36 protein-coding genes and 1 pseudogene are annotated in these 41,162 nt (G+C 65.4%); 14 read left to right on the forward strand and 23 right to left on the reverse strand.

The genetic code is table 11. The features are described 5' to 3' along the window. The 4 genes and pseudogenes from CH274_RS29565 to phoU form a co-directional block, all read left to right on the forward strand. Window positions 1-169: pseudogene (locus tag CH274_RS29565) on the forward strand (acyl-ACP desaturase); the annotation flags it as partial. A 122-nt stretch (window positions 170-291) separates the two neighbouring features. Beyond that, window positions 292-1,431, forward strand: coding sequence for a tRNA dihydrouridine synthase DusB (gene dusB / locus CH274_RS01065; RefSeq protein WP_032395893.1), 1,140 nt, complete (start codon window positions 292-294; stop codon window positions 1,429-1,431). 118 nt (window positions 1,432-1,549) lie between these two features. Then, on the forward strand, window positions 1,550-3,472 hold the full coding sequence (locus CH274_RS01070) for an LCP family protein (protein ID WP_094656565.1): 1,923 nt from the start codon (window positions 1,550-1,552) through the stop codon (window positions 3,470-3,472). 66 nt (window positions 3,473-3,538) lie between these two features. Beyond that, the gene (gene phoU / locus CH274_RS01075; protein WP_032395895.1) at window positions 3,539-4,213 is read left to right on the forward strand and encodes a phosphate signaling complex protein PhoU; all 675 of its coding nucleotides are present in this window, start codon (window positions 3,539-3,541) and stop codon (window positions 4,211-4,213) included. A gap of 134 nt (window positions 4,214-4,347) precedes the next feature. Here phoU and pstB read toward each other — a convergent pair whose 3' ends face one another. The 6 genes from pstB to CH274_RS01105 all read right to left on the reverse strand — a co-directional run bounded on the left by pstB (window position 4,348) and on the right by CH274_RS01105 (window position 10,169). Then, window positions 4,348-5,124 (reverse strand): phosphate ABC transporter ATP-binding protein PstB, encoded by a 777-nt coding sequence (gene pstB / locus CH274_RS01080; RefSeq protein WP_032395896.1) that lies wholly within the window; start codon window positions 5,122-5,124, stop codon window positions 4,348-4,350. A 37-nt stretch (window positions 5,125-5,161) separates the two neighbouring features. Beyond that, entirely contained in the window at window positions 5,162-6,070 is a 909-nt protein-coding gene (pstA, locus tag CH274_RS01085) for a phosphate ABC transporter permease PstA (protein WP_032395897.1), read from the reverse strand. 3 nt (window positions 6,071-6,073) lie between these two features. Next, window positions 6,074-7,111 carry a phosphate ABC transporter permease subunit PstC gene (gene pstC, locus CH274_RS01090; RefSeq protein ID WP_045196637.1) on the reverse strand — a complete coding sequence of 346 codons (1,038 nt, stop codon included), beginning with the start codon at window positions 7,109-7,111 and terminating at the stop codon, window positions 6,074-6,076. An 87-nt stretch (window positions 7,112-7,198) separates the two neighbouring features. After that, complete coding sequence (pstS, locus tag CH274_RS01095) at window positions 7,199-8,299, reverse strand: phosphate ABC transporter substrate-binding protein PstS (protein ID WP_032395899.1); 1,101 nt, start codon at window positions 8,297-8,299, stop codon at window positions 7,199-7,201. 202 nt (window positions 8,300-8,501) lie between these two features. Next, on the reverse strand, window positions 8,502-9,407 hold the full coding sequence (mshD, locus tag CH274_RS01100) for a mycothiol synthase (protein WP_094656566.1): 906 nt from the start codon (window positions 9,405-9,407) through the stop codon (window positions 8,502-8,504). Further along, window positions 9,408-10,169 carry a winged helix-turn-helix transcriptional regulator gene (locus tag CH274_RS01105; RefSeq protein WP_032395901.1) on the reverse strand — a complete coding sequence of 254 codons (762 nt, stop codon included), beginning with the start codon at window positions 10,167-10,169 and terminating at the stop codon, window positions 9,408-9,410. Between the two features lie 130 nt (window positions 10,170-10,299). On the opposite strand from CH274_RS01105, the gene CH274_RS01110 reads away from it, so the two are divergent. The 5 genes from CH274_RS01110 to CH274_RS01130 all read left to right on the forward strand — a co-directional run bounded on the left by CH274_RS01110 (window position 10,300) and on the right by CH274_RS01130 (window position 13,416). Next, window positions 10,300-11,079: an LmeA family phospholipid-binding protein gene (locus CH274_RS01110; RefSeq protein WP_094656567.1), complete on the forward strand. Its 780-nt coding sequence runs from the start codon at window positions 10,300-10,302 to the stop codon at window positions 11,077-11,079. Continuing rightward, a complete protein-coding gene (locus tag CH274_RS01115; protein WP_032395903.1) occupies window positions 11,076-11,495 on the forward strand; it encodes a thioredoxin family protein in 420 nt (139 codons plus the stop codon). Before CH274_RS01110 ends, CH274_RS01115 begins: the two co-directional genes overlap by 4 nt. 253 nt (window positions 11,496-11,748) lie before the next feature. Beyond that, on the forward strand, window positions 11,749-12,234 hold the full coding sequence (locus CH274_RS01120) for a DUF4395 domain-containing protein (protein WP_032396296.1): 486 nt from the start codon (window positions 11,749-11,751) through the stop codon (window positions 12,232-12,234). A gap of 38 nt (window positions 12,235-12,272) precedes the next feature. After that, window positions 12,273-13,109, forward strand: a complete 837-nt coding sequence (locus tag CH274_RS01125; RefSeq protein WP_094645710.1) for a sulfurtransferase — start codon at window positions 12,273-12,275, stop codon at window positions 13,107-13,109. 1 nt (window position 13,110) lies between these two features. Further along, window positions 13,111-13,416, forward strand: coding sequence for a DUF1416 domain-containing protein (locus tag CH274_RS01130; protein ID WP_032395905.1), 306 nt, complete (start codon window positions 13,111-13,113; stop codon window positions 13,414-13,416). Window positions 13,417-13,494: 78 nt separating this feature from the next. Here CH274_RS01130 and CH274_RS01135 read toward each other — a convergent pair whose 3' ends face one another. Continuing rightward, on the reverse strand, window positions 13,495-14,949 hold the full coding sequence (locus tag CH274_RS01135) for a cutinase family protein (protein ID WP_256993448.1): 1,455 nt from the start codon (window positions 14,947-14,949) through the stop codon (window positions 13,495-13,497). 418 nt (window positions 14,950-15,367) lie between these two features. On the opposite strand from CH274_RS01135, the gene CH274_RS01140 reads away from it, so the two are divergent. Then, entirely contained in the window at window positions 15,368-16,009 is a 642-nt protein-coding gene (locus CH274_RS01140; protein ID WP_045200287.1) for an FABP family protein, read from the forward strand. A 195-nt stretch (window positions 16,010-16,204) separates the two neighbouring features. On the opposite strand, the gene CH274_RS01145 is transcribed toward CH274_RS01140, so the two are convergent. The 6 genes from CH274_RS01145 to CH274_RS01170 all read right to left on the reverse strand — a co-directional run bounded on the left by CH274_RS01145 (window position 16,205) and on the right by CH274_RS01170 (window position 24,403). Then, window positions 16,205-17,791 (reverse strand): ATP-binding cassette domain-containing protein, encoded by a 1,587-nt coding sequence (locus CH274_RS01145; protein ID WP_141214749.1) that lies wholly within the window; start codon window positions 17,789-17,791, stop codon window positions 16,205-16,207. Beyond that, window positions 17,784-19,475, reverse strand: a complete 1,692-nt coding sequence (gene cydD, locus CH274_RS01150) for a thiol reductant ABC exporter subunit CydD (protein WP_094656573.1) — start codon at window positions 19,473-19,475, stop codon at window positions 17,784-17,786. Before cydD ends, CH274_RS01145 begins: the two co-directional genes overlap by 8 nt. After that, entirely contained in the window at window positions 19,469-20,506 is a 1,038-nt protein-coding gene (gene cydB, locus CH274_RS01155) for a cytochrome d ubiquinol oxidase subunit II (protein WP_094656569.1), read from the reverse strand. The genes cydD and cydB overlap by 7 nt, the downstream gene beginning before the upstream one ends. A 9-nt stretch (window positions 20,507-20,515) precedes the next feature. Then, entirely contained in the window at window positions 20,516-22,072 is a 1,557-nt protein-coding gene (locus CH274_RS01160) for a cytochrome ubiquinol oxidase subunit I (RefSeq protein WP_094628484.1), read from the reverse strand. A 131-nt stretch (window positions 22,073-22,203) separates the two neighbouring features. Further along, on the reverse strand, window positions 22,204-23,070 hold the full coding sequence (locus CH274_RS01165) for an aminodeoxychorismate lyase (RefSeq protein ID WP_094656570.1): 867 nt from the start codon (window positions 23,068-23,070) through the stop codon (window positions 22,204-22,206). Window positions 23,071-23,104: 34 nt separating this feature from the next. Continuing rightward, window positions 23,105-24,403, reverse strand: coding sequence for a dicarboxylate/amino acid:cation symporter (locus CH274_RS01170; protein WP_094628472.1), 1,299 nt, complete (start codon window positions 24,401-24,403; stop codon window positions 23,105-23,107). Window positions 24,404-24,513: 110 nt separating this feature from the next. Between CH274_RS01170 and ygfZ the strand changes: the two genes are divergently transcribed. The 3 genes from ygfZ (at window position 24,514) to CH274_RS01185 (ending at window position 26,713) form a co-directional block, all read left to right on the forward strand. After that, on the forward strand, window positions 24,514-25,635 hold the full coding sequence (ygfZ, locus tag CH274_RS01175; protein WP_094628474.1) for a CAF17-like 4Fe-4S cluster assembly/insertion protein YgfZ: 1,122 nt from the start codon (window positions 24,514-24,516) through the stop codon (window positions 25,633-25,635). Next, window positions 25,632-26,270 (forward strand): MOSC domain-containing protein, encoded by a 639-nt coding sequence (locus CH274_RS01180; RefSeq protein WP_032395912.1) that lies wholly within the window; start codon window positions 25,632-25,634, stop codon window positions 26,268-26,270. The genes ygfZ and CH274_RS01180 overlap by 4 nt, the downstream gene beginning before the upstream one ends. A 248-nt stretch (window positions 26,271-26,518) precedes the next feature. After that, on the forward strand, window positions 26,519-26,713 hold the full coding sequence (locus tag CH274_RS01185) for a DUF3073 domain-containing protein (RefSeq protein ID WP_082073787.1): 195 nt from the start codon (window positions 26,519-26,521) through the stop codon (window positions 26,711-26,713). 91 nt (window positions 26,714-26,804) lie between these two features. Here the strand turns inward: CH274_RS01185 and purM are convergent, their stop codons facing one another. The 10 genes from purM to purL all read right to left on the reverse strand — a co-directional run bounded on the left by purM (window position 26,805) and on the right by purL (window position 40,240). After that, window positions 26,805-27,905 carry a phosphoribosylformylglycinamidine cyclo-ligase gene (gene purM / locus CH274_RS01190; RefSeq protein ID WP_032376541.1) on the reverse strand — a complete coding sequence of 367 codons (1,101 nt, stop codon included), beginning with the start codon at window positions 27,903-27,905 and terminating at the stop codon, window positions 26,805-26,807. An 86-nt stretch (window positions 27,906-27,991) separates the two neighbouring features. After that, the gene (locus CH274_RS01195; RefSeq protein WP_094656571.1) at window positions 27,992-29,629 is read right to left on the reverse strand and encodes an ABC transporter ATP-binding protein; all 1,638 of its coding nucleotides are present in this window, start codon (window positions 29,627-29,629) and stop codon (window positions 27,992-27,994) included. Beyond that, a complete protein-coding gene (locus CH274_RS01200; protein WP_094656572.1) occupies window positions 29,626-30,594 on the reverse strand; it encodes an ABC transporter permease in 969 nt (322 codons plus the stop codon). Before CH274_RS01200 ends, CH274_RS01195 begins: the two co-directional genes overlap by 4 nt. Continuing rightward, the gene (locus CH274_RS01205; RefSeq protein WP_045200293.1) at window positions 30,594-31,580 is read right to left on the reverse strand and encodes an ABC transporter permease; all 987 of its coding nucleotides are present in this window, start codon (window positions 31,578-31,580) and stop codon (window positions 30,594-30,596) included. The genes CH274_RS01200 and CH274_RS01205 overlap by 1 nt, the downstream gene beginning before the upstream one ends. Before the next feature lie 105 nt (window positions 31,581-31,685). After that, on the reverse strand, window positions 31,686-33,326 hold the full coding sequence (locus CH274_RS01210) for an ABC transporter substrate-binding protein (protein ID WP_045200295.1): 1,641 nt from the start codon (window positions 33,324-33,326) through the stop codon (window positions 31,686-31,688). 142 nt (window positions 33,327-33,468) lie between these two features. Beyond that, window positions 33,469-35,031 carry an amidophosphoribosyltransferase gene (gene purF / locus CH274_RS01215; protein ID WP_032396301.1) on the reverse strand — a complete coding sequence of 521 codons (1,563 nt, stop codon included), beginning with the start codon at window positions 35,029-35,031 and terminating at the stop codon, window positions 33,469-33,471. A gap of 127 nt (window positions 35,032-35,158) precedes the next feature. Further along, window positions 35,159-35,545 (reverse strand): sterol carrier family protein, encoded by a 387-nt coding sequence (locus CH274_RS01220; RefSeq protein WP_032395916.1) that lies wholly within the window; start codon window positions 35,543-35,545, stop codon window positions 35,159-35,161. A gap of 5 nt (window positions 35,546-35,550) precedes the next feature. Continuing rightward, a complete protein-coding gene (locus tag CH274_RS01225) occupies window positions 35,551-36,141 on the reverse strand; it encodes a CPBP family intramembrane glutamic endopeptidase (protein WP_094628478.1) in 591 nt (196 codons plus the stop codon). Continuing rightward, window positions 36,138-37,865 (reverse strand): alpha/beta hydrolase, encoded by a 1,728-nt coding sequence (locus CH274_RS01230; RefSeq protein ID WP_230596874.1) that lies wholly within the window; start codon window positions 37,863-37,865, stop codon window positions 36,138-36,140. The genes CH274_RS01225 and CH274_RS01230 overlap by 4 nt, the downstream gene beginning before the upstream one ends. 83 nt (window positions 37,866-37,948) lie before the next feature. Beyond that, entirely contained in the window at window positions 37,949-40,240 is a 2,292-nt protein-coding gene (gene purL / locus CH274_RS01235) for a phosphoribosylformylglycinamidine synthase subunit PurL (RefSeq protein WP_032395919.1), read from the reverse strand. 114 nt (window positions 40,241-40,354) lie between these two features. On the opposite strand from purL, the gene CH274_RS01240 reads away from it, so the two are divergent. Then, window positions 40,355-41,119, forward strand: a complete 765-nt coding sequence (locus tag CH274_RS01240; protein ID WP_256993450.1) for a nucleoside phosphorylase — start codon at window positions 40,355-40,357, stop codon at window positions 41,117-41,119. Window positions 41,120-41,162 lie beyond the last annotated feature (43 nt).

The raw sequence follows: 41,162 nt of genomic DNA on the forward strand, positions 1-41,162 counted from the left end.
CAAGTGGAGCGTGTTCGAGCGCAACGACTTCACCGGCCGCGGCGAGAACAAGCGCGAGGAACTCGCCGCGTTCCTCGAAGACCTCGAGCGTCAGGCCACCAAGTTCGAGGAGATGCGCGATCGCTCCCTCGCCCGCGAACGCGCGAAGGCCGAAGCACGCGCGTCGTAAGCTCAGATCGGCTGGTGTGCCCGGTACCGACTTCGGTGCCGGGCACCACTGTTTTCGGGCCGTCGCTCTCGGCCCACCGCTGTCACCATGATCACGTTCCCTCCGTTCCAAAGGCTTCTCTCATGACACTGCAGATCGGCTCGCTGGAGTTGGCCAGCCCCGTCGTCCTGGCACCGATGGCCGGCGTCACCAATGTGGCGTTCCGCACGCTGTGCAGGGAGCAGGAGTTGCAGCGGGCGGGCAGTACCTCGGGTCTGTACGTGTGCGAGATGGTCACCGCACGCGCGCTCGTCGAACGCCAGCCGGCGACGATGCACATGACGACCTTCGGCCCCACCGAAACCCCGCGGTCGCTGCAGCTCTACACCGTCGATCCGGACACCACGTACGACGCGGCGAAGATGATCGTCGACGACGATCTGGCCGACCACATCGACATGAACTTCGGCTGCCCGGTTCCGAAAGTCACCCGAAAGGGCGGCGGTGCTGCGCTGCCCTACAAGCGGAACCTGTTCGGTCGTATCGTCGCTGCGGCCGTCAAGGCGACCGAGGGCACCGACATTCCCGTCACCGTCAAGTTCCGCGTCGGCATCGACGAGAACCACCACACTCATCTCGATGCAGGTCGAATCGCCGCAGGCGAGGGCGCGGCGGCAGTGGCACTGCACGCCAGAACTGCCTCTCAGCGTTACTCCGGCACTGCCGACTGGAACGAGATCGCGCGACTGAAGGAACACGTCTCCGGCATCCCGGTACTGGGCAACGGCGACATCTTCTCGGCGTCCGATGCGGTTCGCATGATGGCGGAGACCGGGTGCGACGGCGTCGTCGTCGGGCGTGGTTGCCTGGGTCGGCCCTGGCTGTTCGCAGAACTCAGCGCCCGCCTGAACGGCAGGCCCGAACCCACTCCACCGACCCTCGGCGAGGTGGCCACCATCATCGCCCGGCATGCCGAGCTGCTCGCTCAGCATCATGGTGAGAGCAAGGGTCTGCGCGAGCTGCGCAAGCATGTGTCCTGGTATCTCCGCGGGTTCCCGGCGGGGTCGGATCTTCGGGTCTCGATGGCGTTGGTGTCCACTCTCGGCGAACTGGACGACCTTCTGGCGCAACTCGATCCGACCGTTCCGTTTCCCAAGGACGCCGAAGGCCCCCGTGGTCGGCAGGGCTCGCCGGGCGCGGTTGCGTTGCCGGACGGTTGGCTCGACGACCCGGAGGACGTCTGCGTTCCTGCCGGTGCCGATCTGATGCATTCCGGCGGCTGATTCGCGGCTGACCAGCAGCCCACCTCGCACGAGTGGACCATGCCGCTCGAGTCAGTACTATGGCTGGGATTGCCGAGTTGACGGCGCGTGCGTGTGATGGAAGGCCAGGTTCGAATTCGTGGGAGACGATCGAGAGTCGGGCCCGTCTGTGCCCGAGGGTCGCGCCCCATGGGAGCGCCCGCTGTCTTCAATCGGACGTTCCGGACAGCGCCCACCTCGCTCCGAACGTCCTGCAACACCGGACGCAGAGCAACCACCGCAGCCCGGAGACAGCGGCAGGCTCGGCAAACGATCACCGCGTAACGCCGACACCGTCTCGGTCGCCGAGTTGGTGGACAAGATGTCGCGCTCGGGATCGATGCGGCGGGTGCCTGACGAACGTCCCGAAGTCGAAGAGCCGACCGAGGTCATCGCCCCCATCACCGATTCCACTCCCTCGCCTGCCCGGGCAGTGCCGCCGACTCCGCCGCCGCATGCGGCACCGGAACCGGTGGGCGCGCCCGCAGCGGATCGACCGACTCTGACGCGGTTGGCGATGAGTCGGGTACGTCGCCGCCGTCGGGTACGGATGATCGGCCGGAGCCTGGTCTCCCTCGTCGCGATCCTGGCCGTGGCCTTGACCGGAGTGGTGTGGGGATACCTACGCAACACCGATCAAGGATTTCTCCAGGTCGCCGCTCTCGATCCCGATTCGACCGACGTCGTCGACGCCGCAGGCCAGTACGGTGACGAGACGTACCTGATCGTGGGCACCGACACCCGCGCCGGGGCCAGCGGCGAGGTGGGAGCCGGAACCGTCGCCGACGCCGAGGGATCGCGCTCGGACACCGTCATGTTGGTCAACATCCCTGCCGACCGCAGTCGCGTCGTCGCGGTGTCCTTCCCCCGCGACCTCGACGTGACGCGGCCGGAGTGCGAGCAGTTCGACAACATCACCAATACCTACACCGGGGAGATGTTCCCCGAGGCCTACGGCGACAAGCTCAACGCCACCTACGCCCTCGGCGGCCCGAAGTGTCTGGTCAAGACCATCCAGAAGATCTCGGGCCTGCGTATCGGACACTTCGTCGGGATGGACTTCGCCGGGTTCGAGTCCATGGTCGACGAGGTCGGCGGCGTCGAGGTCTGCACCGCGCAACCCCTGTTCGACTACGAACTCGGAAATGTCCTTCCCAACGTCGGAACACAACGTATCGACGGCCGCACCGCGCTGAACTACGTTCGGGCCCGCAACGTCGAGTCCGAGGGCAACGGCGACTACGGCCGCATCAAGCGACAGCAGCGTTTCCTGTCGTCGCTGCTGCGGTCCGCGCTCTCGAACAACGTGCTGCTCGATCCCGGCAAGCTCAACGGGTTCGTCAACGCGTTCACCTCGGACACGTTCGTGGAGAACGTCAAGACTCAGGACCTGGTGACACTGGGACGCTCGCTGCAGAACGTGGACGCCGGCGCGGTCACCTTCCTGACCATCCCCACCACCGGCACCAACGACTACGGCAACGAGATCCCGAACGACGACGCGATCGGTGCGATCTTCCAGGCCATCATCGACGACGCTCCGTTGCCCGGCGAGGAACGAGCGGAGCCGGTGACACCCGAATCATCCGCACCTGCCGCCGTCCCCGACGCGCCACTGTTGGCCGTGGACCCGTCGACCGTGTCGATTCAGGTGTCCAACGCATCCGACATCGCCGGGATGGCGCAGACGGCGTCCGACGAACTCGCGGTCTACGGATTCCAGATCCTGACGGTCGGCAACTTCTCGGGCACCGCAGCGCAGACCGTGGTGCGCTACTCCCAGGATCAGGAAGCCGCCGCTGCGACGGTCGCGTCGGCGATTCCCGGCGCCGCCATCGAGTTGGCACCGAGCCTGAACAATGTCGTCGAGGTCGTGCTCGGCTCGAACTATCCCGGATACACCCAGTACCCGACGGCGTTCGGTACCGAAATCGATCCCACTCAGGTGGAAGGAACCACCCAGAGTGCGCCCCTTCCGGAGGATCTCTCGTACACCAACGCGGCCGACGACACGTGCGCCTGACTTCATTCATGCTCCGTTAACCCTCGGGACAGGGAACTGGTCGGTGTGAGCTACTAAACTTCGCTCATGCGCGTCGCCTACAACGAACAGATGAACGAGCTTGCCGATCTCCTCGGAGAGATGGCGAGCCTGGCTGGTGCGGCCATGGAAAAGGCCACTCAGTCCCTCCTTCAAGCAGACCTGGTGCTCGCCGAGCAGGTCATTTCCGAACACGACAGGATCACCGAGCTCAGCGCGGTGTGCGAGGAGAAGGCCTTCACCCTTCTCGCCTTGCAGGCTCCGGTCGCAGGCGATCTCCGTTCGGTGGTGGCCGGCATTCAGATCGTTGCCGACATCGACCGTATGGGCGCGCTCGCACTGCACGTTGCCAAGATCACCCGCCGCAGGCACCCGAACCACGCCCTCCCCGAGGTCGTCAACGGGTACTTCGCCGAGATGGGTCGCCTCGCCGTCCAGATCGGCGCGTCGGCTCGTGAGGTCCTCGAGACCCGCGATCCCGAGCGCGCTGCCAAGCTGCAGGAGGAGGACGAGGCGATGGACGATCTGCACCGTCACCTCTTCACGGTGTTGATGGACCGCGAGTGGAGCCACGGGGTCGCTGCTGCGGTGGACGTGACCCTGCTCGGCCGCTTCTACGAGCGGTTCGCCGACCACGCCGTCGAGGTCGGCCGTCGAGTGATCTTCCTGGTGACGGGTGAGCTGCCCATCGACCTGAGCCACAACAACATCCCCACCTCGTAGGCCTGCCCTCGTCGAGAACCGAGTAGTGCTGCGCTGCAACGCTACTCGGCTCTCGCATCGGGACAACGAGCGCAGATGTCGAAGAAGCCCCCGCCGAGCCTGTGCTCAGCGGGGGCTTCTTCGTTCGTGTGTGGTTATCCGAAGCGGCCGGAGATGTAGTCCTCGGTGGCCTTCTGCGTCGGGTTGGAGAAGATCTTCTCGGTGTCGTCGATCTCGATGAGCTTGCCGGGCTTGCCGGTCGCCTCGAGGTTGAAGAAGCCGGTCTGGTCGCTCACACGGGCGGCCTGCTGCATGTTGTGCGTGACGATCACGATCGTGAAGTCCTGCTTGAGTTCCTGGATCAGGTCCTCGATGGCGAGGGTGGAGATGGGGTCAAGAGCCGAGCACGGCTCGTCCATCAGCAGGACGTCGGGAGAGACGGCGATCGCGCGAGCGATGCACAGACGCTGCTGCTGACCGCCGGAGAGGCCACCACCGGGCTTGTCGAGGCGATCCTTGACCTCGTTCCAGAGGTTCGCCCCCTTGAGCGAGCGCTCGGCGATCTCGTCGAGTTCCTTCTTGCCGCGGCCGCCCTGCAACTTCAGGCCCGCAACGACGTTGTCCCGGATCGACATCGTCGGGAACGGGTTGGGGCGCTGGAAGACCATGCCGATGGTGCGACGCACACCCACGGGGTCGACGCCGCTGCCGTAGATGTCCTCGCCGTCGAGCAGCACCGAACCCTCGACGCGCGCACCCGGGGTGACTTCGTGCATACGGTTCAGCGAACGCAGGACGGTCGACTTACCGCAGCCGGACGGCCCGATGAACGCGGTGACGCTGCGCGGCGGTACGGCCAGAGTGACGTCGGAGACGGCGTGAAACTTGCCGTAGTAGATGTTGACGTCCTTGAGATCGAGACGCTTTGCCATGTTCTTCGTTCCTTAGAATTCGCTGGAGTCGGGTGGGTCAGAAGTTCTTGGGCGAGAAGAACTTCGAGACCAACTTCGCGCCGATGTTGAGTATTGCGACGATCAGGATCAGCGTCAGGGCTGCTCCCCACATGCGCTCAGCGGTGAGCACGCCGGTTCCTGCTTTCTGCAGGTCGACCATCATGAGCGGCAGAGACGTCTGCGGCCCGGAGAAGATGTTGAAGTTGATGGCGGTGGCCGATCCCACCAGGATCAGCACCGGTGCCGTCTCGCCCATGACTCGGGCCAGGGCGAGCATGATGCCGGTGACGATGCCGGACAGGGCCGTGGGAATGACGATCTTGGCGATGGTCTTCCACTTCGGGACGCCAAGGGCGTAGGACGCCTCGCGCAGGTCTTGCGGGACGATGCGCAGCATTTCCTCGGCCGAGCGCACGATCACGGGGATCATCAGGAGCACAAGGGCGAATGCGACGGCGACACCGGAGCGCTGGAATCCGAAGGTGGCGATCCACAGTGCGTAGATGAACAGGGCCGCGACGATCGACGGAACACCGGTCAGAATGTCGACCATGAAGGTCGTCACTCGAGCCAGTCGTGTACCGGCCCCGTACTCGACGAGGTAGATGGCGACGAAGATGCCGATCGGGATGGAGATGATGGCGCAGAACAGTCCTTGCAGGAGTGTTCCGACGATGGCGTGGTAAGCGCCGCCGCCTGCGATGAACTGGGTGACGCCGGCCTGCGAGTTCTGCCACCAGGTGGGCGAGACCACGGCGGACAGACCGCGTGAGATCACCGTGTAGAGCACCCAGATGAGCGGTACGAGTGCGACGAGAACCGAGAGGCTGACGAGGATCGTCGCCGTGAGGTTGGACGCTTTACGCCGTGCGCTGACGCCCTGGAACGTCGGTTCCTTGACGGGCTTGTCCATGGTTGCGGTCACGGGTCAGTCCTTCTTTCCGGCGATGGCGGCGCGGGCACCGGCGTTGACGACGAAGGTGAGGATGAAGAGCACCAGACCCGCGGCGATGTAGGCACCGGCTTGGAGCGGGTTGTTGAACTCGCCCGCGGCCAGCGCGATCTTCGTGGCAAACGTGGAACCGCCGTCGAACAATGTTCCGCCGAACGTTGCCTGAGTGCTGCGGATGATGATGTAGAGCGCGATGGTCTCACCGAGTGCACGACCGAGACCGAGCATGGAGCCGCTGACGTAGCCGGACTTTCCGAACGGAATGACCGTGGTGCGCACGACCTCCCAGCGGGTGGCTCCGAGGGCGAGAGCTGCTTCGATCTGCCCCTTCGGCGTCTGCATGAAGACCTCGCGGGTCACCGCGGCGATGATCGGCAGGATCATGACCGCGAGCACGATGCCACCGGTGAAGATGGTGCCACCGCCTGCGATGGAGACCGAGCCGGTGCCGAAGAGCGGGAACCAACCCAGGTTGGCGTTCAGCCACTCTGCGAACGGGCTGATGGCGGGCGCGAGGACGTACAGGCCCCAGAGGCCGAAGACGATCGACGGAACTGCGGCCAGGAGATCGATGACGTAACCGAGCGGTCCCGCGACTCGCTTGGGTGCGTAGTTCGTCAGGTAGATGGCGATGCCGAGTGCGACAGGCATCGCGAGGATCAGCGCGAAGAGAGACACCGTGACGGTGACCAGGAAAAGATCGAGAACGCCGAACACCATGGCCGAGGTGTTGGAGGTGTCCCACGCGCCGTTGTAGGTCAGGAAGTTGACCGTGTTGTTCGACAGTGAAGGGATGGCACGCCAGAGCAAGAAGATGCCCACGGCGGCGATCAGGGCGATGATGAAGATGCCCGAGCCCGTGGCGAGGCCGGAGAAGATCCTGTCACCGGGACGTGTGACGGTCCCCGTCTTGTTCTTGTCTGACAATTGTGGTTCTTCCGGTTTGTGCGCGGCACCCGCGGTGGGCACGGTAGCCGCAGAGGGGACGCCGGTCATCGAGTGGGTGTCGCTCATACCGCTCACTGTCTCGTGTGGAGGTCGAGGACGGTCCTGCTTCGGCTCGCGTTGCCACGAGCCGAAGCAGGGTTACGTCTCATTGAATCAGGCGATTGCTTCGATAGCGGTGGTCAGACGCTCCTTGAAGGACTCGGGGAGCGGCACGTAGCCGGCTTCCTCGAGGCCCTGCTGACCCTCGTTGGCTGCGCTGAGCAGGAACGACTTGACTGCTGCCGAGGTCTCGGGGTCGTACCCCGCCGAGCAGACGATCTCGTAGGTGGCGAGAACCAACGGGTAGGTCTCGGCCTCGTTGCTGGCGTACAGCGCGTCGATGTCGATGACGAGGTCGTTGCCCTCGCCGGAGAACGTTGCCGCGTCGATGGCTGCGGCAGCCGACTCGGTGGTGAGCTCGACCGGTCCGTTGCCGAAGTCGACGGCAGCCGTGCCGAGGCTCTCCTGATCGGCGAAGCCCTTCTCGACGTAGGTGACCGAGCCGGGGGTGGCCGCGACGGCCTGGGCCACGCCCGAGGATCCGTTGGCACCTTCGCCGACGCCGCCGGCCCAGTCGGAGCTGTGGTTCAGGGTCCACGCCTCGGGAGCCGAAGCGGCGAGGAAGCGCTGGAAGTTGTCGCTGGTGCCCGAGGAATCGGAGCGGTAGACGGGGGTGACCGCGGTGGCCGGCAGGTCGACGCCCTCGTTGAGTGCGGCGATGGCAGGATCGTTCCAGGTGGTGATCTGGCCGGTGAACATGCGCGCGATGACGTCCGGGTTCAGCGCGATGTTGTCGACACCGTCGAGGTTGTAGGCCACGGCGACCGGTCCGAAGACCAGCGGAAGGTTCCACGCCGGGTTGCTGTCGCAGCGGGTGGCCGCCTCGACTGCCTGCTCGTCCTTGATCGCGGAGTCGGAGCCGGCGAAGTCGACCAGTCCGGCGACGAACTGCGTTCGGCCGTTACCCGAGCCGCTGGTGGTGTACTCGACTGCCTTGCCGGCACACACGCCGGAGTAGATCGAGGTGAAGTTGGACATTGCGTTCTGCTGCGCGGACGAGCCTTCGCCGGTCAGCGGGGATTTGCCCTCGCAGGTAGCCGAGGAGTCGGATGCGCCGTCCGTGGTGGCGACGTTGGCGTCGCTACCACATGCGGTCAGCAACATGGCACTGATGGCCACTGCACTCATGAGAGCACCGTTGCGCTTGAGGTTCACCTGTTTCCTCCGGGGAATCTGTAGGCCGTGTCCACGGCTCGGACCTGAGCGGCCGCGCTGTGACTGTGTGGGTGCCGGCTCCGAAAGAAACCTCGCACCAGGCGACGTAGGTTGTCGCCCATCGAGAAAGGTAAGGGCAGGTGGTAGACGTTTACCCCCGCATAGGTGAACGGGAGATGAACACCGCAGTCGGTGTGTCCGTTCACGCACTGCGCGCGTATGCGGCATCCACGTGGTAGTTCTCGAAGCCCAGCTTGGTGTACGTGTGCACGGCAGCGGTGTTGTCGGCCTCGACGTAGAGCATGATCTGGCCCAGTTCTCTGCTGCGTAGATAGTGCAGGCCGGCCAGCGTCAGCACCCGCCCCAGACCACGACCCTGCGACTGCGGGTCGATTCCGACCACGTACACCTCGCCGATGGCCGGTTCCGCACCCTCGGCCCGGTGGACCTTCGTCCAGTGGAAACCGAGGAGGCGGTCACTGCCCTCCTCGAACGCCAGGAACAGGCCCGCCGGATCGAACCACGATTCTTCTCGCCGTGCGTCGATGTCGCGATCGGTCCAGCCACCCTGTTCGGGATGCCACGAGAAGGCCGCATTGTTCACACGCAGCAGCTCGGCGTCGTCCTGATGCCCCCGATAGGTTCGGAGTGTAATACCTTCCGGCACAACAACATCCGGAAGATCGGGATGCCCGGACGAGCGACGCATCTGGAGCAACTCGCGAACCACCTGCAGCCCGAGCGCCGCAGCGACGGACCGTGCGGCGGGCAGATTGCCGTGCGCCCAGATACGGGTATCGGAGCCGACATCGAGTGCGCGAGAAACCAATTCGCGCCCGACACCGTGACCGCGGAAGGAAGGGTCGACGACGGCCTCGGCCATCCCGTCGGCGATTCCGACGTAGCCCACCACACGATCGTCCTCGGTCGCGACGAACCGAACGACCTCGTCGCCGTCGTCGACGGCCTTCACGGCCTGCTCCGACAAGGGCGCAGTGCCGTCGGCTTCCGTTGCGCGCGAAAGGATTCGATGAATCTCGTAGGAAACTCGGGAAGACGGTGCTCCGCCGTCGATCGAATGGACGTCGAAGGCAGGATCCGAACTCATCTACGAGAGCGTACTCTCTTGCTCGAACTCGAAATCCGCATCGTCGGAATCCCCGCCGGCAGCGTCCGATGCCACCGGTCCACCCTTGGCATTGCGCGCCGGACGAACAGCCTTGTATCCCACGTTCCGCACGGTTCCGATGAGCGACTCGTACTCGGTACCGAGCTTGGCGCGGAGGCGTCGAACATGGACGTCGACGGTGCGCGTACCACCGAAGAAGTCGTAGCCCCACACTTCCTGCAGGAGCTGGGCGCGAGTGAAGACCCGGCCCGCATGCTGAGCCAGATACTTCAGCAGCTCGAATTCCTTGTAGGTCAGATCGAGCGGACGGCCTCGTAGACGCGCGGTGTACGTGCCTTCGTCGATGACCAGTTCGCCGAGGGTGATCTTGCCCGAGGTCTCCGGGCTGGCAACTCCCCCGCTACGGCCGACCAGCAACCGCAGTCGAGCGTCGAGCTCCGCGGGGCCGGTGCCGGGAAGCAGGATGTCGTCGAGGCCCCAATCGGAGTTCACCGCGACGAGTCCGCCCTCGGTGAGAACTGCCACGACGGGGATGGCCGATCCGGTACTCCCCAGCAGACGACACAGACCACGAGCAGCAGCGAGATCGGTGCGCGCGTCGACCAGTGCGATGTCTGCCGAACCGGCTTCGAGAAGCGAGGACACCTCGGTGGGCACCGGGCGTACGTGATGCGCCAGGAGAGCGAGGGACGGCAGAACGCCCTCCGGATGGGGATCGGAGGTCAGTAGTAGGAGCTCCACTGCGTCTCCATTCTTACTGCTGGCCGGTCCAGCCCAGGCTGGATTGGAGTGATCGTCAAGGACACAGACTAGCTTGTCCGTACAACCGGCCGAAGAGGGCAGTACGCGATCCGTCGGTCACAATGGACCCGTGCGCACACTTCTCATCGGACTCGCCAGCCTGCTGGCCCTCGCGCTCGTGGTCGATTTCGGCGCAGCGGCCTACTCGGAGTACCGGGTCTCCCGCGCGATCCGAGCGGGCGGTGAGCTCACCTCGGACCCTCAGGTGATCGTGCACGGCTTCCCGTTCCTCACCCAGGCGGCGGACGGCCGCTATCAGAACATCGAGATCCGAGCGCAGGACGTGCCGACCGACTACGTCGGCTCGACGACGATCGAGGCCAATCTCCGCGGCGTGCACATCGCGCTGTCCGACCTGATCGACAACAACGTTCGAGCGATCCCGGTGGACGAGCTCGACGGCCGCGTCCGTATCGAGGCGACGGACCTCGGCCGGTTCCTCGGCATCGTCGACCTGCAGGTTTCCGCCCCGCCGGCCGACAAGTCGGACGGTACCGGCGGTTCCGGTGGGTCGGGCAAGACCACGACCGGTGGCGTCGTGCTGACCGGAACGGTTCCGGTCGGCCCCCTCGAGACGACGGTGAGCGTCAAGGCCGACCTGTTGCTCGAAGGTGACAGCGTCGCCATCGTGGCGTCGGACTTCTATTTCGGCCCGGAGGGTCAGGCAGATTTCTCGATCCCCGATTTCGCCGAGCCCACGGTGCTGGGACTGTTCACCAAGACCATCGAGCGTCAGAACCTGCCCTTCGGGCTCCTCCCGACCGACGTCTACGCGGAGGGCTCGCAGATCGTCATCGAAGGGTCGGGCGAGAACGTGACCATCGACCTCAACGAGATCGAGAAGCCGTGACAGGGATCACAGTTCTGGTCGTCGTGGCGATACTGGCCGTCGCCACCGGATTGTTTCTCCGCAGCCGATCGGGTGCAGTGCGGGCAGTGCGTACCACCGAATCCGAGACCGACGCTCTGTACCCACTTCTGCTCGACGCGGGTGCCGCGACCGACTCCGCGACGGTGCTGCACTTCTCGGCGGACTGGTGCGGACCGTGCGCAGCTGTGCGACGCGTCGTCGGGCAGGTGTTGGACGGGCGAAACGACGCTCGGGAACTCGAACTCGACATCGACGCCCATCCGATCCTCGCCCGCGAGCTGGGCGTGCTGTCACTGCCCACGACGTTCGTCCTCGACAGCGCATTGCAACGGCGCTCCAGAATCGCGGGGGTGCCGTCCGCTGCGGCGCTACGGTCCGCGCTCGACAACCTCTGACCGGCCCTCCCGAGACCGACGGTAGGACCCGACGCTGGTAACGGGTAGGATGCTCTTCGTGTTCTCCCGCCGCGAGCTGATGCTCACCAGTCGACGCACAGTTGATCTGTGCCGACTGGGCGGTTGTTGCTGTCGCTGCTGCTGATTTCCTTCTGCCGCCACGCCCATGCGTGATGTCCGGCCCGATGATCGAAATCCACGTCCGAGCACTGCCCATGCGGCGTGCCCCGGCCTCGCACAGGAGTACATCTCGATGTCGACACCCGACACCAGAACCACCACCGACACCACCGTCGACCAGGTCGATGTTCGCGGACCGCGCTTCGCCGCATGGATCACCACCGCCGTCCTGGTCCTCGTTCTCGTCCTCACCACGTTCTCGGTCCCCGCGGCGGCGATCCTGCTCGGGTTACAGGCGATCGTGTTCGGAATCGGAGCCGTCCGCGGACCCAAACACAGTCCGTACGGCACGATCTACGCGACATTCGTCGCACCGAGGCTGTCCCCCACCAGTGAACGCGAGCCGGTGGCACCGTTGAAGTTCGCTCAACTGGTGGGCTTCGTGTTCGCCGCCGTCGGAGTTCTCGGCTTCGCGCTCGGCGCTCCCGTCGTCGGCACCGTGGCCACGGGCTTCGCGTTGTTCGCGGCCTTCCTCAACGCCGCATTCGCGGTATGCCTCGGCTGCATGATCTACCCCCTCGCTGCGCGACTGCGCACCACCTCGCGCACCACTGCTTGACCTACACCGATCCATAGAGAAACACCGAAAGGAACACCATGGCTCGCTCCGACGTCCTGGTCTCTGCCGACTGGGCCGAGCAGAACCTGAACGCACCGAAGACCGTCTTCGTCGAGGTCGACGAAGACGCAAGCGCCTACGACGGCGGACACATCGAAGGTGCGATCAAGCTCGACTGGCGCAAGGACCTGCAGGACCCGGTTCGCCGCGACTTCCTGAACCAGGAACAGTTCTCGGACCTGCTGTCGGCCAAGGGCATCAGCAACGACGACACCGTCGTCCTGTACGGCGGAAACAACAACTGGTTCGCCGCCTACGCCTACTGGTACTTCAAGCTGTACGGACACAAGGACGTCAAGCTCATCGACGGTGGCCGCAAGAAGTGGGAGCTCGACGGCCGCGCGCTGTCCAAGGACGTCGTCAGCCGTGAGACCACGCAGTACCGAGCCGAGGCACCCGACCTGTCGATCCGCGCGTTCCGCGACGAGGTCATCGACGCCATCGGCAACAAGAACCTGATCGACGTGCGTTCGCCCGACGAGTTCTCGGGCAAGATCCTCGCCCCGGCTCACCTTCCGCAGGAACAGGCGCAGCAGCGTGGCCACGTGCCGTCTGCGATCAACATCCCGTGGAGCACGACCGCCAACGAGGACGGCACGTTCAAGTCCGACGAAGCGCTCGAAGAGCTGTACAAGACCAAGGGCTACGACGACAGCAAGGCCACCATCGCCTACTGCCGCATCGGCGAGCGTTCGAGCCACACCTGGTTCGTCCTCAAGGAGCTTCTGGGCAAGGAAGACGTCAAGAACTACGACGGCAGCTGGGTCGAATACGGCTCTCTCGTCGGAGCACCCATCGAGCTGGAGGTTCGCTGATATGTGTGGAGCACCCGTGCAAGGCCAGACCATCCCCGCAGGCGTCGACGTCGAGAAGGAGACGGTCATCACCGGCCGCGTCCTCGCAGGCGACGGTGAGCCCGTAGCCGGGGCTTTCGTGCGTCTGCTCGACGGCAGCGGCGAATTCACCGCAGAGGTCGTCGCGTCGGGCACCGGAGACTTCCGGTTCTTCGCCGCCCCCGGACAGTGGACGCTGCGTGCACTGTCGGCATCGGGCAACGGCGACACCGTCATCGCTCCCGACGGCGCAGGCGTGCACTCGGCGAACGTCACCGTCGGAGTCTGATTCCGCCCGTTCGTATCTCACGAGAAAACCCCCGCACCTGCTCGCAGGTGCGGGGGTTTTTCGCTCTTCCGGAGGCCTCTAGTTGGGAACGGGTGCCGGGGCCGCCGGATCGGGAACCGTCGAGTACTGCGGCGGGAACATCCCTTCCGGTACCGGAATTCCCTGGGACTCGAGGAACGCGCCGAGATCGCTGATCTGGGTGACCGTCCCCGGCTCCGGCAGCAATCGAGGTTCGGCCGGGGCCTCGGCGGGCGAGTCCTGCGGTGCGGCGGTGTCGGGAGCAGGTGCTTGTTTCTTCTCGCGCTCGGTGCGGGCGAGGTCCGTCACCCACGCGACGATCTTCTCGCTCTCCCACTCGTAACCGTCGTTGGGGTCGTTGTACCAGTACGACAGGTGCTGCAGGAATCCGAGCAGCAGGTACGGCCCGAGTACGACGTCGGCGATGCCCTTGTTGTTCTCGACCATTCCTTCGCCCTCGGCGCGCAGCTTGGCCTCGACGGTGTCCGCACCCGGCCCGAGTGCCCAGTTGAGGTCGGCGAGCAGCTGGTCGGGGGACAGAGCCGCCACCGCCTTGGCGTCGTCGACCTGATACTGCTGGTCGGACACCTTCACCAGGACCTGTAGCAGCGTTTCGTCCGATTCGAGCCACGACTTGTTCGTCGCGATGTCGACGATCGCACGAGTGGCGATCGTGGCCACCGTCCGGGCGAAATCGGCCACCGTCTGAACGGGGTTGAGCAGGGTGAAGCGCATCTGGCCCAGAACCCCCAGGGCCAGCTGCAGCAGTTCGATCTTGTCGGGCGCATCGCACGAGAGATCCCAGGGTCGGCACGACCAGGTGACCTTGTCGGTCAACGTTCCGTAGTCCCGTGGCGACTGGTCCATGAATCCACCGAGTGACTCGCCGGGCTCGTCATCGAAATTCGGCACCCCGGCCGGCCGGTACGGCGATCCGACCATCATCACTCCGGCAATATCGTCGGCGGTGACCAGCGCGTCGGGATCGCGGTGACCGATCTCGACGGCCATCCGGTCGAGTATCTCGCCGCCGACGCTGTACCCGACCAGAACGAACTTCGTCCTGTCACCGCACTTGGTCTTGTACTCGTCCATCAGACGATTCGTCGACGCGATGCCTTCGGCGATGGTGTTCTGATAGGTCGAAACGTCGTCGAGCACACCGACGCCGTACGTCGATGCGTAGGGAACGTACAGCCAGCCGACCGTGCCCGGGCTGCCTGCATTGACCTCACCGGTGGGAACCGTGACGTTGCCGACCCAGTTCGACGCCACCGTCGACGATTCCTCGTTCAGAGGATTGCGCCCCGAATCCGAGTCGGTGGCACCGGACACGGCGAGCATCAACACATCCGGGCAGTCCTGCGCGTAATTGTTGGGGTCGATGTTCGGGCCCTGCGACGACCCGAAGTCGGACGAGCCGGAATCCGCCGATCCCGAATCCGGGGCGGCGAGCGCGGCTGCCGGTGCGGCAAGAGCCAACGCCAGTGCACACACCGCGGATTTGAACGACACGGATCCGAACGACGATGTCCGTTTACGACGCAGCATTGTTACGGAGACCTCCCCAGCCTTCGACAGAACACAGTGAAAAACGTCGAGCCCTCGCCCTCGAGCACCCGACGCCCCCCGAAGAAGGTACCTGCTCGCCGGGCTTTCTCCATCAATACGAGTGATCCAGCGCACTGACGGCCCCGAAGTTGGGTAGATGTCACCAAGGACACAGCCCGGATTCGGGCCGCTGTTCTCGACGACGATCGCAGCGGGTTAAACTCGCTCTCGTGGTCATCTTCTTCGAGGTATTGCTGGCGCTTGCGGCAGTAGCCATCATCGCGTTTTCGCTGTATGTCGTCTACCGACTGGTCAACGACGAATCGTGACAGAACCGGTTGCGGGTCGACCCGGCAGTGCTGACGAGGGGCTCGATACCCCCATCACCAGTGGCGACGAAGCAATAGCGGCTGCCGAGCAGAAGTTCGCCGACGCGTCGACGCGGAACGTTCCGGTCCTGCCGGACATCCCGCATCCCGACGACACGGCCAACCTCCGCCTCGGCCCCGATCTGCACCCGTCGATGCTCGCTCTGTTGCCTCTCGTCGGCGTGTGGCGCGGTGAAGGCGAAGGACACGACCCCGAGTCCGGTACCGACTACCCCTTCGGTCAGCAGATCGTCGTCACCCACGACGGCGGTAGCTACCTGAGCTGGGAATCACGTTCGTGGCGACTCGATTCCGACGGTAACTTCGCACACCCCGATCTCCGCGAAACCGGGTTCTGGCGCATGAGCGGTGGCAACGGGCTCAAGGGTTCCGAGGACGAAGAGGTCGTCGAGCTGTTGCTGACACACAGCACCGGCGTCGTCGAACTGTATTACGGCCATGCACTCACCAAGTCGTCCTGGGAACTGGCCACCGATGTCGTCATCCGTAGCACATCGGGTGCGTTGGTCGGAGGGGCCAAGCGGCTCTACGGCATTGTCGAAGGCGGGGATCTCGCGTACGTCGAAGAACGAGTCGTCGCCGACGGCCCATTGGCACCGCGGTTGTCCGCGCGCCTGACTCGTTACATCGGCTGACTCTTCAGCACTACCCACTGCACGCGAACGGCCCCCGAGCCATACCTGATGTCAGGTCCTGACCGGACAGGTCGGGGGCTCGGGGGCCGGGTAGCTGTCTGGGATTCGCTTGCCGCTCGCGCGGTCTTCGCAGTGAATCCGTCAGCGATTGCGGCTAGCTGACAGCCACCTCACGCGTCCTAGAGTTCATCAACTTCAGACCACCTCCTCTCTCGTGTACTTCACAACGTACGCCCGAGTTTCCGAGTCGGCAAAGAGTTTTTTCGCACTGTCCGAGCCGAGGTCGATCACCTGGTCGGCGTCGGTGCGCTCCGGCAGTTGATGGGTGACGACCACCACTGTTCGGTCGGCTCCGAACAATCCTCCGTCCGTGGTGAGCAGCTGGCGCAGTATCGATTCGCCGGAGATTCGGTCCAGGTGCTCGGTCGGTTCGTCGAGCAGCACGATCGGTGCCGTGCTGAGCACAGCCCGCGCGAGCAGCAGTCTGCGGCGCTCTCCCCCGGAGACGGCCTGTGCGCCGCCCACCAGGGTGGTGTGGACTCCGAGCGGCAGAGCGTCGAGCCATGGACCGAGGCCGACTTTCTGCAGTGCCCTGATTGCTTCCTGTTCGTCCACGTCGCCGCGCACCACCCGCAGGTTTTCCAGAATCGAGGTGTCGAACAGGTGCGCGTCCTCGGCGAACAGCGCTGCCTCCGAACCGCATTCCTCGGCGAACTCCCGCAGCATCGTGCTCTTGCCCGATCCGCTGGGTCCGATCAGTGCGCTTCGCGCAGTGGTGCGGTCAAGTGCCTCAGAGGGCACATGACCACGCCACTGCGGCGGAGCCGCATCGAGCATGGCCAGGATTCGAGTTGCCGCGATTCGTCCACGCATCAGGGCGATTGCCGCTCCGGGCAGTGCCGCCGTCGCTTCGAAGGCGGCCAGCGGAACCAGCACGACGATGGCCAGGGCCATCGGTGTCATGCCACCTGCGGTGCCTCCGGTCGGTCCGTACAGCCCGATGCCGACGAGCAAGGACCCGATCACCGATGCACCGATCGACAGCGGACCGGCGGCATCGGCCAGCGCCGACGGTCGTGCCGCCCGGTCGCGTGCGAGAACCGAGTCCTGAGCTGCCCCATTGGCTTCGGTGAGCGTCGCGTCGAGTCGTCCGGCGACCCGCAGCTCTGCGGCGTGGTCGAGTGCCCGAACGGCCGTCTCGGTGAACCGCGCGTCGGCGTCGGCTCCGGCCTCTTCGGCGACCCGTGCCGACCGCGCCGCCAGGATCGGTGCGCCCACCCCCGCGATCAGCAAGGACACCGCCAGGATCGACGCGGCGGCAGGCGCGATAGCGGCGACCAGTCCTACGGCTGCGAGCATCATCACGACGCTGACGCAGATGGGAACGATCGCGCGTACGACGACGTCGCCGAGCACGTCGACGTCCGCCCCGGTGCGAGCCAGGACGTCACCGCGCCGCAGAGTGAGCGCGCCCTGCCCGTTCGCCAGTCGTTCGTAGATCCTCGTGCGCGCTGCCGTCGTACCGCGCAGGGCCGCGTCGTGTGTGGTCAATCGTTCGAGATAGCGAAACACCCCGCGGGAGATGCCCAATGCACGAACGGCCACCACTGCGACGGTCAGATCCAGCACCGGAGGCATCTGCCACGCTCGGGTGATCAACCATGCCGACAGTGCGGCGAGTGCCAGTGCGCTGCCGAGAGTTGCCACGCCTGCGGCCACGGCCAGTGCCACCCGCCGTGGGGAGAGCTCGAACAGGGCCAGCGCGCGTCGTAGATCAGACATGATCGAACTCCCGTGCCACCTCTGAGCTGCTTCGCACCTCGACGACGCGGTCTGCGGCGTGCAGTACCGAGCGCCGGTGACCGACCATCACCACGGTGACGCCGCGATCGGCTGCATCTCGAAGGGCCTGCAGCACAGTCCGTTCGCTCGCCGCATCCAGGTGCGCCGTGGGCTCGTCCAGCACCATCACCGGAGCAGCGGAGACGAACGTTCGGGTCAGAGCCAGACGTTGCAGCTCGCCGAGCGACAGACCGACTCCACCCTGACCGACGCGGGTGTTCCAGCCGTTCGGGTGCTCTCGCAGTACGGCATCGAATCCCGAAGCGCGGCAGGCCGCGTCCAGTGCGGCGGCGGCGGGCATGCCGTGGAGGGTGACGTTCTCGTGGAGCGTGCCGGGAAGCAGTATCGGCCGCTGCGGAAGCCAGGCGACCTGTGCCCACCATCGGTCGAGATCGAGATCGACCACGGGCACACCGCCGACCAGAACCGCGCCGCTCGTGGGCGTCGTGAGTCCCAGAACCGCGTGCAGTGCAGTCGATTTACCCGAGCCGTTGGGCCCGGTCAGTACCGTGATGGTGCCCGGGCGGCACAGCGCACTCAACTGGGCCGGAGCGTCGCCGTCCCGGCTCGCGACGGTGAGTCCGGCGAGTTCGATGTCCGCGGTCGCAGCGTCGACGGTCCGGCGGCCGGTCGGCTGTGTCGTACGCCTGTCCAGGACTCGGAAGGCGCGCTCCGCGGCCTCGACGCCGTCCTCTGCTGCGTGGAACTGGGTCCCCACGGCGCGCAGCGGGAAGTACACCTCGGGGGCCAGGATCAACGCGATGATGCCCGATTCGAGAGTCATCTCGCCGAAGACCAAGCGCAATCCGATGCCGACGGCCACGAGCGCGACGCACAGGGTCGCGAGCAACTCGAGCACCATCGACGACAGGAAGGCGATCTTCAACGCGCGCATGGTGGTTCGTCGGTGCGCGTCGCCCAGTGCGCGGATGCGAGCGGCCGGTCCGTGTTCGCGACGCAGCGCGCGCAAGGTCGGCAGGCCGGCCAGAAGATCGAGCAACTGTGCAGACAGCCTGGTCATCGTGGAGAGCGTCGCCGCGGCTCGGCCCTTGGTCAGCAACCCGATCAGAATCATGAAGATCGGAATGAGCGGCAAGGTCACCGCGATGACCACCGCCGACGTCACGTCCTGGGTGACGATGACGATCAGAACCAGCGGAGTGACGATGGCCGCGGACACCAGCGCCGGCAGGTATCCGGTCAGGTACGCCCGCAGACCCCCGATTGCTCGGGTCACGACGACGACCAATTCTTCCCGCTCGCGGTCGAGCTCGCGAGGCTCGAATCGCGTTGCTGCAGTGAGCACCTCCACTTCCAGCTCGGCCACCACACGTGACGCCGACCGGTGCGCGTAGCGGGACTGAGCTCCGGTTGCCAGCACACGGACGGCCACTGCGCCCGCCAGCACCGCCAGTTCCGTCGTCCAGGCGGACAGCGATCTGGCCGTCGGTTCGGTGATGACCCCTGCCAGCACAGTTCCGATTGTCAACGCGCTCACGATGATGCAGAGCGTGACGACGGTCGACAGTGCAACCGTGACGATCAGGTAGCCCCGCGCGGATCGAGAGTATTTCCACAGTCGGGGATCGACCGGTCCCCGCGTGCGAGCGGAGGCGGTCACGATTTCACCGTCAGTCCGATCGAGTCCGGGATGTGGGCACTCGAAATGCGTTGGCGGAAGACCCAGTACGTCCACCCCTGGTATCCGATGACGATGGGTGCGGCGAACGCTGCGGCCCAGGTCATCACTTTCAGTGTGTACGGGCTGGACGACGCGTTCCCGATGGTGAGATCGAAGGCGGCATCCGTGCTCGACGGCATGACGTTCGGGAACAGGGAGGCGAACAGCAGCACCACAACCGCAACGATGGCAATGCTGGTGAACACGAAGGCCCAGCCTTCGCGCACTCTCGCCGTCAGCGCGACGACGAGGAGCAGGGCCACCGCTGCCACGCCGACGAGTACCCAGGTCCATGTCTTGCCGTGGGCGAGTTGGGTCCACACAGCGAATGATCCGCCGACGAGAACTGCCGGAATTGCCAATCGCGCTGCGATTTTCACCGAGTCCTCGTGCACGTCTCCCGAGGTCTTGAGTGCGATGAACACCGCGCCGTGCAGCGCGAACACCAGTGCCATCGTGGCTCCGCCGAGCAGTGCATAGGGGTTGAGCAGATCGAAGAAGCCGGCGGTGACCTTCTTGTTCTCGTCGATGGCTACGCCGCGCACGATGTTGGCGAAGGCAACGCCCCACAGCACCGCCGGTACCCACGAGCCGATACCGATGCCGATGTCGCAGCGCCTGCGCCACACCGGATCGTCGATCTTGCCACGCCATTCGATGGCGCAGATGCGCAGGATCAGTGCCACCAGGATCAGCAGCAGCGGGAGGTAGAAGCCGGAGAACAATGTTGCGTACCACTCGGGGAACGCTGCGAACAGCGCGCCGCCTGCGGTGATGAGCCAGACTTCGTTGCCGTCCCAGACCGGGCCGATCGTGTTCAGTACGGTGCGTCGACGCTTCTCCCCCGTGGCGGAATCGGGGTGCCGCCCGAGAATGGGCATGAGCATTCCGACGCCGAAGTCGAACCCTTCGAGCACGAAGTAGCCGACGAAGAAGAAGCCGATGACGAAGAACCAGAATTCGGGCAGTGACATTGCTATCCCCTAGTAGGCGAACGAGAGCTGTTTGGGCTCTTCGTCTTCCGATTCCGGTGGGTCGACGTGCGGATGCGCGTCGTGTTCGAGAGGCCCTTCGACCACGTAGCGTCGGAGCAGGTAGAACCACACACCACCGAGAGCGGCATAGAGCAGTGTGAACGTCACCAGTGAGGCGAGAACGAGGCCGACGGGGTGGTCCGAGACACCTTGGTCGACGGTGAGCCGAATCTGATCGACGCCGGACAGGTTGGGTGCGACGACCCATGGCTGGCGGCCCATTTCGGTGAAGATCCAACCGGCGCTGTTCGCCAGGAACGGCGTCGGAATGGCCAGCAGTGACAACCGCGAGAACCACTTCTGGTCGGGAATCCGGCCACCCCGAGTGACCCACAGTCCCGCGATCGCGAGCAGTGCCGAGCCTGCGGCCAGTCCGATCATCATCCTGAATGCCCAGTAGGTGACGAACAGGTTGGGCTTGTAGTTGCCCGGGCCGAACTGCTGCTCGTACTGCTCCTGCAGTTGGTTGACTCCCTGCACGGTGGCACCGAAGTCGTTCTCCGCCAGGAACGAGGTGAGGCCGGGGATCGAGATGAGGTGGACCACGGACTCGCAGTTGTTGTGGGTGCCCACGGTCAGGAGCGAGAAACTGGCTCCGGTCTCGGTGTCGCACAACGATTCTGCGGATGCCATCTTCATCGGTTGTTGCTCGAACATGAGCTTGCCCTGGATGTCTCCGGTGATGGCGAGGGCGCCGCCCGCGACGATCATGACGATGAAGGACATGCGCGCTGCCGACCTGAACATCGAACGCGAGTCGGTGGCCGGGAGCGGAGCCTGCGCAGTGACCCCATCGGCCGGGAGCGGAGCCTGCGCAGCGACCCCGGTGGCCGGGGCCGGGAGCGTGTCGAACTCGTTCTCGGTCTTCGCTTTACGAGCCTCGCGGACCATCCACCAGCCGGAGATGCCTGCGACGAAGGTCGCGGCGGTGAGGAACGCTCCGGCCACGGCGTGTGGAAATGCTGCCAGTGCAGTGTTGTTGGTGAGCAGTGCCCAGATGTCGGTCAGTTCGGCGCGGCCGGTCTCTTCGTTGTAGATCGCGCCGACGGGATGCTGCATCCAGGAATTGGCGGCGATGATGAAGTACGCCGAGGCGTTCACGCCGATGGCGACGAGCCAGATCGTGGCCAGGTGAACGAGTTTGGGGAGTCTGCTCCATCCGAATATCCACAGTCCGAGGAACGTGGATTCGAGGAAGAAGGCGACGAGGCCTTCGAGTGCGAGCGGAGCGCCGAACACGTCACCGACGAAGCGGGAGTATTCGCTCCAGTTCATGCCGAATTGGAATTCCTGGACGATGCCGGTGGCGACACCGAGGGCGAAGTTGATGAGGAAGAGCTTGCCGAAGAACTTGGTCAGTCGGTACCAGGAGTCCTTGCCGGTGATCACCCACATGGTCTGCATGGCAGCCACCATCGGAGCGAGGCCGATCGTGAGGGGAACGAGTATGAAGTGGTAGACGGTGGTGATACCGAACTGCCAACGTGAGACATCCAAGGCGTCCATCAGGGCTCCGAACTCTTCCACCCGTACTGTGACGGGTAACACCGCAGGTCAGGGCGTTGGCCCGCGACGAATTCGACAGTACTACTACGAGTAGTAGTAGGGAAGAGTCCTTCGGCAGAGTCGTTGGACTCCTACCGAGTTTCGGCCGTCTCCACGGCGGCATCGACCATCGATCGAACGTCGTCGGTGTGCCGCCGAGTGCCGAGCGGGACGCCGTTCATCGTCGTGACCCGCGCGGCGAGAGTGACGCTCGAGACCAGCCAAACACCATCTGCGGCAATGAGATCCGCCGGATACAGGTGTCCGCGTTCGCACGTCCATCCGGCGGACTCGGCTACGGAGAACAACCCGGCGACCGTGGTTCCGGCCAGGATGCCCTGTTCGACCGACGGTGTGACGAGAGTCTTACCGCGCGCGAGCACCACCGTCGAGCGCGGACCTTCGAGCACCCGCCCCTCGCTGCTGAGATAGATGACGTCGTCGACGCCCTGAGCGGACGCGTGCCGGAGCGCGGCCATGTTGGTGGCATACGACAACGTCTTGGCCCCCGCGAGCTGCCACGGCGCTCGGGACGAGAAGTCCACCGAGTAGCCGCGGTCGAGCGTGATCACCGACACCCCGTCGGTGCGCGCGGCTCGCACTCGCTCGGGCAGCGCTCCCACCGTCACGTACGCGGTGGGGTCACCGCCGCCCTCGCGTCCGCGGCTGAGAACCAGACGCAGGACTGCCTCGTCCTCGGACTCTCGCGCCCACAGGCCGACGGACTGTTCGACGACGGCGCGCCACTGGTCGAGATCGGGAACGGGCAGGTCCAGTGCCTTCGCGGACGCCACCAGCCGAGCCAGATGCAACTCGACCGCACACGCCGCGCCGTCGCGCACGAGCAGCGTCTCGAACACGCCGTCGCCGCGCACCGCGGCCAGATCGTCGGCGAACAGCAACGGCCGATTCGCGTCGTGCACCCGGCCGTCCAACGTCACCACTACCGACTCCGACATGCCCGTCACCCTAGAGGGGAGCGGACGCGTTCGATCAATCCGCTCGGTCGGCCGCCGCCATCGCGTCGGCGTACTCGTCGAGGTCGAGATCCTCGGCGACGACGACCTTGGTGCCGTTGTAGACATCGCGGTCGATCTCGTCGTCGGCGTTGGCGACGAGCATGGCGACGAACGTGTCTCCGTTGACGTTGAGGAACGTACGGAAGATTCCGGCGAACCAGTCGACGGCGATCAACAGGCCGACGGCCTCGAACGGTAGGTCGAGCGAGGTCGCGAGGAACATCGCGACGACGGGGAATCCGCCGGGCACGGTGATGGTGCCCATGTTGAGCAGAACCGCCAGACCCATGCCGAGCACGATCTGCCCGAGACTCAACTCGATGTTGCCTGCCTGCGCGAGGAACATCACCACGATCATGTAGTTGAGAACGGCACCGTACGAGCCCATGGTGAGCCCGATCGACAGCGTGAAGTTGGCGACCTTCTGGCTGACGCCGACCTTCTCGACGGTGTTGCGCAGCACCGTGGGGAAGGTGACGGCCGAGCTCGTGGTCGTCACTGCGACGGCCGTCTGCTCGGTGAGCTTGCTGGGCAGCTTCCACGGGTTCAATCGGGTGCGCATCGTCACGACCACGACGAAGAGCGCGAACAGAATCAGCACCCCGAGGAGCGTGGTGCCGAGGTAGCTCAGTGCAGTGGAGACCACGGAGAACCCGACGTCTCCGGCGAGCGCGGCGAGCAGACAGAACACGCCGACCGGGGCGATGACCATGACGAGCCGGATCATCGTCAGGACGATCTGCTGAATCTGGTCCATGAACGAGAGCACCTGGGTGTTGCCGGTCTTGGTGATGTGACTGCGCAGCGCGATACCGAAGAGCAGCGAGAAGACGATGATCGGCACCATCGTCGCCGTCGACATGGCGTCGAACACGTTGGTGCTGACGAAGTTGAGCAAGGTGTCCTGCCAGCCGAGCGCCTCTCCCGCCGATTCCTCGAGCGACGGATCGAGCTGCTGGGTGAACACCATGCCCGCGCCCGGGCGGACGATGCTGCTCAGCACCCAGGCCAGCACGGCCGCAACCACCGAGAACCCGATCATCCACTTGAAGGTGCGGAAGGCGATCCTGCCGGTTCCCGCTCCTGCCATCGATCCGGTGGCGACGATGACCGAGGCCATCACCAGCGGGACGATCGACATCTGGATCAGTCGGATGAACAGATCGCCGATGAACTTCAGGTTCGCGGCCCATTCGCCGACCACCAACCCGAACACGATGCCGCCGATCGCGGCGAGGCCGATCTGCGCGGCTGGATGCGCCAGTTTCTTCATGGATCGACACGGTAGGTAGGCGTCGTCGCGGTGCCGTGTCGTCGCCGTTTCGGGGGTGTAAAGGGACCGGTCATCGAGTTGCCTCGCCGACGGGCTCCTACTATGGAGCTGTGTCCGACACAGTCACGATCAGCCCGAGTCCACTTCTGACACTTCCCGGCGCAGTGCCCTCCCCCGACGACAGCGTCGATGCCGGGGTGGCCTGGCACTACGGCAATCCGTTCGGTGAACAACGCGACGCGGTCAGCGGCGCTGCCGTCATCGATCGGTCCCACCGCTTCGTCCTCGCCATCAGCGGAGACGAGCGCCTGAGTTGGTTGAACACCATCTCGAGCCAACTCGTCACGAACCTGGCCGACGGCAGCTCGGCCGAGAATCTCAGTCTCGACGTCAACGGCCGCATCGAGCATCACTTCGTGCAGACCGACCTGGCCGGCGTCACGTACATCGACACCGAGCGCGCAGCCGGCCCGGATCTGCTCTCGTTTCTGAAGAAGATGGTGTTCTGGGCCAAGGCCGAACCCCGCCAGGCCGACGAACTCGCCGTTCTCACCGTCCTCGGATCCGACTCGTCGTCGGTGCTCGGCAAGGCCGACCTGCCTGCTCCGACCGAGATGTACGGTGCTTCGCCGATCGACGGCGGCGGTTTCGTTCGGCGTATGCCCTGGCCGGGAAAGAATTCGTACGACGTGGTGATCCCCCGCGAGAACATCACCGACTGGTTCGTCCGGCTGCGCGACGCCGGAGCTGCTCCCGCCGGAACCTGGGCGTTCGACGCGTTGCGCGTGGAATCGTTGCGTCCACGCGTAGGAGTGGACACCGACGAGAAGACCATCCCGCACGAGGTTCGCTGGATCGGCAGCGCCGCCGAGTTCGGCGCGGTGCATCTGGAGAAGGGCTGCTACCGCGGGCAGGAGACCGTCTCCCGGGTGCACAATCTCGGTCGCCCACCGCGGCACCTGGTGCTGCTGCATCTCGACGGTTCTGCGGACGGTCGGCCCGGCACCGGCGATCCGGTCACCGCAGGCGGACGCTCCGTCGGCCGCCTCGGTACCGTCATCGATCACTTCGAGCTGGGGCCGATCGCACTGGCTCTGCTCAAGCGGACCGTTCCGGTCGATACCGCCCTCGAGGCGGGTCCGTGTGCGGCGTCGATCGATCCCGATTCGATCCCGTCGTACGACGACGTCCAGGCCGGTCGCGCTGCGGTGGACCGCCTGCGCGGCCGGTGATCGGCACCGTTCTCGCTGTCTGCGTTGTGCACGCCGATGTTCCGTTCGGACGCCGCGCGGTGGTCGACAGTGGCATCGACAAACGGCCCGTCGACGGGCCGGTGGACGTCCACGAGCTCGGCATCGGTGGTGATCACTGCCGCGACACGAAGTTCCACGGCGGACTCGATCAGGCCGTCTATGCCTACGACGAGGACGAGGCGAGGTACTGGGCCGATCAGCTGGGCACGCCCGTTCCTCCCGGACGTTTCGGTGAGAACCTGCGGACCACCGGTGTGCCGGTGACCGATGCGGTGATCGGCTCACGGTGGCGGGTGGGCAGTGTGGAGTTGGAGGTGACGATCGCCCGCAAGCCCTGCGGAACGTTCGCACGGTGGATGGGCGAGCCCGGTTGGATCCGTCGCTTCACCGCGCGCGGTGATGTGGGTGCGTATCTCCGAGTGCTCGAACCCGGGGTCTTCGGCGGCGGTGACGCCGTGAGCGTGACGTCGGTCCCCGAGCACGGGGTGACGGTGCGGATGCTGTTCGAGGGGAGGGATCACGCAGCGATGCAGACTCTGCTGGACGCGCCGGGATTGGCACCGAAGGTGTACCGCGACGCCGCTGCAGCGCTCGAATCGTTGCGGCGACCATGACGCGCAGCACTACCGATTTCGTGTCGCAGAACGAAGATAGTTTGCCTCTGCACGGATATGCGCAGGTACAGGCGGCATCGACCCCCGGCCCGGGCGTGTCGCATCACCGTGCGCGCCCCCAACACGTGGTGCCGTATGCGCATCGCAGCGATTCGCGCGCTAGAGTGTGTGCCAGGAAGAAATACCAACTCTAACGGGGCCGCCAAATTTCCCCAGGCCGCCCCGCAAGTCCGCGAGGGGGCACCGCCATGGGCCGAGGCAGGGCTAAGGCAAAGCAGACAAAGGTCGCTCGTGAGCTCAAGTACAGCTCGCCGACAACGGACTTGGAGAGTCTGCAAAGAGAGCTCTCCGGTGGTTCGTCCAACTCCCATCGTGGCATCCACTCTGACTCGGATGTGCATTCCCGAGTCGAGGAAGACGAGTACGAGGACTGGCGACGCTAGTACTGTGCACGACAACGACTGAGGGGGAGCCGCACAGCGGCTCCCCCTCACTTGTTCGCCCGATGTTCGGACGATCAGAACCTTGCCGCGGTCAGAACCGCGGATGGTTACCCAGCAGCAACGCACGCTCGTCGGCGACGTCCTTACCGGTCGCCTTCTTCACCGTGCCGAGAGTCCAGCAGTCGATGTGGCGTGCGGTCAGCACTGCAAGTGCTCGGTCGACGTCCTCGGGTGCCACGATGGCCACCATGCCGACACCCATGTTGAACGTCTGCTCCATCTCGGCCCGCTCGACGCGTCCGCGCTGAGCGATCAGCGAGAAGATCGGAGCCGGGCTCCAGGTGGTGCGGTCGAGTTCGGCGACAAGACCCTCGGGCATGACCCGTGAGAGGTTGTTCGCCAGTCCGCCGCCGGTCACGTGGCAGAACGTGCGGACGTCGGTCTCGGCTGCGAGCGCGAGGCAGTCCTTGGCGTAGATCTTGGTGGGTTCGAGCAGTTCTTCACCGAGCGTGCGGCCGAATTCCTCGACGTGTCCGCCGAGATCCATGTGGTTGATCTCGAGCAGCACCTTGCGGGCGAGGGAGTAGCCGTTGGAGTGCAGACCCGACGATCCCATGCCGATGACGACGTCACCGGGACGCACCCGCTCGGGTCCGAGGATCGAATCCGCCTCGACGACGCCGATGCCGGTGGCCGAGAGGTCGTAATCGCCGTCGGCCATCAGTCCCGGGTGCTCGGCCGTCTCGCCGCCGAGCAATGCGCAGCCGGCGATGATGCAGCCTTCTGCGATGCCCTTGACCAGCTCGGCGACCTGCTCGGGAACGACGCGGCCCACGGCGATGTAGTCCTGCAGGAACAACGGCTCGGCACCACAGACGACGAGATCGTCCACGACCATGGCCACGAGGTCGAGGCCGAGGGTGTCGTGCTTGCCGAGGGCCTGCGCGACGGCGACCTTGGTGCCGACGCCGTCGGTCGAGGCCGCCAGGACAGGCTCGCGGTAGTCGCCCTTGAGTGCGAAGAGACCGGCGAAACCGCCGAGACCGCCCATCACCTCGGGCCTACTGGCCTTCTTGGCGAGCGGCGCGAACAGCTGCACTGCTCGGTCTCCTGCGGCGATGTCGACCCCGGCCGCCGCGTAGGAGGCACCGCCCGAGTGAGTTGCGCTCGTGGGTTGGGATTCCTCGGTCATTCGGCTCCAGCCTGTGTACTAGTTCATGTCAGCGCCCGGTGCGGCGCGGCCCCAACGGTACCGGAGTGCCCGGTCAGGAGAAGAACTCACGTGTGCAGGCGCTTGCCGGGAATCGCAGCCAACAGCTTCTTCGTGTAGTCCGCCTCCGGGGATCGCAGAATCTTCCACGGTGTTCCCTCTTCGACGATTCCCCCGTTGCGCAGCACCACCACCCGATGCGCGACGCGGTCCACCACGGCGAGATCGTGACTGATGAACAGGCACGCGAAACCGAATTCCTGCTGTAGCGCCTCGAACAGGTCCAGCACCGCTGCCTGCACCGAGACGTCGAGGGCACTGGTCGGCTCGTCCGCCACCACCAGATCCGGACCGAGCACCAGTGCCCGCGCCAGGCTGACGCGTTGCCGCTGCCCACCGGAGAGCTCGTGTGGGTAGCGCTTGTCGGTGCCCGACGGCAGTTGTACGGCGTCGAGCAGTTCGGTGGTCCTCGCGGCGACCGCATCCGTGGAGCCGTACTTGTGCACGATCATCGGCTCGGCGATGCATTGCCCGACGGTCAGTCGCGGATTCAGTGACGCCGACGGGTCCTGGAAGACGAAGCCGAATCGCTTGCGCAGCGGCTTGAGCTTGCGTTCGCTCACGCCTGCGATGTTCTGTCCCATCACCGTCACGCTGCCACTCGTCGGCTTCTGCAGTGCTGCAACACATCTGCCGATCGTGGACTTGCCCGAGCCGGATTCTCCCACCAGTCCGAGGGTTTCGCCGCGGTGGATGGTCAGCGAGACGTCGTCGACGGCCCTGAACGCAGGTGAGCCGACGCCGCCGGAGAACTGCACCACCAGTCGCGAGACGTCGAGTACCGGTTCACCCGAGGTGTCGACCGTCTTGTCGGACTCCACCGCGGCCAGTGTGGGCACCGCGGCCAGCAGCTTCTTGGTGTAGTCGTCCGCGGGTGCGTCGAAGAGCTGCGCCACCGGGGCTTCCTCTACGACGCGACCGTTCTGCATGACGACGACGCGGTCCGCCAGATCCGAGACGACGCCCATGCTGTGGGTGATCAGCACGATGGCGCAGCCGAGCCGGTCCTTGAGATCGCGGAGCAACTCCAGGATCTCGGCCTGCACCGTGACATCGAGGGCGGTGGTCGGCTCGTCGGCGATGATGACCTTCGCCTCGCACGAGATGGCGATCGCGATCATGACGCGTTGCTTCTGCCCGCCCGAGAGTTCGTGCGGGTAGTACGAGAACCGCTGCTCGGGACTGGGCAGACCCACCATCGACAGCAGTTCGACGGCTCGCGACTTGGCGTCCTTGGCCGACATCCGCTTACCGTCCGCGCCTGTGTGCGCACGCAGCGCCTCGACGATCTGATATCCGATGGTGAACAGCGGATCGAGGGCGCTACCCGGTTCCTGGAACACCATCGAAATCTTGTTGCCGCGCAACTGCGCCCACGCCTTGTTGCTCAGCGTCGTCACGTCCTGGCCACCGAGAACCACGTGTCCCTCGACGCGTGCGGTGTCGGGTAGCAGTCCGATGGCGGACCGGACGCTGACGGATTTGCCCGATCCGGACTCACCCACCACCGCCAGGACCTCGCCGGGATACACCTCGAACGAGACCTCGGTGACGGCGTCGACTTCGCCGGCATCGGTGGCGAACGTGACGGACAGCGACTTCACCGACAGTGCGGACTCGCGTGGAGTCACAACGCTCGATGTCATACCTTCACCGCCTTCTTGAACTTCTTGCGGGTGCGCAGCAGCGGATTGAGTGTCTCGCTTGCGCTTTCGCCCACCATGGTCAGGCCGAGCACCACGAGCACGATGCCCAGGCCGGGGAACACCGACGTCCACCAGATGCCGTTGGAGATGTCCGGCAGCGCCTTGTTGATGTCGTAGCCCCACTCCGAGGCGGAGGTGGGTTCGATACCGAAGCCGAGGAATCCGAGCCCGGCGAGGGTCAGGATGGCCTCGGCTCCGTTGAGGGTGATGATGACCGGCAGTGTCTGCACCACGTTGGCGAGGATGTGCCGGAACAGGATTCGCGAAGTACCGGCCCCGGTGACCCGGGCGGCGTCCACGTACGGTTCGGTCTTGACCGCCACCGTGGCGTTGCGTACCACGCGGAAGTACTGCGGCACGAAGATCGCCGTGATGGCGATTGCCGCGGACGCGATACCGCCGAAACTGGACGACTGTCCGCCTGCGACGACGATCGAGATGACCACCGCGAGGAGTAGCGACGGAAAGGCGTACATCGCGTCCATGAACAGTACGAGGACGCGATCGAACCAACGGCCGATGTAGCCCGAGGCCAGGCCGAGCGGAACACCGATGATCAGCGAGAGCACCAACGACGATGCGATCACCATCAATGCTGTTCTCGCACCGTAGATCACGCGGGAGAACACGTCCTCGCCGCGGACCGACGTGCCGAACCAATGCTGCGCGGACGGAGCCGCCTGGCGGGCGAAATCCTGCCCGGCGTCGCTGGTCTGCGAGAACCCGTACGGCGCGAGGAGCGGAGCGAACACTGCGGCGACAACGAACCCGACCATCAGGGCCAACCCGACGATCAGGGTGACGCGTTGCAACCCCGACGTGGACTTGACGAACGCGACGCCCGGAAATCCTCGGCGGTGCGGACGGGTGGGAGGGACGTCGGACAGCACGACTTCGGTGCTCATCAGAACCTCACTCTCGGGTCGATGAGTGCGACGATCGCGTCGGTGACGAAGCTGACGACGGCGACCACCACGGCCAGGAACGTCACGATGCCCTGCACCGCAACGAAATCGCGGGCCTGCAGGTACCGGGCGAGTTCGTAGCCCAGGCCCTGCCACTCGAAGGTCGTCTCGGTCAGCACCGCTCCGCCGAGCAGTACGGCGATCTGCAGGCCGATGACGGTGACGATGGGAATCATGGCGTTGCGGAACGCATGCCGTCGCGTCACCGTGCCCTCGCTCAATCCGCGAGCGCGCGCGGCGTCGACGAAGGGTGCCTGCAGGGTCTGGATCAGGTTGACGCGCACCAGCCTCAGGAACACTCCGGCCGTCAGCAGACCCAGAGCGAGTGCGGGAAGTACCGCATGCTCGAGCACGTCCACGGTGTAGCTCGTCTCTCCGTAGAGGAACGAATCGACGATGAGGATGTTGGTCTTGGGCGAGACGTTCTGCAGTGCCAGTTCCACGTTCGTGCTGGCTCGTCCTGCCACCGGCAGCCAGCCGAGCTTGACCGCGAACAGCAGCTTGAGCAGCATGCCGACGAAGAACACCGGTGCCGCATACGCCAGGATCGCGAAGATCCGCAGCGAGGCGTCACCGAATCGGTCCCGATGGGTGGCGGCGAAGAAGCCGAGCGGGATGCCGACCGCGAAGGCGACCAGCAGTGCCCAGAACGCCAATTCCAGTGTCGCAGCACCGTTGACGAGCAGAACGTCACTGATCGCGCGATTGTCGGTGGCCGAGCGGCCGAAATCGCCGCGCAGCAATCCGGTCAGGTACTCCCAGTACTGCGTCAGAATCGGCCGGTCGTAGCCGGCTTCGGCCTTGCGCTGGGCGATCTGTTCGGCGGGTAGGCGGCCGCCGAGGGCGGCGGTGATCGGATCACCGATCACACGCATGAGAAAGAAGACGACGGTGACGAGAATCCAGGCAGTCGGAATGATCAGCAGAAATCTGACCCCGAGATAGCGGGCGAGCGCGCCGTACCGTGACGGCGCGCTCGCCTGCTGCGCTTGCTTCTCCCCTACCGGCGCGTCCGCGGTAGTGGGCACCGGTCAGCTCTTGGCGAGAGTGACGAAACGGAACTTGAACGAGGCGTCGAGAGTCTCGTCCACACCGCTGATCTCGTCGGTGGCGACGGCGATCTGCTTGCCCTCCAGCAACGGAAGCGTCGGCAGGTAGTTCGTCGCGAGCTCGGTCTGAATCTGACCGATGATCTGCATCCGAGCGTCCTCGTCGGCGGTCGTGCGTTCGAGATCGAGCAGCGAGGTGATGGCCGGGCTCTCGAAGTGCGACTGCAGGAAGTTGTCCGGCGCGAAGAACGGCGTCAGGTAGTTGTCTGCATCGGGATAGTCCGGGAACCAACCCAGCTGGTACACCGGGTAGGCGTCGGCGACGCGTTCCTTGGTGTAGGTGCTCCACTCGGTGGACTGCAGGTTCACGTTGAACAGGCCCGTCGCGTCGAGCTGGCTCTTGATCGCGGCGTATTCCTCGCTCGAGCTCGAACCGTAGTGGTCCGGGTTGTACTGCAGGTTGAGCTGAACGGGAGTGGCAATGCCTGCGGCGGAAAGGAATCCAGCCGCCTCGTCGCGGTTCGGCGTGGTGCCGTAGACATCGCCGTAGGCGGTGTTCGCGCCGGCCAGTCCGGTGGGAACCACGGAGTACAGCGGGGTGTAGGTGCCCTTGTAGACGCCGTCGGACAGCGCCTGACGATCGACCGAGGACGCAATTGCCTTGCGCACGGCCAACTTCTGCTCCGGGGTGTCGCCGGGCATCGTGTTCATGTTGAACACCATGTAGCGCGATTCGCCGCCGGGTCCCTCGTGCACCGTCAGTCCGTCCACACTGCCGAGCGATTCGACGTCCGTCGGGGTCAGCGAGCGCCACGCGACATCGATGGCTTTGTTCTGCACGTCGAGCTTGAGGTTGTCGGAGCTGGTGTAGTACTTGACGTTGATCGAGGACGTCTTCGGCGTTCCGAGAATGCCGTTGTAGTCACCGTTCGCGGCGAAGCTGACGAGGGAGTTCTTGGCGTAGCTCGAGATCGAGTACGGGCCCGCGAACGGAGTACCCGCCACGATGGCGTCGTCGTCGAGAATCGAATCGGCCGGGAAGACGGTCTGATCGACGATCGGTCCTGCCGGGGTCGCCAGAATCTGCGGGAAGGTCTGGTCGTTCGCAGCCTTCAGGGTGAATTCGACGGTCTTCTCGTCGGGCGTGGCGATGCTGTCGAGATTGGTGAGCAACGACGCGGGGCCGTTGGGGTCGTTGATCGCGACGATCCGATCGAACGAGTACTTCACGCTCTCGCTCGTCAGCGGGTTGCCGTTGGCGAACTTCAGGTCGTCCTTCAACGTGCACGTGTACACGGTCGGCTCGGTGAAGTCGCAGCTCTCGGCCGCGTCGGGCTCGAGTTCGGAGCTACCGGGCGCGAAGTTCATCAGGAACGGATACGTCTGGTTCATCACCATGAACGAACCATTGTCGTACGAGCCGGCCGGGTCGAGCGATGTCACCTGATCGGTGGTACCGACCGTGATGGTCTCGCCGCCGCTGTCGCCGGATCCTCCGGCGTCGGTGCGTCCCGAGCCGCAGGCTGCGGCCGTCAGTGCGAGTACCGACAGTGCTGCCACTGCAGCGGTCTTCCTGCCATGCTTGCGCACTGCAGTCTTCGATGCCGCGCTGTAGCGCTGCATGCGTCCGTCGTCGGGCGACAGGGTCATCTGAATGCCTCTATCCAAATCGGTGTGTCCTATGTAACTCGGGACAGTACCGACGGACTGTTTCCAATATGTGGCATTGAGAAAACCCCGCTGTTCCCTTGCAGGAACGCCCAGCTCACGGACGACTAAGAGCGCTCACATTCGCGTCGTTGTCCACCGGCTGCCCGGCCGCCGAGGACAACAGACCTTCGAGTACGTGCTTGCCGAGCGCATTGTCCGCAGGCAGATCGATGGGGTACTTGCCCGTGAAACAAGCTGCGCACAAGCGTGATTCGGGCTGCTCCGACGCGGCGATCATGCCGTCGATGGAGATGTACCCCAGCGAGTCGGCACCGATGGCCTGGCGGACGCCTTCGAGGATCCCGTCCTCGGAGTCGACACCGTTGGCGATCAGCTCTGCGGGAGAAGCGAAGTCGATGCCGTAGAAGCATGGCCAGCGCACCGGCGGCGACGCGATACGCACGTGAATCTCCAGCGCACCGGCCTCGCGCAGCATCCTGATCAGGGCTCGCTGGGTGTTGCCGCGAACGATCGAATCGTCCACCACCACCAGTCTTTTGCCCCGTATGACCTCTTTGAGAGGATTGAGCTTGAGTCGAATACCGAGCTGGCGGATGGTCTGCGACGGCTGAATGAACGTGCGGCCCACGTAGGCGTTCTTCATCAGGCCCTGGCCGTACGGAATGCCGGAGCCCTGCGCGAAACCGACCGCAGCGGGAGTTCCGCTCTCGGGCACCGGAATCACCAGGTCGCCGTCGGCCGGATGCTCCTTGGCGAGGCGTCGTCCGATCTCGACACGCGTCGAGTGCACCGAACGGCCACCGATGACGCTGTCCGGCCGAGCGAGGTACACGTACTCGAACACGCAGCCCTTGGGCTCGGGGGCCGCGAATCGTGAGGACCGAACGCCGTCGGCATCGATCGCGAGGAGCTCACCGGGTTCGATGTCGCGGACGAACGCGGCACCGACGATGTCGAGTGCAGCCGTCTCGCTGGCCACCACCCAGCCGCGATCGAGGCGGCCGAGGCACAACGGACGGACGCCGTGCGGGTCGCGCGCGGCGTAGAGGGTGTGCTCGTCCATGAACGTCAGGCAGAAGGCACCCTGCAGCTGCGGCAGCAACTCCATTGCAGCCTGCTCGATGGTGCAGTCGGCGGCCTTGTGGGCCAGCAGCGCGGTCACCACGTCGGAATCCGACGTGCCGTTGCCCTGCAGCCGGTCACTGATCAGCCCTGCGTCGCGTGCCTTGGTGGCGAGCTCGGCGAAGTTCACCAGATTTCCGTTGTGGCCGAGTGCAATCCCGGTCCCGGCGGTGGTGGTGCGGAAGATCGGTTGCGCGTTCTCCCACGTGACCGATCCACTGGTGGAGTAGCGGCAGTGTCCGATGGCGACGTGCCCGGGCATGGCACCGAGTGTCTGCTCGTCGAACACCTGGCTGACGAGCCCGAGATCCTTGAACACCAACACCTGGGAACCGTCGGAGACGGCGATGCCGGCAGCTTCCTGACCACGGTGTTGCAGCGCATAGAGGCCGTAATACGAGAGCTTGGCCACATCCTCGCCCGGTGCCCACACTCCGAAGACTCCGCACTCCTCGCGCGGCTCGTTCTCCGGTTCGTCGAGCGGTTTGCCTACCAGAAGATTCGGACTGTCGACCGACAAATCGGCGTTGGTCACGGGCATTGCTCCCTTGGGGGTACGGGGCGGGGGGCCATGCCCGAGTCTACGGGCACACGGCCCGAGTCAACGCATCGTGTGGACGGGAGATTCCCAGCAGGTGAACGCGTGTCCGAATTGGAGCCGATCACCTGATGGACATCAGTGGCAGCCAGCGCCCCACCTCGGCCGCCCTACTGCCCGACGCATCGATCGAGCCGTCGGCGAGTGCGTCGGCGAAATTCCGGATTCCGGTCACCACCTGCAGCCACGTCAGCGCATCGGTCTCGACCACGTTCGGCGGAGTTCCGCGGGTGTGGCGCGGCCCCACGATGCACTGCACCGCGACGAACGGCGGCACCCGCACCTCCACCGAGGATCCCGGCGCGTTCTGGCCGAGAGTTCGGGCAGTGGTGCGTACCGCTGCGGCAATCTGCGCCCGCGCAGGCTTGTCCGCCTCGCCCTTGATCCAGTCCTCGACGGCCAGCACGGCGTCGCGCACCTCGGCTGGGCCAACTTCCTTGTGTGGTGGCACTGCGTCTAACTCCTGTCGTTCGCAGCGAGATGCGCCAGAACGGCGCCGCCGGCATTGAGGAAGTAATGCAGCAAGGCCGGCGCGAGCACACTGCCGCTGCGGGCTCGCAGCCACGAGAACACCACCCCGGCCGCGGCCGTCGCCACGACCGTCCCGACCACGGTGTCACCCGCCGCCCGGGCCGGGTGAATGTGCCAGAGCCCGAAGAAGATCGGCGACAGAGCGGGCGATGCAGCGTCGAGCACGCCGCGAAAGAGCAACTCCTCGGTGAGGACCGTCCCCACCGGGATTCGAAACAGAACCCACTCGGCCAGCTCGTCCTCGGACGGCCGAACCCGGCGTCGCAACGCCGGAATCGCAGCGACGACGGCAGATCCGATCACCGGAACGGCCGACGCCGCCGCGCCCCACTTCACGCCTGCAACCGTATTGCGCAATCCCAGTTGCGCGGCGCTGCGGCCCGATACCGCCCCGACGGCCACCGCGAACGAGGCGTTGGCCACCGCCCTCGCACGGGCATCGAGACCGAGCGCGGGAAGGACGTAGGTACTCCAGGCCGTCGTCGCGGAGCCGATCGCCAACGCCTCGGTGGTCACTTCTCGGGACCGTCTCGGCCGGCGAATTGCTCCATGACTCCGCGGACTCGTTCGGTGTCGCGGTCGGTCCACCCCTCCGGCGCGGCGACGGCAACCCAGCCGTCGAGCACGAGGGTTCCGTAGTTGTGGCCGTGCCCGTCGGGAACGCCCGCAGCGTTGGTCAGGTCGGCGGCCACCTGCCAGAAGGTGACGACCGGGAACCACCGCATACTCGGCAGCCGGTCCGGCCCGGGTGGCTCGGACAACCAGTCGGGACGCTCGAACAGCAGATCGGGTGACCACCAGACCACCGGATCCGACGCGTGCTGGACGTAGAGGATTCTCGGTTCGTACCAGGGCTGATCCTCCGGCGGGATGCCCGACGAGTTGTCGGCGAATCGGACTGTCAGGCCCTCGGAGTAGACCGGCCGAACCTCGGGGCTTCCCGGGTCGCGTCGGCTGACGAACTGACTCCAGATGCGGTTGTTGTTCGGTGGCCCGACCCACAGCACGCCGTCGGTGGTGTCCCGGATGTCGGCCAACCCGTCGAACGCGCCCTCGCCCGCCTGGGTGCCGAGGCTCTCGCCGTAGACGTAGAACTTGGGGCGGGTGGCCTCCGGTTCCTGCAGCCAGCGGTCGTGCACCTTGTCGATCAGAGCTCTGCCCGCCTGCGCGGCCTTGTCGCCCTCCGCGATGAAGGAGATCCAACTCGGCAGGTAGGAGTACTGGGATGCGACGGTGGCGACATCGCCGTCGAACATGAGCTCTTCGGCTTCGATGGCGGTGGGATTGACCCATCCGGTTCCGGTGGTCGGAACGACGACGAGAGCCGCGCGCTGGAATGCCCCGGTACGTTCGAGTTCTGCGACCACGATGTTCAGTCGCTCGTCCTGGGTCTCGGCGGTTTCCAGGCCGGCGTACGCCCTGATCGGCTCGAGGCTGGGACGGCCGGTGGCCCGCTCCATCTCGTCGGCGCGCAGTCCGCTGGAGACGAAGTTGCGGCCCTCGAATCCGAGGGTGTCCCACGGTGCCAACGAGTTCGGACTACCGGAGCGTTCGTCGGCCACGGGTTGTTCTGCACCGTCGCGGGTTTCGTCGTTCTGCAGGCTGAAAGCCGAGTTGGTGACCTCGGAGACGGCCCGGAGCAGGACGCCCTGAACCAGCGCTACGGACAGCACGACGAGGACGACGACTCCGAGCGCGTTGGCAACTTCGCGTGGCATCTTCACGACGCGGTTTATCTGCCGGGCGAGCAGACGAACGAGGTCGCGCAACACCCGCCACACCGAAATCAACAGCGCCGCAACGGCGATACTCAGTGCACCGGTTCGGAAGTATCCCGTGGTGGTGGTGCCCTCGGCGTCCATCAGTGCGGCCAGCTCACGCTGCCATTCCGCCGAGATCGCCAACATGATCATCGACGCTGCGATCGCGAGGACGGGTACGGCGACCTTGACGGCGAGTTCGATCTTGCGCGGCAACGGCCACCATGATCGCGACGAGAGCCACCAACGGGTGACGGCCCATCCCACCGCCACGCCGAATGCGTAGCCGATGGCCGCGTTGATACCGCCGATGATGCCCTGGAACAACCATCCCCGCGGGAGCAGTGACGGAGTCAACGACCAGCAGAAGAACAACGCGCCGAACGCAATTCCGGTGAAGTCCAGGCGCAGCAGGCCCCAGGCCCACATGACGAACGGGTGCTTGTCCGGTGAGGGGACCGAGAACTCGACCGTCGGCAGGTGGTAGCGGTGATGCTCGTTCTGCTCGAGTGCGGAGTCGGGCTCGGCGAGCTGCTGCTCCGATGTGTGTCCCCCCACCTCGGTCAGCCGAAGAGTCTGGGAAGAGTGCTCTCGAACGTCTCGCGCAGTTCCGTCATCGGGACGGAGAACTGCCCTTGCACCTCGATCGAATCCGAGCCCTCGTCGACGACGCCGATGCGCACCCACGGCAGACCGCGGGCGGTGCACATGCCGGTGAAGCGAGTCTCTTCCGTGCGCGGTACGGCGACCAGTACGCGGCCCGAGGACTCGGAGAACAGTGTCACGAACGGATCGGCACCCTCGGGAACGATGATGCGGCAACCGGTTTCACCGGCCAGAGCAGCTTCGACGACGGCCTGCGCGAGGCCACCCTCGGACAGATCGTGGGCTGCCGAGACCAGTCCGTCACGCGAGGACGAGAGCAAGATGTCTGCCAGCAGCTGCTCACGGGCGAGATCGACCTTGGGCGGCACGCCGCCGAGGTGGTCGTGCTCGACCTGCGCCCAGATGGACCCGTCGAACTCGTCGTGGGTGTCACCGAGCAGGATCAGCGTCTCGCCGGGCTCGAGTCCGAGGCCGGTGGGGATGCGGCGATGCACGTCGTCGATGACGCCGAGTACACCGACGACGGGCGTCGGCAGGATCGGCTCTGCACCGGTCTGGTTGTAGAAGCTGACGTTGCCGCCGGTCACGGGAATACCGAGGGTGACGCAGCCGTCGGCCAGTCCGCGCACGGCCTGCTGGAACTGCCACATGACGCCCGGGTCCTCGGGCGAGCCGAAGTTCAGGCAGTTGGTGACGGCCTTGGGCGTCGAGCCGGTGACGGCGACGTTGCGGAACGCCTCGGCGAGCGCGAGCTGCGCGCCCTGGTAAGGATCGAGTGCGGTGTAGCGGCCCGACGCGTCGGTGGCCAAAGCGATTCCACGACCGGTCTTCTCGTCGATGCGGATGACGCCGGCGTCGGCGTTCTCGGCGAGGACGGTATTTCCGCGCACGTAGCGGTCGTACTGCTCGGTGATGAATCGACGGCTGCACAGCTGCGGCGAGCCGATCATCTTCAGCAGCGTCGCCCGCAGCTCGTCACCGGTCTCCGGACGCTTCAGCGACGCAGTGGTGTTCGCGACCAGATCGTCCTGGGTGGCGGGTCGCTGCACGGGACGGTTGTACACCGGTCCCTCGTGCGCAACGGTCTTCGGCGGAACGTCGACCACGGTCTCGCCGTGCCACGTGATCTGCAGATGCTCGCCGTCGGTGACCTCACCGATGACGGTGGCCAACACGTCCCACTTCTTGCAGACAGCCATGAATGCATCGACGTTCTCGGGCGTCACCACGGCGCACATGCGCTCCTGGGATTCGCTCGACAGCACCTCGGCGGGCGTCATACCGGTGGCGCGCATCGGCACCTTCTCCAGCTCGATGTGCATGCCGCCGCTGCCCGCGGACGCGAGTTCGGAAGTGGCACAGGACAATCCGGCACCGCCGAGATCCTGGATGCCGACGACCAACTTGTTGGAGTACAGCTCGAGGCAGGCCTCGATGAGCACCTTCTCGGTGAACGGATCGCCGACCTGCACGGCCGGGAGCTTCTTGCGGCCCCCGCCGGTCTCATCCCCATCGAAGGTCTCCGACGCGAGGACGGACACGCCGCCGATGCCGTCGAGACCGGTTCGTGCGCCGAACAGAATGATCTTGTTGCCCAGGCCCGACGCGAACGCCAGATGCATGTCCTCGACACGCATGACGCCGGCACACAGGGCGTTGAGCAGGGGGTTGCCGGCGTAGGAGGCGTCGAACACCGTCTCGCCGCCGATGTTCGGCAGGCCGAGCGAGTTTCCGTAACCGCCGACGCCTGCGACGATGCCGCTCAGGACACGGCGCGTGTCGGGTGCATCGGCGGCACCGAATCGCAGCTGGTCCATGACGGCGATCGGGCGGGCACCCATGGCCATGATGTCGCGGACGATGCCGCCGACGCCGGTCGCTGCACCCTGGTAGGGCTCGACGTACGACGGGTGATTGTGGCTCTCGACCTTGAACGTGACGGCCCAACCGTCGCCGACGTCGACGACGCCCGCGTTCTCACCGATACCGGCGAGCATCGGCTTGCGCATCTCGTCGGTGGTGGTCTCGCCGAAGTACTTCAGGTGCACCTTCGAGGACTTGTACGAGCAGTGCTCGCTCCACATGACGGAATACATCGCCAATTCGGCGTCGGTGGGCCGACGGCCGAGGATTTCCTTGATGCGGACGTATTCGTCGTCCTTGAGTCCGAGTTCTTTGTACGGCTGCGCAACGTCGGGGGTGGCGACAGCGTTGGAGACGGTGTCTGTGGGTACAGAGCTAGCGGACACGAGGAATAGGTCCCTTCGATGGAGCGAAATGCCAGGGAGAGTCTATCGGGACCCGCAGACATGTACGGCATCGGTCGTGCAGGGCCGAGCGTCGCCTCGTGCGAACATCACCTGATGGACATCGCGCTGACCGAGAACGATCTGGACGAAACGGGCGTCATCGACCCGTCGATGGTGGCCAAGGGAGTCGACGTTCCGCCGAAAGCCGTCGTCTGTTTCTTCTCCGAGGTGATCGAGAGCATCTGCGCGAAAGGCGACGCCCGAGTCGTGTCGATCATGCGCTCCGAGCACGGCGAACACCCCGTCTACGAGATCGAACGACACGGTGAGAAGCTCGCCGTGTTCCACCCCGGCGTCGGTGCGCCGTTGGCGGCACTGTTCCTCGAAGAGGCCATCGCGATGGGATGCACCCAGTTCGTGGCCGTCGGCGGCGCGGGAGCACTGTCCGACGACCTGGGCATGGGACACGTGATGGTGGTCGACAGCGCCGTCCGCGACGAGGGCACCTCGTTCCACTACCTGCCACCGGGCCGCGTGGTCGACGCCGACCCGGCAGGCGTGGCCGTACTGCAATCCGTACTGACCGACGCCGGAGTCGACTTCGTCACCGGGCGTTCCTGGACCACCGATGCGCTCTACCGCGAGACCCGTGCCCGCGTCTCCCGCCGAGTCGAAGAAGGCTGCCGAACCGTCGACATGGAGGCCTCGGCCTTCTGCGCCGTGGCCCGATTCCGCGGAGTGCGATTCGCGCAACTGCTGTACGCGGGCGATTCCCTCGCCGCCGACTGGGATCACCGCGGCTGGACCAAGGCAACAACAGTGCGCGAACAATTGTTCTGGCTCGCGGCAGATGCGTGCCTACAACTGAGCCCGATCTGAGTCTTCGGGGCACCAGCCCCCCCTTCCCGCTCACCCCACGCTG

The organism is Rhodococcus sp. 06-418-5 (genome assembly GCF_002258285.1).
In the GTDB taxonomy this organism is placed as follows: Bacteria; Actinomycetota; Actinomycetes; order Mycobacteriales; family Mycobacteriaceae; genus Rhodococcoides.

Coding starts and splice junctions, on each gene's coding strand:
- dusB (WP_032395893.1), top strand. CDS start 292: ATGACACTGCAGATCGGCTCGCTGGAGTTGGCCAGCCCCGTCGTCCTG.
- phoU (WP_032395895.1), top strand. CDS start 3,539: ATGCGCGTCGCCTACAACGAACAGATGAACGAGCTTGCCGATCTCCTC.
- pstB (WP_032395896.1), bottom strand. CDS start 5,124: ATGGCAAAGCGTCTCGATCTCAAGGACGTCAACATCTACTACGGCAAG.
- pstC (WP_045196637.1), bottom strand. CDS start 7,111: ATGAGCGACACCCACTCGATGACCGGCGTCCCCTCTGCGGCTACCGTG.
- mshD (WP_094656566.1), bottom strand. CDS start 9,407: ATGAGTTCGGATCCTGCCTTCGACGTCCATTCGATCGACGGCGGAGCA.
- CH274_RS01120 (WP_032396296.1), top strand. CDS start 11,749: ATGTCGACACCCGACACCAGAACCACCACCGACACCACCGTCGACCAG.
- CH274_RS01125 (WP_094645710.1), top strand. CDS start 12,273: ATGGCTCGCTCCGACGTCCTGGTCTCTGCCGACTGGGCCGAGCAGAAC.
- CH274_RS01130 (WP_032395905.1), top strand. CDS start 13,111: ATGTGTGGAGCACCCGTGCAAGGCCAGACCATCCCCGCAGGCGTCGAC.
- CH274_RS01145 (WP_141214749.1), bottom strand. CDS start 17,791: ATGTCTGATCTACGACGCGCGCTGGCCCTGTTCGAGCTCTCCCCACGG.
- cydB (WP_094656569.1), bottom strand. CDS start 20,506: ATGTCACTGCCCGAATTCTGGTTCTTCGTCATCGGCTTCTTCTTCGTC.
- CH274_RS01160 (WP_094628484.1), bottom strand. CDS start 22,072: ATGGACGCCTTGGATGTCTCACGTTGGCAGTTCGGTATCACCACCGTC.
- CH274_RS01165 (WP_094656570.1), bottom strand. CDS start 23,070: ATGTCGGAGTCGGTAGTGGTGACGTTGGACGGCCGGGTGCACGACGCG.
- CH274_RS01170 (WP_094628472.1), bottom strand. CDS start 24,403: ATGAAGAAACTGGCGCATCCAGCCGCGCAGATCGGCCTCGCCGCGATC.
- CH274_RS01185 (WP_082073787.1), top strand. CDS start 26,519: ATGGGCCGAGGCAGGGCTAAGGCAAAGCAGACAAAGGTCGCTCGTGAG.
- purM (WP_032376541.1), bottom strand. CDS start 27,905: ATGACCGAGGAATCCCAACCCACGAGCGCAACTCACTCGGGCGGTGCC.
- CH274_RS01195 (WP_094656571.1), bottom strand. CDS start 29,629: ATGACATCGAGCGTTGTGACTCCACGCGAGTCCGCACTGTCGGTGAAG.
- CH274_RS01200 (WP_094656572.1), bottom strand. CDS start 30,594: ATGAGCACCGAAGTCGTGCTGTCCGACGTCCCTCCCACCCGTCCGCAC.
- CH274_RS01210 (WP_045200295.1), bottom strand. CDS start 33,326: ATGCAGCGCTACAGCGCGGCATCGAAGACTGCAGTGCGCAAGCATGGC.
- CH274_RS01240 (WP_256993450.1), top strand. CDS start 40,355: ATGGACATCGCGCTGACCGAGAACGATCTGGACGAAACGGGCGTCATC.